Source organism: Curtobacterium sp. VKM Ac-2922, from assembly GCF_022815645.1.
Classification (GTDB): Bacteria; Actinomycetota; Actinomycetes; order Actinomycetales; family Microbacteriaceae; genus Curtobacterium.
In genome coordinates this window covers 127,436-185,106 of the sequence record NZ_JALGRO010000004.1, presented here as the reverse complement: position 1 = coordinate 185,106, position 57,671 = coordinate 127,436, and the positions used below count along the sequence as shown (strand labels likewise).

49 protein-coding genes and 1 tRNA gene (1 of these 50 cut by a window edge) are annotated in these 57,671 nt (G+C 71.5%); 17 read left to right on the top strand and 33 right to left on the bottom strand.

What is annotated here, in order from left to right:
• The 19 genes from MT346_RS06395 to MT346_RS06305 all read right to left on the bottom strand — a co-directional run.
• Positions 1-1,113: the 5' portion of a DUF58 domain-containing protein gene (locus tag MT346_RS06395; RefSeq protein ID WP_243561982.1), read on the bottom strand. The gene continues 300 nt to the left of window position 1, outside the view; 1,113 of the gene's 1,413 nt are visible here — the first part of the coding sequence; it begins with the start codon at positions 1,111-1,113; its stop codon lies beyond the left edge, outside the window.
• Complete coding sequence (locus MT346_RS06390; RefSeq protein WP_243561981.1) at positions 1,110-2,081, bottom strand: MoxR family ATPase; 972 nt, start codon at positions 2,079-2,081, stop codon at positions 1,110-1,112. Before MT346_RS06390 ends, MT346_RS06395 begins: the two co-directional genes overlap by 4 nt.
• Before the next feature lie 22 nt (positions 2,082-2,103).
• Entirely contained in the window at positions 2,104-7,905 is a 5,802-nt protein-coding gene (locus tag MT346_RS06385) for an Ig-like domain-containing protein (RefSeq protein ID WP_243561980.1), read from the bottom strand.
• Positions 7,902-9,314 (bottom strand): serine/threonine-protein kinase, encoded by a 1,413-nt coding sequence (locus tag MT346_RS06380; RefSeq protein WP_243561979.1) that lies wholly within the window; start codon positions 9,312-9,314, stop codon positions 7,902-7,904. Before MT346_RS06380 ends, MT346_RS06385 begins: the two co-directional genes overlap by 4 nt.
• A gap of 131 nt (positions 9,315-9,445) precedes the next feature.
• Entirely contained in the window at positions 9,446-10,267 is an 822-nt protein-coding gene (locus MT346_RS06375) for a PP2C family serine/threonine-protein phosphatase (RefSeq protein ID WP_243561978.1), read from the bottom strand.
• 3 nt (positions 10,268-10,270) lie between these two features.
• Positions 10,271-10,936, bottom strand: coding sequence for an FHA domain-containing protein (locus MT346_RS06370; RefSeq protein WP_243561977.1), 666 nt, complete (start codon positions 10,934-10,936; stop codon positions 10,271-10,273).
• Between the two features lie 56 nt (positions 10,937-10,992).
• Complete coding sequence (locus MT346_RS06365) at positions 10,993-11,547, bottom strand: hypothetical protein (protein ID WP_243561976.1); 555 nt, start codon at positions 11,545-11,547, stop codon at positions 10,993-10,995.
• 95 nt (positions 11,548-11,642) lie between these two features.
• A complete protein-coding gene (locus tag MT346_RS06360; RefSeq protein ID WP_243562127.1) occupies positions 11,643-12,395 on the bottom strand; it encodes a YaaA family protein in 753 nt (250 codons plus the stop codon).
• A 14-nt stretch (positions 12,396-12,409) separates the two neighbouring features.
• Complete coding sequence (locus tag MT346_RS06355; RefSeq protein WP_056124084.1) at positions 12,410-12,673, bottom strand: F0F1 ATP synthase subunit epsilon; 264 nt, start codon at positions 12,671-12,673, stop codon at positions 12,410-12,412.
• 1 nt (position 12,674) lies between these two features.
• On the bottom strand, positions 12,675-14,129 hold the full coding sequence (gene atpD, locus MT346_RS06350) for a F0F1 ATP synthase subunit beta (protein WP_065959250.1): 1,455 nt from the start codon (positions 14,127-14,129) through the stop codon (positions 12,675-12,677).
• Positions 14,130-14,176: 47 nt separating this feature from the next.
• Positions 14,177-15,079, bottom strand: a complete 903-nt coding sequence (locus tag MT346_RS06345; RefSeq protein WP_243561975.1) for a F0F1 ATP synthase subunit gamma — start codon at positions 15,077-15,079, stop codon at positions 14,177-14,179.
• On the bottom strand, positions 15,080-16,708 hold the full coding sequence (gene atpA, locus MT346_RS06340; protein WP_243561974.1) for a F0F1 ATP synthase subunit alpha: 1,629 nt from the start codon (positions 16,706-16,708) through the stop codon (positions 15,080-15,082).
• A 107-nt stretch (positions 16,709-16,815) separates the two neighbouring features.
• On the bottom strand, positions 16,816-17,610 hold the full coding sequence (locus MT346_RS06335; protein ID WP_243561973.1) for a F0F1 ATP synthase subunit delta: 795 nt from the start codon (positions 17,608-17,610) through the stop codon (positions 16,816-16,818).
• Between the two features lie 2 nt (positions 17,611-17,612).
• Positions 17,613-18,209 carry a F0F1 ATP synthase subunit B gene (locus tag MT346_RS06330; protein ID WP_243561972.1) on the bottom strand — a complete coding sequence of 199 codons (597 nt, stop codon included), beginning with the start codon at positions 18,207-18,209 and terminating at the stop codon, positions 17,613-17,615.
• Between the two features lie 8 nt (positions 18,210-18,217).
• On the bottom strand, positions 18,218-18,454 hold the full coding sequence (gene atpE, locus MT346_RS06325; protein ID WP_096899086.1) for an ATP synthase F0 subunit C: 237 nt from the start codon (positions 18,452-18,454) through the stop codon (positions 18,218-18,220).
• 60 nt (positions 18,455-18,514) lie between these two features.
• Complete coding sequence (gene atpB, locus MT346_RS06320) at positions 18,515-19,375, bottom strand: F0F1 ATP synthase subunit A (protein WP_374202510.1); 861 nt, start codon at positions 19,373-19,375, stop codon at positions 18,515-18,517.
• A gap of 104 nt (positions 19,376-19,479) precedes the next feature.
• Positions 19,480-19,956, bottom strand: a complete 477-nt coding sequence (locus MT346_RS06315; RefSeq protein WP_243561971.1) for a hypothetical protein — start codon at positions 19,954-19,956, stop codon at positions 19,480-19,482.
• A complete protein-coding gene (locus tag MT346_RS06310; protein ID WP_243561970.1) occupies positions 19,953-21,221 on the bottom strand; it encodes an MraY family glycosyltransferase in 1,269 nt (422 codons plus the stop codon). Before MT346_RS06310 ends, MT346_RS06315 begins: the two co-directional genes overlap by 4 nt.
• Positions 21,218-21,892: an L-threonylcarbamoyladenylate synthase gene (locus MT346_RS06305; protein WP_243561969.1), complete on the bottom strand. Its 675-nt coding sequence runs from the start codon at positions 21,890-21,892 to the stop codon at positions 21,218-21,220. The genes MT346_RS06310 and MT346_RS06305 overlap by 4 nt, the downstream gene beginning before the upstream one ends.
• Positions 21,893-21,930: 38 nt before the next feature.
• On the opposite strand from MT346_RS06305, the gene MT346_RS06300 reads away from it, so the two are divergent.
• Complete coding sequence (locus MT346_RS06300) at positions 21,931-22,590, top strand: HAD family phosphatase (protein ID WP_243561968.1); 660 nt, start codon at positions 21,931-21,933, stop codon at positions 22,588-22,590.
• On the opposite strand, the gene prmC is transcribed toward MT346_RS06300, so the two are convergent.
• The 9 genes from prmC to argS form a co-directional block, all read right to left on the bottom strand.
• The gene (prmC, locus tag MT346_RS06295; RefSeq protein ID WP_374202514.1) at positions 22,587-23,477 is read right to left on the bottom strand and encodes a peptide chain release factor N(5)-glutamine methyltransferase; all 891 of its coding nucleotides are present in this window, start codon (positions 23,475-23,477) and stop codon (positions 22,587-22,589) included. The genes MT346_RS06300 and prmC overlap by 4 nt on opposite strands.
• Before the next feature lie 19 nt (positions 23,478-23,496).
• Positions 23,497-24,579, bottom strand: coding sequence for a peptide chain release factor 1 (gene prfA, locus MT346_RS06290; RefSeq protein WP_243561966.1), 1,083 nt, complete (start codon positions 24,577-24,579; stop codon positions 23,497-23,499).
• A 3-nt stretch (positions 24,580-24,582) separates the two neighbouring features.
• Positions 24,583-26,910, bottom strand: a complete 2,328-nt coding sequence (gene rho, locus MT346_RS06285) for a transcription termination factor Rho (protein ID WP_243561965.1) — start codon at positions 26,908-26,910, stop codon at positions 24,583-24,585.
• Positions 26,911-27,112: 202 nt separating this feature from the next.
• The gene (thrB, locus tag MT346_RS06280; RefSeq protein ID WP_243561964.1) at positions 27,113-28,021 is read right to left on the bottom strand and encodes a homoserine kinase; all 909 of its coding nucleotides are present in this window, start codon (positions 28,019-28,021) and stop codon (positions 27,113-27,115) included.
• An 80-nt stretch (positions 28,022-28,101) separates the two neighbouring features.
• Entirely contained in the window at positions 28,102-29,181 is a 1,080-nt protein-coding gene (thrC, locus tag MT346_RS06275; protein WP_243561963.1) for a threonine synthase, read from the bottom strand.
• Positions 29,182-29,269: 88 nt separating this feature from the next.
• Complete coding sequence (locus tag MT346_RS06270) at positions 29,270-30,577, bottom strand: homoserine dehydrogenase (protein ID WP_243561962.1); 1,308 nt, start codon at positions 30,575-30,577, stop codon at positions 29,270-29,272.
• Positions 30,578-30,606: 29 nt separating this feature from the next.
• Positions 30,607-32,028: a diaminopimelate decarboxylase gene (lysA, locus tag MT346_RS06265; protein WP_243561961.1), complete on the bottom strand. Its 1,422-nt coding sequence runs from the start codon at positions 32,026-32,028 to the stop codon at positions 30,607-30,609.
• Between the two features lie 94 nt (positions 32,029-32,122).
• On the bottom strand, positions 32,123-32,878 hold the full coding sequence (locus MT346_RS06260) for an LmeA family phospholipid-binding protein (RefSeq protein ID WP_243561960.1): 756 nt from the start codon (positions 32,876-32,878) through the stop codon (positions 32,123-32,125).
• A 231-nt stretch (positions 32,879-33,109) separates the two neighbouring features.
• Positions 33,110-34,774 carry an arginine--tRNA ligase gene (argS, locus tag MT346_RS06255; RefSeq protein ID WP_243561959.1) on the bottom strand — a complete coding sequence of 555 codons (1,665 nt, stop codon included), beginning with the start codon at positions 34,772-34,774 and terminating at the stop codon, positions 33,110-33,112.
• Positions 34,775-34,815: 41 nt separating this feature from the next.
• On the opposite strand from argS, the gene MT346_RS06250 reads away from it, so the two are divergent.
• The 5 genes from MT346_RS06250 to MT346_RS06230 all read left to right on the top strand — a co-directional run bounded on the left by MT346_RS06250 (position 34,816) and on the right by MT346_RS06230 (position 42,074).
• On the top strand, positions 34,816-35,397 hold the full coding sequence (locus MT346_RS06250) for a hypothetical protein (RefSeq protein WP_243561958.1): 582 nt from the start codon (positions 34,816-34,818) through the stop codon (positions 35,395-35,397).
• Positions 35,398-35,496: 99 nt separating this feature from the next.
• Positions 35,497-35,568 (top strand) — tRNA-Arg (locus tag MT346_RS06245).
• Between the two features lie 145 nt (positions 35,569-35,713).
• Positions 35,714-36,757: a Gfo/Idh/MocA family protein gene (locus tag MT346_RS06240; protein WP_243561957.1), complete on the top strand. Its 1,044-nt coding sequence runs from the start codon at positions 35,714-35,716 to the stop codon at positions 36,755-36,757.
• 44 nt (positions 36,758-36,801) lie between these two features.
• On the top strand, positions 36,802-40,731 hold the full coding sequence (locus MT346_RS06235; protein ID WP_243561956.1) for a Pls/PosA family non-ribosomal peptide synthetase: 3,930 nt from the start codon (positions 36,802-36,804) through the stop codon (positions 40,729-40,731).
• A gap of 8 nt (positions 40,732-40,739) precedes the next feature.
• Positions 40,740-42,074, top strand: coding sequence for a M1 family metallopeptidase (locus MT346_RS06230; RefSeq protein ID WP_243561955.1), 1,335 nt, complete (start codon positions 40,740-40,742; stop codon positions 42,072-42,074).
• Between the two features lie 70 nt (positions 42,075-42,144).
• Here MT346_RS06230 and MT346_RS18355 read toward each other — a convergent pair whose 3' ends face one another.
• The 3 genes from MT346_RS18355 to MT346_RS06215 form a co-directional block, all read right to left on the bottom strand.
• Positions 42,145-42,654, bottom strand: coding sequence for a GNAT family N-acetyltransferase (locus tag MT346_RS18355; RefSeq protein WP_243561954.1), 510 nt, complete (start codon positions 42,652-42,654; stop codon positions 42,145-42,147).
• Positions 42,651-43,220, bottom strand: coding sequence for a 4'-phosphopantetheinyl transferase superfamily protein (locus tag MT346_RS06220; RefSeq protein WP_243561953.1), 570 nt, complete (start codon positions 43,218-43,220; stop codon positions 42,651-42,653). Before MT346_RS06220 ends, MT346_RS18355 begins: the two co-directional genes overlap by 4 nt.
• A gap of 105 nt (positions 43,221-43,325) precedes the next feature.
• On the bottom strand, positions 43,326-43,517 hold the full coding sequence (locus MT346_RS06215; RefSeq protein WP_056125872.1) for a hypothetical protein: 192 nt from the start codon (positions 43,515-43,517) through the stop codon (positions 43,326-43,328).
• A gap of 228 nt (positions 43,518-43,745) precedes the next feature.
• Here MT346_RS06215 and MT346_RS17980 point away from each other — a divergent pair, with 228 nt between their 5' ends.
• The 5 genes from MT346_RS17980 (at position 43,746) to MT346_RS06190 (ending at position 49,264) form a co-directional block, all read left to right on the top strand.
• Positions 43,746-45,761, top strand: coding sequence for a TPM domain-containing protein (locus MT346_RS17980; protein WP_279396755.1), 2,016 nt, complete (start codon positions 43,746-43,748; stop codon positions 45,759-45,761).
• A gap of 77 nt (positions 45,762-45,838) precedes the next feature.
• The gene (locus MT346_RS06205) at positions 45,839-46,564 is read left to right on the top strand and encodes a PspA/IM30 family protein (RefSeq protein ID WP_243561952.1); all 726 of its coding nucleotides are present in this window, start codon (positions 45,839-45,841) and stop codon (positions 46,562-46,564) included.
• A gap of 46 nt (positions 46,565-46,610) precedes the next feature.
• Positions 46,611-47,432 carry an arginase family protein gene (locus MT346_RS06200; RefSeq protein ID WP_243561951.1) on the top strand — a complete coding sequence of 274 codons (822 nt, stop codon included), beginning with the start codon at positions 46,611-46,613 and terminating at the stop codon, positions 47,430-47,432.
• Positions 47,433-47,486: 54 nt separating this feature from the next.
• On the top strand, positions 47,487-48,905 hold the full coding sequence (locus MT346_RS06195; protein ID WP_243561950.1) for an NAD(P)/FAD-dependent oxidoreductase: 1,419 nt from the start codon (positions 47,487-47,489) through the stop codon (positions 48,903-48,905).
• A gap of 2 nt (positions 48,906-48,907) precedes the next feature.
• On the top strand, positions 48,908-49,264 hold the full coding sequence (locus MT346_RS06190; RefSeq protein WP_071300607.1) for a Fe-S oxidoreductase: 357 nt from the start codon (positions 48,908-48,910) through the stop codon (positions 49,262-49,264).
• 308 nt (positions 49,265-49,572) lie between these two features.
• On the opposite strand, the gene MT346_RS06185 is transcribed toward MT346_RS06190, so the two are convergent.
• Positions 49,573-50,358, bottom strand: a complete 786-nt coding sequence (locus MT346_RS06185) for an ABC transporter ATP-binding protein (protein WP_243561949.1) — start codon at positions 50,356-50,358, stop codon at positions 49,573-49,575.
• A 56-nt stretch (positions 50,359-50,414) separates the two neighbouring features.
• Positions 50,415-51,341, bottom strand: coding sequence for a siderophore-interacting protein (locus tag MT346_RS06180; RefSeq protein ID WP_243561948.1), 927 nt, complete (start codon positions 51,339-51,341; stop codon positions 50,415-50,417).
• A gap of 65 nt (positions 51,342-51,406) precedes the next feature.
• On the opposite strand from MT346_RS06180, the gene MT346_RS06175 reads away from it, so the two are divergent.
• The 6 genes from MT346_RS06175 to MT346_RS06150 are packed head-to-tail and all read left to right on the top strand — an operon-like array spanning position 51,407 to position 57,491.
• On the top strand, positions 51,407-52,348 hold the full coding sequence (locus tag MT346_RS06175; RefSeq protein ID WP_243561947.1) for an alpha/beta fold hydrolase: 942 nt from the start codon (positions 51,407-51,409) through the stop codon (positions 52,346-52,348).
• Between the two features lie 57 nt (positions 52,349-52,405).
• Entirely contained in the window at positions 52,406-53,983 is a 1,578-nt protein-coding gene (locus MT346_RS06170; protein ID WP_243561946.1) for an ABC transporter substrate-binding protein, read from the top strand.
• Between the two features lie 37 nt (positions 53,984-54,020).
• Positions 54,021-54,971, top strand: a complete 951-nt coding sequence (locus MT346_RS06165; RefSeq protein ID WP_243561945.1) for an ABC transporter permease — start codon at positions 54,021-54,023, stop codon at positions 54,969-54,971.
• On the top strand, positions 54,971-55,939 hold the full coding sequence (locus tag MT346_RS06160) for an ABC transporter permease (protein WP_243561944.1): 969 nt from the start codon (positions 54,971-54,973) through the stop codon (positions 55,937-55,939). Before MT346_RS06165 ends, MT346_RS06160 begins: the two co-directional genes overlap by 1 nt.
• The gene (locus MT346_RS06155; RefSeq protein WP_243561943.1) at positions 55,936-56,715 is read left to right on the top strand and encodes an ABC transporter ATP-binding protein; all 780 of its coding nucleotides are present in this window, start codon (positions 55,936-55,938) and stop codon (positions 56,713-56,715) included. The genes MT346_RS06160 and MT346_RS06155 overlap by 4 nt, the downstream gene beginning before the upstream one ends.
• Positions 56,712-57,491 carry an ABC transporter ATP-binding protein gene (locus MT346_RS06150; protein ID WP_308221878.1) on the top strand — a complete coding sequence of 260 codons (780 nt, stop codon included), beginning with the start codon at positions 56,712-56,714 and terminating at the stop codon, positions 57,489-57,491. The genes MT346_RS06155 and MT346_RS06150 overlap by 4 nt, the downstream gene beginning before the upstream one ends.
• Positions 57,492-57,671 lie beyond the last annotated feature (180 nt).

The window sequence follows — 57,671 nt, the reverse complement described above, 5'->3', positions numbered from 1 at the left end:
CAGGCGGGTCGGGGTGACGGTCGGCAGCCGGTGCACCGCGTAGACCGGGCGCTTGGCGAACTCCGGGGTCCGCTCGGACACGACGACCGTGACCTCGCGGCCGTCGCGGATCGCCCGCGCGCCGAGCGACGCCGCCGCACTGACGGCGAGCTCGAACTCGTCGTCGTCGGCGAACTCCGTGCGGGCCAACCCCAGCGCCACCACCAGGTGCGAGCGACGGGTGTCCTCGAACTGGCGCACCATGAGTGCCCCGGTCTTCGCCGTCGACTTCCAGTGCACGTTCCGCGGGTCGTCTCCGGGCATGTACTCACGGATCGCGTGGAACGAGATGTCTGCTGGCGACAGGTCCGTCGTCGCCTGGCCTTCGAGGTCGCGCACCAAGCCGGTGCTCGTCGAGGGGATCGCGACCGTCCGCGGGTGCACGATCACCTGTTCGCGGGCGGTCCAGACGAGTTCCCGGCGGACCAGGCCGACCGGGTCGGCGCGGATGCCCGTCACCGGGCCCACGTCCAGCACTCCGCGCCGGAGCGTGGGGACGGGCACCGCACGTTCGAACGTGCCCCGCGGCGCGATCGTCGGGATCGCCACGTCGACCAGGCCGGAGCCGATCGGGACCTCGACCGTGATCGGCACCGACGGCAGGCGCGTGGGGTTCTCGGCGGTCACCGTGACGCCGGCCTCGTCACCGACCGCGACACGTCGGGCAGGAGGGCTCATCCGGATCAGCAGACGCGAGTGCCCGACCAGGGCGATCGCGGCGACGACGACGAGCAGGACGCCCGCGAACCCGACGACCACGACCTCGCGCAGGCCGAAGCGGTACCCGAGCACCAACGCGACCAGCGTGAGCGCGGTCACCGTCCAGCCCAGGCCGGTGACCACGGACGAGACCTCGTCCCAGGCACGTGCCACGGTCCTCCAGGCCGTCCGCCACAGGCGCACGATGCCGACGACCGCGTCGGCCGCGACCCCGTCCCGGTCCCCCACCAGGCGGCTCCGCACGTTCGTCAGGCCGGCGACCGTCCCGGTGCGCTCGTACGCGGTGCTCGACCGACGCGACCGCGTCGACGAGGGACGGCGCGAACGCGTGGAGACCGGTCGCCGGTCGGTCACGGCGCGACCCGGTCGGCTGGCGGCGGGGTCTCGACCAGGAGCTGCGACACCACGCTCGAGGTGGAGACCCCGTCGAACTCGGCTTCGGCGTCGAGCACCATGCGGTGCGCCAGGACCGGCTCGGCCAGGGCCTTGACGTCGTCCGGTGTCACGTAGTGGCGGCCGCTCAGCGCTGCGAAGACCCGGCTGGCGCGCATGAGCCCCATCGCGCCGCGCACGCTGACGCCCAGGCGGACCTCGTTGGCCGACCGCGTCGCGTCGACGAGCCGGGCCACGTAGTCGGCGATCGTCGGGTCGACGTGCACCGTCCGGGCCAGGGCGGCCATCTCGGTGATCGTGGCCGCGGGGACGACGCTCGCCAGGGGCACGGACGACGACGGAGCTGACGAGGTCTCGAGGATCTTCACCGTCGCGGCGTGGTCCGGGTAGCCGATCGAGGTCTTCATGAGGAAGCGGTCCAGCTGCGCCTCGGGCAGGCGGTAGGTGCCGGCCTGCTCGATCGGGTTCTGCGTCGCGATGACCATGAACGGCGCCGCCAGACGGTGGTTGACGCCGTCGACGGTGATCGCGGACTCCTCCATGGCCTCGAGCAGGGCCGACTGCGTCTTCGGGCTCGCGCGGTTGATCTCGTCCGCCAGCACGATGTTCGCGAACACCGGACCGCGGTGGAACTCGAACTCCTGGTTGCGCTGGTCGTAGACACTGATGCCGGTGATGTCGCCGGGCAGCAGGTCGGGCGTGAACTGGATGCGGTTGGTCGAGCCCTGCACGCTCTGGGCGAGCGCCCGCGCCATGCTCGTCTTGCCCGTACCGGGGACGTCCTCGAGCAGCAGGTGCCCCTCGCTCAGCATCGACGTGACCGCCAGACGGATCACGAAGGTCTTCCCGAGGAGCACCTGCTCGACGTTGGTCACGATGCGGCCGGCGACGTCGGCGAACCAGGTGGCCTGCTCGGGGGACATGCTCATGCGGGGAGTTCTCCTCGTTCGGTTAGTTGCCGTTTGCCGGGGTGACATCGCGACTGGCGTACCCAGGGTCGGTGTGTCCGTCGACGGTAGCGCTCACGCGCACCTCAACCGCTCCGACCGGCACGGCATCGGATGGACCGTACGCGCCGCCGTTGTCCGGCTTCTGGTCCGTGCAGCTGACGATGCCGAGGAGCCCAGGCGTGCAGTAGACGATGCGGTAGGCGCTGGGAGCGAATTCGGCATTGCCGTTGTTCGGCGCGTTGATGACCGGCGCCTGGCCCTCGACAGCACTTGCGATCGAAGCCCGCGTCGTGAACGCAGTGGATCCAGGCAGCGTCGTCGAGGCGCAGTAGTCGTCCGCGGTCGCGCAGGTCGTGAGGACGACGTTCGTCGGTACGCCGAAGCCAGCGCCGGAGCCGAGGTCTGCGGAGCCGTCGAAGCCGACCCGCGGGCCTCCGTTGACGGAGTAGTACAGGTAGTCGCCGTCGCCAGAACCGGTGAGGGTGATGCCGTAGTCCTGCTTGGGCAGACCATCGGTCGGAACCGTCGCGGTGCCCGTCGGAGCATCGGGCGTCTGGTACCCCTGGACGCTCGCGACGTCGGAGGACGTGCAGAACAGCCCGTTGTCCGCAAGTGCGACGTAGCGGTACTGGCTCGAGATCAGATCCGTCGCCGTGGTGGCGTTCCAGACGTACTCGGAACCCGACGTCGAGCACCCGGGTGGGATCGGGGCGTCCGCTCGGTACTTCACGATGCGCATCGAGGTCCCGCCCCCGCCCCAGTCGGACTCCGACGCGGTGAGGTTCACAGCGGTGCGGCCGCCTTGCGGGTTGCCCGTGGCGGACAACACAGGCTTCGCAGGCGATCCGACGGCGGTACCGCTGGCGGACGCGGCGTTCCACTGCACGACCGTGTTGTCGCGGTCGGCACCGTTCCGCGCCGAGACCGTGACGGTGTATTGCGCCGCGCTCTGCGCCCCCTGGAACGTGGTGCTCGTGGCGGTGCCGGTGTTCCTGGTGGTGGACAGCCCCGGGCCCTGGATGCTCACGACGTAGTTCGACACCGGGGTGCCGTTGTTCGGGGTGGCGACGGGGTCCCACGAGACGTCGAGCTGGTTCGGCGTCGACTTGTCCGCCGACACCGTGATGCCCTTCGGCGGCGCGGGCACGAAGTCGGCACTCATGGGCGCAGACTGCTGCGACGCGGCCGACTGGCCGATCCCGTTGACCGCCACGACGGTGAACCGGTAGGTCGCCTTCGGGTCCAGGCCGGTGATCGTGCACACCGTCGCGAGTCCGCAGTCCTTCGCGATGCCGTTGGTCCCCGTGACCCGGTACCCCGTGATCGCCGAGTTGTTCGCCTGGGGCGAGGACCACGTGAGCGTCACCTGGCCGCCGTCGTAGGAACCGGTGCGCGTCGGCGCTCCGGGCGCGTCGGGGACGTCCTGCACCGAGATCGTGACGTCGCCCCAGACGTACCGGTCCGGGTCGTTGGTGGCATCGGCGACCTGGTACTGCAGGTTGGTGTTGACGGGTTTCGCCGAGTCGGACACGGCGACCTGCAGTCGGGACTTGTCCGCGCTGGGCGTGATGGTCACACCGGACGGCAGACCGCCGGCGAGCCCGCGGATGGCGACGACCCGCAGGCGTTCGTCCGGGAACGGGTTCGTCGGCTGGTCGTTCGCCAGGACGTCGATCGTCGTGGACTGTCCACGCTTCGCGACCGCGCTGTCGGCACCCGGCTGCACGAGCGGACGGTTCGAGGCGACGATCCCCACCGAGACCACCCCGGAGCGTCCGGCGTTCGTGGCGTCGGCGACACCGATGCCGATCGAGGCGGTGGTGTTCTTCTGCGCGGTGTCGGCGACCGAGATCGTCAGACGCTGCCCGGAGACCGTCGCGGTGGTGCCCGAGGCCGGCTGGCTGACCACGGAGTACTTGAGTTCCGGCAGGTCCTTCGGGTACGGGTAGTCCGTCAGGCGCGTCAGGTCGACGGTGCGCGAGTCACCCGGCTGCAGCTCGATGGACGAACCGGTGAACGCCGGCGGCTGGTTCGATCGTGGTTCGACCTTGATCGGCAGCACGAGCGTCGCGACTCGGCCCTTGCCGCCGTTCGCGCTGGACCCGTCGGTGACCTCGAACGAGATCGACGCGTTGCCGTAGTAGAGCTTCGCGGAGGTGAACACCAACGTCGAACGGTCCGCGGTCAGCGCGTCTCCGTTGGCGTGGGTCGCCTTGACCGAACCGGTGTCGGTGACGCGAGCGGTCTGGCCGTTCGCCGTGACGACGTACTCGGACAGCGGGATCCGGACCGTCGCTTCGCTCTTGACGGTGATGGCGCCCGCGGATCGGTTGACCTGCGGAAGGGCGTCGTCGAAGCCGGGAACGTGGATGAACCCGTACGACACGATGTCGGGGTGGTCCTTGCGGGCGACGGAGAACGGGATGACCTGCGAGTCGTCCGTCAGCGTGACGACGATCCTGCCGTCGCTGGTGGCCCGCGCGTCCTCGCCGTAGCCGTCGACCACGCCGACGGTCAGCTGCGAGGTCGAGCCCTCGGCGAAGAAGACGTTCTTCAGCACGTCCACCGTGACGTTCTGGCGGTGCAGGATGTCCTGCAGGTCGAGGGTGGTGTCGTCGACCTCCGGCCGGAGGGGTTGGGCATCCTCGTCCACGGTGACGGTCAGGAACGCCGTGCTCGCACCACCGTTCTGGTTGGACGCGGTGTACAGCACCGCGAAGTCCCCGCTGGTGGCGCTCTTCGGCGGGGTGACACGGATCTCCTGCCCGCGGAGCACCTTCGCCCGGACACCCTGCGCGGTGGGCTCGGCCTTCGACACGGTGAGCTGTCCGCCCTCGGGATCGGAGTCGTTCTGCAGGACCCGCACCGTGACGGATCCCCCGGGGCGGATCGTGACGTGGTCGGCTTCGGCGACCGGGTTGGACGCCTGTTCGGCCCGCGGCGCGATCCCGACCCGGACGGTGCCGGTGGCCCGGGCGCCGAGTGCGTCGACGACGGTGTAGGTGAACTCGTCGGTACCGGCCGAGTAGTCGCCTGCGTCGTAGGTGAGGGCGTCGGACCCGACGTCGCTGACCGAGCCCTTGTCCGGGTTCGACGCGACCCCGACCAGCTGCACGGAGTCACCATCGGGGTCGATCCCGTTCAACGGGATCGAGACACGGACGGACTGCCCGGCGACGACCCGTGCGGTGACCGTCTGCGGGACGGGCGGGTTGTTCGTGGCGTTGTCCTTCTCTCTGACGGAGATGGACACCGCTGCGTCGGCGGACTGCCCGTCGGGGCCGGCCACGCGGTAGACGGCGGTGTAGTTGCCCGGCGTCGTCGGTGCCAGGTACCGCAGGTGGTCGCCGGAGACGAAGAGCAGGCCACCGTCGCCCGGGACGTTCTGCACCAGGTTCGGCTCGAGCGTCAGGGGCTCACCCTCGGGCTGGGTGTCGTTCGCCAGGACGTCGATGTCGGCCACGTCGCCCACGCGCACCGTGGCGGAGTCCGGCTGCGCGACCGGGGGCTGGATGCGGTCCGGCTTCGGGATCTCGACGACCGTGACCGTGCCGGTCGACGACGCCAGTCCGTTCGTCTCGGTGTACGTGAAGGTGACCGGGCCGTCGAGCGGCGCGGTCAGGGTGGTGCGGACCGTGTGCTGGTCGAGGATGCTCGTCTGCACCCCCGACGCGCGGTCCGGTCCGTCGAGCGCGGTGACCAGCAGCACGCCGCCGGCCGGGTCGATGTCGGTCGCGGTGACGTCGGTGTCCTTGGTCGACAGCGTCGTGACGAACACGGTCTTCGGCGTGGTGATGGGCGCCGTCGACGCGTCCGGTGGACGCAGGATCGTGATGCGGACGACGCCACTGGCGGTCTTCGTGCCGTCGGTCACGGTGTACTCGACCTGGTGGTCGCCGAGGGCGGAACTGTCGACCCGGAAGGTCCCGGCGTCGTAGCTCGGCGCGATCGTGACCCCGTTGGTCGAGGACACGCTCGTGAGCGTGACGGTGCCGTTCCCGCCCCGCACGTGGTCGAGCGGGCCGACCGAGAAGCCCTTGCCGGCGTACCCCTGCACGGCGAAGGCGTCCGCACGCAGGGGCACGTTGCCCTGCGCGGCGACGTGCACGGTCAGCGAACCCCGACCGTCGGCACGCCCGTCGCTCACCACGAGCTGCACGCTGCGGTCGCCGGTGCGGCCGCTGGTGTTCCGGAAGTCCAGCAACCCGTCGGGTGTGGTCGACACCTGGTCGCCGTCCGCCGCGGAGGCCGACTTCAGGTAGACGGGGTCGCCGTCGGGGTCGACCCAGTCCCCCAGGACGTTGCTCGAGACGTGCCCGTTGCGCACGACGTCGGCGCTGGTGTCGCGGACCTGTCGCGGCGCGGAGTTCTCGGACTCCGGTCGGACCGACACCCGGACGGCGGCGCTGGCCGAACCGCCGTTGCCGTCCGTGATGGTGTACCGGAACGAGACGGTGCCGGTCGCGCTGTCGGCCAGCGCGATCTGCAGGCGCTGGCCGTCGTCGACGATCGCGACCGAGCCGTCGGCACGGTCGACGCCGTCGACCTCGCTGATCACGATCGGGTCACCGTTGGGGTCGTAGTCGTTGAGCAGGACCGGGAGGCTCGTGGTGCGTCCGGGACGCGCGCCCAGGTCGTCGTCGACCGCCACCGGCGGCTTCTGGTCCTTCTCGACCTGCGGGTCGTCGTCGGAGACCTGCTCGCGCTGCTGGTCGTCGTCCCGCTTGATCAGGTCGGACCAGTTGTCGATGAGCTGACCGCTGCGGTCGATCGCCCACGACCGACCCGTCGCGGGGTCGTTGGCGACGACGGTGTCGCCGTTGTGCACGATCGTCAACGCGGCGGCGCCCGGCACCCGGTCGAGCTGCTGCAGGGCCCTGCCGTCGCAGGTGTCGACGGCTTGCCCACCGCTCCACGCGCCGTAGGTGCAGGTCCCGTCGACGTACGGCCGCGCCGCACGGCCGGAGACGGCCAGCTGGGTGGCAGCCACCGAACCCGACGGCGTCACCCGCACCATGCCAGCGGCACCGGCGACGACGACGTCATCGCCGGAGCCGGACGAGTGCTGCAGTGCCGGGGAGCTGCCCACACGGTCACCGAGGTCGACCGTGTCGCCGTCGATCGCGAGTCGGCCGTCGGTGCGGTCGAGCACCGCCACGTGCCCGCCGACGGTCGCCACCTGGAAGTCGTCCGCACGGTCCATCCGCACGGGCCACTTGCGCACCACGGACGGTGTCGTGCCGAGCTGGACCAGCGACGCGGTCGCCGTCTTCGGTGAGTAGACCGCCACGTGGTCGTCCGACGCATCGAACACCGCGTCGGCGCCGAGCGTGAGGTCGGCCTTCGTCGAGGCGTCGAACTCCTCGAATCGGTCGGTCGGGGTGGTCCACAGTTCACCGGTCTCCTGGTTGCCGATGACCGCAGTGTTGCCGGCGAAGAAGACAGTGGGTGACCCGGACGGCAGCGTGACCGCGTCGCCGACGGTCGCATCGGCCACGTCCACCTTGGCGATCGTGCCCTTGGTCTCGTCGACGCTGTAGACGGTGGAGCCGCGCTGCAGGACCGACAACGTGTCGGTGGAGGCCTCGATGGCGGTGTTCAGCTGCAGGACCGCGGTGTTCGCCCGGCCGACGGCACCGTACTGCGCCGAAGGCACCCACACCGTGCCGTCACCGAGGTCGACGCGCTGCGTGTGGTAGCCGCTCGAGACGACCGCCGCGCCGGTGACCAGCGCGGCGACGAGCACCGACGCGCCCACCGTGACCGCGGCCGACCGGTGCTGGGCGAGGAGTCGGCGGATCACGATCCGCTGCCGATCGTGGCGCACCGTTGGGCGCTCGCCACCCCGGTCTTGCCGTCGCGGTTGACGGCGACGGAGATGCACTCCTCGTCACCTCGGGCACCCGAGACCACGAACGAGGTGCCGGACTGCTGGCTCGACGAGCCGTTCGAGGTGATCACGTAGGTGTCGCCGGACTCGATCCCCGGGTCGGACCACCGGAAGGTGACGGACTGCGTCGTGGAGGACGCGCGGATGTCGGAGACGGTCGGGATGGCGCCCGTGCCCACCCGGGTCACCGCGATGACCGTCGTCACTGCGAGGGCGGCGACGACCACGGCCGCGGCCGTCGACACCCACACGATGGTGCGACGTGACCGTCGGCGGCTCATCGTCATCGAACCCGTGCGGTGCACGGTCCCGACGCTGCGGGACCCGGTCGCCGCGACGCCACCCTGCACCGCGCGACGGGTCCGGCGCCGCCGGCCCACCCGCGACGGGGGCTGCAGCTCGCGCACGACCGTGCGGTCACCGTCGGGGGTCGGCATCGCGACGGCCCACGACTCGACGGCGACGTCAGCGGGCGTCTGCGGGACGCCGAGTTCGGCCTGCACCTGCTGGAACCCACGGACGAGTTCCATCACGGTGGCCGGACGCTGCTGGACCTTCCGCGACATCGCCGTCGCGAGCAGGCGCTCGAGCGACGGCGGTACGTCGGTCCGACCGGTGGGCTTGACGCCGCCCTTGTCGATCCGGCTCATCAGGTCGGACGCGCCGTTCTTGCCGCCGGGCACCTCGAAGGGAGACCGACCGGCGACGAGCGAGAACACCGTCGCCGCCAGCGAGTAGACCTCGGACTGGATCGTGCCGCGGGACTCGTCGATCAGGACCTCGGGTGCGGACCACGGGATGGACATGCCGATGGGCTCGTCGGGGTCGGCCTCGCCGATGGTGGCGGCGATGCCGAAGTCGGAGAGCACCGGGTTGCCGTAGGCCGTGAGCAGGATGTTCGACGGCTTGATGTCGCGGTGCAGGACGCCCTCTCGGTGCGCCGTCTCGAGCGCGGAACCGATGCGGATGCCGATCGACAGGACCTCGGACACCGGGACGGGTGTGCGGCGGTACCGTTCGCTGAGCGAGGACGAGCAGAGCTCCATGACCAGGTACGGTCGACCGTCCGACGCGACACTGGCCTGGAACACGGTCAGGATCGAGGGGTGCGTGCTGAGCCGGGCCATCAGGTTGGCCTCGGACTGGAACATCTGCCGGACCCGGTCGTCGACGACCTCGTCCAGCAGCACCTTCACCGCGACCTGGCGGCGGGGCATGTCCTGTTCGTAGAGGAACACGTCGGCGAAACCGCCGGACCCGAGGACGTGGACGGGGCTGAAGCCGGCGATGACCGGAGGCGTGGACGGCAGGCGTCGCGCCATGGTGCCCTTCCTCCCCGGCCGGCACGGCCAGTCGTTCGTCGCGGCATCCCAGTCTACGAGCCACGCTCGGCGGGACCGTCGTGCCCACCGGCACGAGGGGCCCCCTGGGTCCCCCAGTTCGGGGGCCCTGGTCAGGGTCGAGGAAGCGTGTCCTCGAGGTCGGTGTCGGCGGGTGCTCCCTCGACCTGCAGGACCACGACGGTCACGTTGTCGCGTCCCCCGGCGACGAGGGCGTCACCGACCAGGCGTTCGGCGAGCTCCTGCGGGTCGTCGACCTTGGCGGCGATGCGGCTGATGCCGGCGTCGCCGATCTCCTTGGTGAGTCCGTCGGAGCAGATGATGTACCGGTCTCCGGTCCGGAGCGGCAGCGTCCACCAGTCGGGCTCCGGCGGCTCCCCGAACCCGACGGCCCGCGTGATCACGTTGCTGTCCGGGTGGGCCTCGGCGTCCTCGGCACGCAGCACGCCGGCGTCCACCATCTCCTGGACGACGGAGTGGTCGACGGTGATCCGGCGGAGCGTGCCGTTCTCGACCCGGTAGGTGCGCGAGTCGCCCACGTTGAAGACGAGCGCGGCCGGCTGCCCCTCGGCCGCCACGAGCGCGAGCCCGGTGACGGTCGTACCGGCGCCGATCGCGTTGCCGCCCGCGGCGCGTTCGATGTCGGCGGTGGCGAGCAGGAGGGCGTGCTGGATCGACTGCCGCGACCCGAAGGGCCCGTCCGCTGCGTCACCGAGCCGGCGCACGACCGCGTCACTGGCGCGGTCACCGGCGAGGTGCCCGCCCATGCCGTCCGCGACGACGAAGAACGGCGCTTCGACGATGTAGCTGTCCTCGTTGTGGTCACGACGACGACCGATGTCGGTCGCGGCACCCCACGAGAGGGTGAGCGTGGCGCCGCCCGCTCCGGGGACGTCGATGGTGTGGGCGGCGGCGGCTCGGCCGAGTTCGGTCACGTGTCAGGATCGCTCTCTGGTGGTTCGGGGCGTGCCGGTCAACTGCGTCGGGGGCGCCACACGGGGCGGTGGGAAGCCGTCCACAGGTGGAGTCGCTCGGAGGTGCGGCGAGAGGATCTCGATGGCGATGCCGTCCCCGATCTCGACTACCGTACCCGTCAGTGCGACGATCGACGCGCCTGCCGCCATCCGGTACGGCGGCGCGCCGGCGGGACGGACCACGGTGCCGTTGGTCGACCGCAGGTCCTGGACGACGACCGCTTCGCCCTCGGCGTGGACGAGCACGTGCGACGACGACACCTGCCCGAGCGCTGACGGCACCGTCACCAGGACGGGTTCCGGTCCGCGGACGATCCGTGGCAGCGCGGGTCGCCGACCGATCACGACCGGTCGGTCGAGTCGGAAGCGTCGGTCGGCCACGCGGATGGACGGCACGCGTTCCCGCACCGGTTCGCCCTGGGCGGGGAGGACCGGGGGGCCGTCCGGCACACCGGCGGCCCGACGTCCGGTCGGGGGTCGCACCGCCCCGGCGTGGCGGATGACGGTGTCCCCCAACGGGTCCGGGGCTGCCGCGGGAGCCACTCGCAGCACGGTGTCGTCGGTCTGGTCCGTCGAGGCCACGGTGGGTTGCGACGCGCGACGGATGACCGTGTCGTCGTCGTCGCGCACGCGCTGCCCCTTCTCGCGGTGTTCCGACGAGCGTAGACGATGTGGTGCGCACGGCGTCACTCGTCCCAGGTCGGCGCGCTGCCGGCGAGGACCGATCGCAGCACCAGTGCCGCCATCGGGTCCGACGGAACGGCGTCGAGCGCGTACTCGGCGCGCACCTGGGCGCGTGGGGCGGAACCGAGAGCCCAGGCGCACCACGCCCCGAGCGCGAGTGCGCCGGCGACCCCGACGCGTTCGTCGCGAGGCGACCCCTCGGCCTTCCAGGTGTGCCACACCGCCGCACACCGGTCGCCCGCGACACGGACGCGGTCCGCGTCCGGCTTCGGTCCGAGGCCACGCAGTGCCTGCGGTGGGGCATCGCGCAGCGCGTCGTACGGCTGGACGGTCCGTGCGGTGACGACGTCGTGCCCGGCGAGCACGCGAACCAACGCCATCCTGGTGGCGAGCGCCCCGCACGCCGTGGCGACAGCCGCGGCGGTCGCGGTCGTGACGGTCGGCGGGCCGGGCGCGACGAGCGCGACGGCTGCAGCGGGGAGGGTGACCGCGGCCGCGATCTCGCGCGGGTAGCGCACGTACTGGTCGGTGTCCGATCGGAGTGTGACTGGGTTCATGCCGACATCGAACCGTGATCGGAGCCTCCCGATCGGTCATCGTCCCGCCCTGTGGAGAACCGCACCGATCGACGCAGGATGTGGAGGGGCGGCCGTCAGGCCGTGACGGGTTGCAGGCTCTCGGCGACCAGTTCCCACGTGCCGTCGACCCGGTCGACGACGACACCGTTCAGGCGAGCCCAGTCCACCAGGTCGTCCATCGACCGGACGTCGGCGCCCGTCCTGGCCAGCAGTGCCACCAGGCGGCCCTTCGCGGTCTTGTTCCAGTGGTTCAGGGCCTTCCGGCGGCCGCTGCCGTCCACACTCACCACGCGGAGCACGACCGCATCGTCGACCGGACCGAGCGCGCGGTAGCCCTCGGACCGCAGGTCCAGCACCAGCCCGCTCGACCGCGACGACAGCGCGCGCGATGCGCGCACCGGCCAGTGCGACGCGAGCCGCAGCGACCCCAGGCGCGAGTCGTGCGACAGGCGGTACGCCGGGATCAGATCACCACCGCCGATCGGACCGAACATCGCTGACTGCACGACGACGTGGCGGTACCACCAGGACCGGGTGACGGACGACGCCGACCGCGAGTCCAGCGGGTCGTAGAGCACACCCGTGTACCGGTCGATCGCCGGCATCGTCGGGGCCGTGTCGAGCACCAGGTTGCGGTACCGCTCGGCGATCGACTTCGGCCCGAGCTTGAGCGCCGTCCGCGCGGTGGACTCCTCGGAACTGACGGAGCGGGCCGCGGTGATCACCGCGGCCCGCTCTGCAGCCAGTTCCGGGAACGAGAGGGCACCCAGGTCGAGGGTGCTGCTCGGGTCCCCGCCCTCCCGCTTCGTCTCCGAAGGCGGGAGCAGGACGGTCAGTCCGGTCAGGACGCCAGCGCGGCCTGCCGCGCCACGATCGTGACCGTGTCGTGCTCGACCGACAGGAAGCCGTCCTCGGCGTCGACCGCGACGGTCGACCCGTCGGCCCGCGTGATGCGGACCTGACCCTGCGCGAGGATCGCGAGCATCGGCTCGTGCCCCGCGAGGATGCCGATCTGGCCCTCGGTCGTGCGTGCGACGACCATGGTCGTGTCGCCCGTCCAGACCTCGCGGTCCGCCGAGACGACACTCACGGTGAGACCCGCCATGTCAGCGGTTCTCCTTCTGGATCTGTGCCCACTTCTCTTCCACGTCGTTGATGCCACCGACGTTGAAGAACGCCTGGGTCGCAACGTGGTCGAACTCGCCGTCGGCGATGGCGCGGAAGGACTCGATGGTGTCCTTGAGGGGCACCGTGGAGCCCTCGACACCCGTGAACTTCTTCGCCATGTAGGTGTTCTGCGAGAGGAACTGCTGGATACGACGGGCGCGCTCGACCGTGATCTTGTCCTCTTCGGAGAGCTCGTCGACACCGAGGATGGCGATGATCTCCTGCAGCTCCTTGTTCTTCTGGAGGATCTGCTTGACGCGCGTCGCCGTCTCGTAGTGGTCGGCGCCCAGGTACCGGGGGTCCATGATCCGCGACGTCGAGGTCAGCGGGTCGATGGCCGGGTACAGACCCTGCGAAGCGATCTCACGCGACAGCTCGGTCGTGGCGTCGAGGTGCGCGAACGTGGTGGCCGGAGCCGGGTCGGTGTAGTCGTCAGCCGGCACGTAGATCGCCTGCAGCGAGGTGATCGAGTGACCACGCGTCGAGGTGATGCGCTCCTGGAGCACACCCATCTCGTCGGCCAGGTTCGGCTGGTAACCCACGGCGGACGGCATGCGGCCGAGCAGCGTCGAGACCTCGGAGCCGGCCTGCGTGAAGCGGAAGATGTTGTCGATGAACAACAGCACGTCCTGCTTCTGGACGTCACGGAAGTACTCCGCCATCGTCAGCGCCGACAGCGCCACGCGGAGACGGGTCCCCGGCGGCTCGTCCATCTGGCCGAACACCAGGGCCGTCTTGTCGAAGACCCCGGCCTCTTCCATCTCACCGATCAGGTCGTTGCCCTCACGCGTGCGCTCACCGACACCGGCGAACACCGACACACCACCGTGGTCCTGCGCGACGCGCTGGATCATCTCCTGGATGAGGACGGTCTTGCCGACACCAGCGCCACCGAACAGACCGATCTTGCCACCCTGCACGTAGGGGGTCAGGAGGTCGATCGACTTGATGCCGGTCTCGAACATCGAGGTCTTGGACTCGAGCTGGTCGAAGGCCGGGGCCTTGCGGTGGATCGGCCAGCGCTCGGTGATCTCGAGCTTCTCGTCGGTGTTGAGCACGTTGCCCAGCACGTCGAAGACCTTGCCCTTGGTCACGTCACCGACGGGGACCGAGATCGGGGCGCCCGAGTCACGGACTTCCTGACCGCGGACCAGGCCGTCGGTCGGCTTCAGGGAGATGGCACGGACGAGGTCGTCGCCCAGGTGCTGCGCGACCTCCAACCCGATCTCCTGCGACGAGTCACCGATGGTGATCGTCGTGAACAGGAGGTTGTACATCTCCGGGATTGCGTCGTGGGGGAACTCGATGTCGACGACGGGGCCCGTGACACGGGCGATCCGGCCGACACCGGGCGCCGACGACGTCTCGACCGCGGTGGTTGCGGTGTCGGTCATGGCTGGTGCCTTCCTGAGGGTGGGTAGGTGTCCGCGAGCGACGCGGACTACTTCTTCTTCGACGAGAGTGCGTCGGCGCCGCCGACGATCTCGGAGATCTGCTGGGTGATCTCCGCCTGACGCGCGTTGTTCGCGAGTCGGGTGAAGTCACGGATCAGCGAGTCCGCGTTGTCGCTGGCTGCCTTCATCGCCTTCTGGCGGGCGGCGTGCTCGGAAGCAGCCGACTGCAGCATGGCGTTGAAGATGCGGCTCTCGATGTAGACGGGGAGCAGCGAGTCGAGCACCGCGTCGGCGTCCGGCTCGAACTCGTACAGCGGCAGCGGCTCGTCGTTCGTCGGTTCGTCGACGCCGTCGACGACCTCGAGCGGCAGCAGACGCACGACCTGGGGTTCCTGCGTCGCCAGGCTGAGGAACCGGTTGAACACGATGTGGATCTCGTCCACACCGCCCTCGGCCGTGTCCTGCAGGAACTTCGCCACGACGGCGTCGCCGATCTCCTTGGCCGTCGAGAACTCCGGCTGGTCGGTGTTGCCGACCCACTGCTGCTCGGACGGACGCTCACGGAAGGCGAAGTACCCGACGGACTTGCGGCCCACCAGGTAGTAGACGACGTCCCTGCCCTCGCTGCGGAGCAGGGAGGCGAGCTCCTCGCCCTGCTTGAGGACGTTCGTGCTGAACGCGCCGTTCAGGCCGCGGTCCGACGTGAACAGCACCACGGCTGCGCGCGTCGAGGACTCGGGCTCGGTGGTCAGCACGTGGTCGACGTTCGAGAACGTCGCCACGGCGGACACCGCCCGCGTCACGGCCCGTGAGTACGGGCCGGACGCGGCCATGCGGGCCTGCGCCTTCTGGATCCGCGACGCCGAGATCAGCTCCATGGCGCGCGTGACCTTCTTCGTGGTCTTCGCCGACTTGATCCGCTGTCGGTAGACCCGGACCTGCGCTGCCATCTAGCGACGACCCTTGACGATCTGCTCCTGGTCGACGTCCTCGGCGTCAGCCGCCTGGACGTTCTCGGCCCCGAGCGTCTTGCCGTCGCTCGTCTGGAAGCTCTTGGTGAACTCGTCGATCTGCTTGGCCATCTCGGCGACGGTGTCGTCGCTGAGCTGGTTGGTCTCACGCAGGGTGGTCAGGACGTCCGAGTTGCGACGCAGGTGGTCGAGGAGTTCGGACTCGAAGCGCAGCACGTCGTTCACCGGGACGGTGTCGAGCTTGCCGTTGGTGCCGGCCCAGATCGAGACGACCTGCTCTTCGACCGGGTACGGCGAGTACTGCGGCTGCTTGAGCAGCTCGGTCAGGCGGGCGCCGCGGTCCAGCTGACGACGGGACGCCTGGTCGAGGTCGGACGCGAACATCGCGAACGCCTCGAGCGAGCGGTACTGCGCCAGCTCGAGCTTGAGCGTGCCGGAGACCTTCTTGATCGACTTCACCTGGGCGTCACCACCGACGCGGGACACCGAGATGCCCACGTCGACGGCCGGACGCTGGTTCGCGTTGAACAGGTCCGACTGCAGGAAGATCTGGCCGTCGGTGATCGAGATCACGTTGGTCGGGATGTACGCCGAGACGTCGTTCGCCTTGGTCTCGATGATCGGCAGACCCGTCATCGAACCGGCGCCGAGCTCGTCGGACAGCTTCGCGCAACGCTCCAGCAGACGGGAGTGCAGGTAGAAGACGTCACCCGGGTAGGCCTCGCGCCCCGGCGGACGACGCAGCAGCAGCGACACGGCGCGGTAGGCCTCGGCCTGCTTGGACAGGTCGTCGAAGATGATCAGGACGTGCTTGCCCTGGTACATCCAGTGCTGGCCGATGGCCGAACCGGTGTACGGGGCGAGGTACTTGAAGCCGGCCGGGTCGGAGGCCGGGGCGGCGACGATGGTGGTGTACTCCATCGCGCCGGCGTCCTCGAGCGCACCCTTGACCGAGGCGATCGTGGAGCCCTTCTGGCCGATGGCGACGTAGATGCAGCGGACCTGCTTGTCCTCGTCACCCGACTCCCAGTTGGCCTTCTGGTTGATGATCGTGTCGATCGCGATCGCCGTCTTGCCGGTCTGGCGGTCACCGATGATCAACTGACGCTGGCCACGGCCGATCGGGATCATCGCGTCGATCGCCTTGATGCCGGTCTGCAGCGGCTCGTGCACCGACTTGCGCGACATGACGCCGGGCGCCTGCAGCTCGAGGGCACGACGGCCCTCGGCCGGGATCTCGCCGAGACCGTCGATCGGGGCGCCGAGCGGGTCGACGACACGACCGAGGAAGCCGTCGCCGACCGGGGCCGAGAGGACCTCGCCGGTACGGGTGACTTCCTGGCCTTCTTCGACGCCGGCGAACTCGCCGAGCACGATCGCACCGATCGAGTCTTCGTCGAGGTTCTGCGCGAGGCCGAGCGTGCCGTCCGCGAAGCGGATGAGCTCGTTGGCCATGACGCCGGGGAGGCCTTCGACGTGGGCGATGCCGTCACCGGCGTCGGTGACGTGCCCGACCTCGGCCGTGGAGGCCTTCGTCGGCTCGTAGTTCGAGACGAAGTCCTTCAGGGCATCACGGATCTCATCGGGGCTGATGGTGATGTCTGCCATGGGATTTTCCTTGTTGGTTTCCGGGGCCCTGCGGCTCCGAGAGGGTGATGCTGCCCGGTGGGACAGATCCCGTTGTGGACTTGGGGTGACGGGTACTTACCGTACGCTCAGCCGGCGAGCTGGACGCGGAGGTCAGCGAGGCGCGTGGACACGGTGCCGTCGATGACGTCGCCGCCGACCTGCACCCGGACCCCGCCGACGACCGCGGGGTCGACGACGTGGTTGACGATGATGTCCCGGTCGTAGCGCTCCGACAGCCCGCGGGCGACGCGAGCCGCCTGGGCGTCGGACAGCGGCACGGCGGTGATGACCGTCGCGACGACCTTCGCTGCCTGGTCGGCCACGATGCGCGAGGCATCGCGGACGAGCTCACCGATCCGGCGACCACGCGGCTGCTGGACCAGCGCCGACAGGATCGCCACGGTCTGCTGCGACGACTTGCTGCCGATGAGGCGCTCGACGAGCGCGCTCTTCTGCTGCGGACTGCCGAGCTTGGTGCCGAGTGCCAGTTCGAGGCCGGCGTCCGAACGGACGGCGGTCTCGAAGGCGAACAGTTCCGCCTCGATCGAGGTGGTGGCTTCGGCCGTGGCAGCGACGGCGCGGATGCCCGCGTCCTCGATGCCGGCGAGCAGGTCCTGCTGCGAGGACCAGCGCGATCCGGCGACCGCGGTCAGCACGGCGCGCGTCGCCTGGGACTGCCCGGCGAACACGCGGTCGATGACCGACTTCTTGCCGACGACGTCGGCAGTCGGGTCGGCCAGCAGCGTGAGCAGCTGCGGCGCACCGGCGATCACGCGCCCTGCGGCGAGGATCTCAGTACCGCTCGCCAGGTCGGCGCTGCCGCCGAGGTCGGCGAGCACCGCCTGCGTGGACGAGAGTGCTGATCGGGTGGCGCTCCGCATGCTCAGCGCTCCGTCTCGGCCTGCGACGACGGAGCCTGCGACGACTCGGCCTGCGCGATGTCGGCGTTCTTCGACGACTCGAGGTCGGCGAGGAAGCGGTCGACGACCGCGGTGGCCTTGGCGTCGTCCTTGAGGGACTCACCGATGACACCCGACGCCAGGTCGAGTGCGAGCGAGCCGACCTCGGTGCGGAGCGACTGCAGTGCGCTCTGGCGCTCTGCTTCGATCTGCGCCTGGGCGTTCGACGTGATGCGGGCCGCGTCGGCCGAAGCCTGCTCGCGGACCTCGTTGCCGATGGCCGTGGCGTCCGCGCGGGCCTGCTCGCGGATGCGAGAGGCTTCGGCACGGGCGTCGGCGAGCTGCTTGTTGTACTCCTCGAGCGCGGCCGCGGCCTGCTCCTGGGCAGCTTCGGCCTTCTTGATGCCGCCCTCGATGGCCTCGGTGCGCTCATCGAGCATCTTCGTGATGCGCGGCGTGACGACACGCCAGAACACCAGGAAGATGATGACGAAGGCCACCGCGGACCACACGATGTCGTACACCGGTGGGACGAGCGGATTGTGCGTTTCCTCCGCCGCGATGATGAGTGCAGTGTTCATCGAGAGCCTTAGTTGGTGAAGATGAAGTACGTGGCGATGCCGATGAAGGCCAGGGCCTCGGTGAAGGCGATACCGATGTACATGAGGGTCGTCAGGCGGCCCTGGAGCTCGGGCTGGCGGGCCACGGACTCGATCGTCTTGCCGACGACGATGCCGACGCCGATGGCCGGGCCGATCGCTGCGAGGCCGTAGCCAACCGTCGCGATGTTGCCGTTGATTGCCGCGAGAACGGTCGTTGCGTCCACGTGTTTTCCTTTCGAGGTGCGGGTCCGACGGTTGCCGGTCCCGGAGGGGTCAGTGAGGAATCAGTGCTCGTCGGCCAGCGCCAGCTGGATGTAGACGGCGGTGAGGAGCATGAAGACGTAGGCCTGCAGCAGCGCGACGAGGATCTCGAAGAAGCTGAACGCGATGCCGAAGGCGATCGTTCCGATGCCGAAGGCCTTGAAACCGAGCGAGGCGTCGAAGAAGAAGAACTGCGTGGCCGAGAAGAACAGGACGAGCAGCAGGTGCCCGACGACCATGTTCATCAGGAGTCGGAGCGTCAGCGTGACGGGCCGGAGCACGAAGGTCGAGACGAGCTCGATCGGCGTCACGATGATGTACAGGAACCAGGGCACCCCGGGCGGGAAGAGCGAGTTCCGGAGGAACGTGCCCGGGTGCTTGCGGAGACCGGCGTAGATGAAGGCGACGTACGCCACGACGGCCAGGATGAGCGGCATCGCGATGCGGCTGGTGCCGGCGAGGTTCAACCCGGGGATCAGACCCGTCAGGTTCATGAACAGCACGCCGAAGAAGATGGTCGCCAGGAGCGGCAGGAAGCGCTTGCCGTCCTTCTCGCCCAGGTTGTCGAAGGTGTTCCGGCGCACGACGTCGAAGCCGTACTCGATGAACGCCTGACCCCGGTTCGGGACGAGCTTCAGTGCGCGGGTCCCGACGAACGCGAAGACGAGCAGTACTGCGACCGCGATGAAGCGGATGATGACGACACGATCGATCTCGAAGGGGGTCCCGGCGAAGAAGATCGCCTCCGGGAAGAACTCGTTGATCGACGGGCCATGGAACTCGGCGGCCTTACTGCTCCCCGCCGCAACGGTGTTGGCCGCAGCGGTGAGGGACAGGGGAAGAGCGTGGGATAGCAGCGCTGTCTCCTGTGTCGGCGCGCGCACGTCATGGCACGCGATGGTGGACTGTGTGGAGGCTGTCCGCTCCGAGCGAGGCTCCGGACGCGGACGCAACAAACCCTATCAGGTGACAGAGCCTTCTCGGGCTCTCAGGGCTGCGGGTCGGACTTCTCAGCTTCGCCGGCGCCGGGCAGCGGGACGTCGATCGGCACACGGCCCCGGGCGATGACGGTGACGTCGATGACGAGCGAGCCGATGACGCCGACGATGATCGCGATCGCGAGGACCGGCGTGCTCACCCAGTCGCGGTCCTTCAGCAGCACCAGCACGACGATGAACAGCACGAACTTGACCAGGAACATCCCCATGATCGTGCCGAAGAACGCGCCCGAGATCATCTGCCCGCCCGAGAACCGGATCGCCAGCAGGACGCTCACCGCGGTCAGCCCGCAGAACACGACGCTCATCACGGCGCCGATGAGCCCCCCGGTCAGCCCCGGTCCCCCGGCGACCAGGAAGCCGACGACACCGCCGACCACGGCCAGGGCGAGCGCGAGGACGGCCCCCTGCACCAGGATCCGTCGGAAGATCGGGCGGACGTGGTCGAGGCCGTGCGGCGTGGTCACGAGGGTTCTCCAGGAGTGGGACGGTTCGGGCCCGGGCGGGCCACACCGGTGGCGGGACGCTCACGCCCGGCTGCGGCACGGTCGAGTGGGTCGAGACTGGCGTCGACGCGGCCGCCGGCACGGGCGGCGACCTGCGCCGCGATCTCGGTGCGTTTCCGGCCGAGCGGCGCGAACGTGGCGATCGCGCAGACCGTGAAGCCGACCGCGACGAACGCGACGACCCACCACCACTGCACGAACAGGAACAGCAGGCAGCCCACGGCGACGGTGGCGGTCCACGCGTAGAAGATCAGCACGGCGTGGAAGTGCGAGTGGCCCATGTCGAGCAGCCGGTGGTGCAGGTGCTTGCGGTCGGCCGAGAACGGCGACTTGCCCGCGCTGAGCCGGCGTACCACCGCCAGACCGAAGTCGAGCATCGGCACGATCAGGATCGCGAACGGCAGCAGGATCGGGATGAACGCCGGCAGCAGGTCGGTGCGGGTCCGGACGGCCGCCGGGTCGATGTTGCCCGTGATCGAGACGGCACTCGTGGCCATCAGGAAGCCCACCAGCAGCGCGCCGGCGTCGCCCATGAAGAGCTTGGCCGGGTGCCAGTTCAGGATGAGGAACCCGAAGCACGCCCCGACCAGCACGGCGGTGAGCAGCGACGGCAGGTTGAAGAAGAACTCGGTCTGCACCACCACGCGGTTGATGAAGAACGTGTACAGGAAGAACACGCCGCCGGCGATGATCGCGACACCCGCGACCAGGCCGTCCAGCCCGTCGATGAAGTTGACCGCGTTCATCACCAGGACCACGGCCAGCACGGTGAAGATCAGGCTCATGTAGGACGAGCCGACGCCGAGCGTGTTGCCGATCGGCAGGGAGACGATCGCCACGCCCTGCCACGCGAGGATCCCCGCCGCGATGATCTGCCCCGCCAGCTTCGTCATCCAGTCGAGGTCCCAGATGTCGTCGGCGACACCGAGCACCACGATGATGGTCGCCCCGGCCAGGACGGCGAGCACGCGCTGCGGCTCTGCGAACACGAGCCGGAAGAAGTCGATCCCCTGGATCTCGGGGAAGACGAACCACGCGCAGAGCAACGAGACGACCACGCCGAGGAACATCGCGATGCCCCCGAGCCGCGGCACCGGCGTGCGGTGCACGTCACGCTCGCGGACCTGCGGGTACCACTTGTACTTGACGCCCGCCTTCCAGAGCACCCAGCTGACCAGGAAGCTCACGACCGCGGAGATCGCCCCCGCGAGCAGGTAGTACTTCACGTGACGAGGTCGGCCCCCACGACCCGTTCGATCTCGGAGTCGGGGATCACCCCGTGCCGGACGATCCGCAGACCGTCGCCCGTGGCCAGCCCGGTGGCGTCGACGATGGTGGACCCGGTCGACGCCGCGAACCCGTCGTGCGGGGCGAGCGCGCCACCGTCGAGGTAGATCGCGACGCTGTCACCGAGCATCGACTCGGCGGCGTCGACGTCCATCGCGGCCGGGTCGCCGGTGCTGTTGGCGGACGAGACCGCGAGCGGCCCCACTTCCTGCAGCAGCTCGAGCGCGATGCGGGAGTCGGGCATGCGGAGCGCGACGGTGCCCCGGGTCTCCCCCAGGTCCCAGTCGAGCGACGGCTGTGCGTGCAGGATGACGGTGAGTCCCCCGGGCCAGAACTCGGCCACCAGGTCGCGGACCTGCTGCGGCACGTCGCTGGCGAGCGCCTCGAGCGTCGGCGGACCGGGGACGAGCACGGGCGGCGGCGACTGGCGCGTGCGGCCCTTCGCGTCGAGCAGGCGCTGGACCGCGGGCGCGTTGAACGCGTCGGCCGCCAGACCGTAGACGGTGTCGGTGGGGACCACGACGAGCTCACCCCGTCCGAGTGCGGCACGTGCGAGCCGCATCCCGGTCAGGAGCCCGTCGGGGTCGGTGCAGTCGTATCGGGATGCCATGACTCGCACGATGATAGTGCGACACAATGGTGGACATCGTGAACTCGACGCCTGCGCCCCGACTCCTGTTCCTCTTCGACATGGACGACGTCCTCGTCCGCTACGACTGGGAGACCCGCATGGCGGGCCTCACCGCGATCACCGGGCACGACCTGGGCGAGCTCCGGCGGCGCTGGTGGCTCTCCGGCAACGAGCAGCGGGCCGAGGCCGGTGGCTTCCCCGACGCGGACACCTACCTGGCCGAGTTCGAGCGGGCGATGGGCTGCTCCGTGCCCGAAGCCGAATGGGCCCGCGTCCGCGGCGAGGCGATGACCGAGCTGCCCGAGCGCATCGAGGCCGTCCGGATCGCCGCCCAGCACGGGCGTGTCGCACTGCTGACCAACAACGGTCCGCTGGCCGGCCGCTGGATCCACCGGTGGGCGCCGTCGCTGCCGCCGCTGTTCGGCGAGCACCTCGACACGACCAGCAACTTCGGTGCGCGCAAGCCCGAGCCCGAGGTCTTCGAGCGGGCACTGGCCCACCACGGGGCCGTGGCCGAGGACACCTTCTTCGCCGACGACATGCCCGAGAACGTCGCGGGCGCCCGGAGCGTCGGCATCCACGCGGTCCTGGTGGAGCACGACACCGACCTGCGCGACGCGGTCCGCGCCTTCGTCGCGAGCAAGCACGGCCAGGAGGCCCGGCTCACCACGAGCTAGCGGGTCGCGGTGGTCGTGCGGTCGCGGCCCGTCAGGTCGACGTGCGTCTCCGGGGAGCGGAACCCCCGGCGCGCCAGCACCTGGCGCACGGCTGCGCCCTGCGGTTCGGCGTGCTCGACCACCAGCAACCCGCCGGGCACGAGCAGGCGCCAGGCCGTCTCGGTGAGGGCGCGCACGGCGTCCAGGCCGTCCGCTCCCCCGTACAGCGCGAGCGCCGGGTCGTGGTCACGGACCTCGGGGTCGACCGGTACGGCGTCGTCCGGCACGTACGGCGGGTTCGACACGACGACCGAGACGGTGCCGTCGAGTTCGGCGAACGCATCGGCCAGGTCACCCTCGATCAGGCGCACCGTGCCGCCGTACGCGTCGACGTTGCGGCGGGTCCACGGCAGGGCGTCCGGTGAGCGTTCCACCGCGTAGACCAGTGCGTTCGGCACCTCGGTGTCCATGGCGATCGCGATGGCACCACTCCCCGACCCCAGGTCGACGGCGATCGGCTCGGGCACCGCGGTCGCCCGCAGCGCGTCGATGCCGAACTGCACGACGCCCTCGGTCTCCGGCCGTGGCACGAAGACCCCGGGGCCGACCGCCAGGGTCAGGGCGCGGAAGTACGCCTGACCGGTGATGTGCTGCAGCGGCACACGGGTCGACCGCCGCGCGACGGCCTGTCGGAAGCGGTCGACGTGCTCCGGGGCGATCGCGCCGCCGGTCATCGCCCGCACCTGCACCGCACCGCGCGAGGTGTCCGTCGCCCAGGCGAGCAGCAGCTCGGCGTCCACGCGGGGCGTCGGGACGCCGTGTGCGCCGAGCGCAGCGGTCGCCTCGTCGAGGAGGCGATCCGCTGCGAACGTGGACGCGTCGGACGTGGGCCGACTGTCGGAGGTGATCCGGGCCTCCAGGACGGGTCTAGACGGCCTGGTCGCCGACGGCGGCCAGACGTGCCTCTTCGTCCGCGCGGATGGCGGACTCGATGACGGGCTCGAGCGCACCGTTCATCACGCGGTCCAGGTCGTACGCCTTGTACCCGGTGCGGTGGTCCGCGATGCGGTTCTCCGGGAAGTTGTACGTGCGGATGCGCTCCGAGCGGTCCATGCCCCGGATCTGCGAACGACGGGCGTCCGACGCCAGGGCGTCGAGCTCCTCCTGCTGCTTCGCCAGGATGCGGGCACGCAGCACGCGCATGCCGGCTTCTCGGTTCTGCAGTTGGGACTTCTCGTTCTGCATCGCCACCGTGATGCCCGTGGGCAGGTGGGTGATGCGGACCGCGGAGTCCGTCGTGTTGACGGACTGGCCGCCGGGCCCCGACGAGCGGTACACGTCGATCTTCAGGTCGTTCTGGTTGATCTCGACCTCTTCGGGCTCGTCCACCTCGGGGAAGACGAGCACGCCCGTCGTCGAGGTGTGGATGCGCCCCTGCGACTCGGTCGCCGGCACGCGCTGCACGCGGTGCACGCCGCCCTCGTACTTCAGGTGCGCCCAGACCCCCTGCGCGGGGTCGGTCGAGTTCGACTTGATCGCGACCTGGACGTCCTTGTAGCCGCCCAGGTCGCTCTCGGTGCGCTCGAGCAGCTCGATCTTCCAGCCCTTGGACTCGGCGTAGTGCGAGTACATGCGCAGCAGGTCCGCGGCGAACAGCGCCGATTCCTCGCCGCCCTCGCCGCCCTTGATCTCCATGATCACGTCACGACCGTCGTCCGGGTCCCGCGGGACGAGCAGACGACGCAGGCGCTCCTGACGCTCGGCGAGGTGCTCCTCGAGCCCCGGGACCTCGTCCGCGAACGCCGCGTCCTCCTTCGCGAGCTCCCGGGCGGCGGCGAGGTCCTCCCCCGCCGCCGTCCAGGACTCGTAGGCGGACTTGATCCGGTTCAGCTCGGCGTACCGCCGGTTGACCTTCTTCGCGCGGGCCGCGTCAGCGTGGAGCGCGGGGTCCGACAGCTGCTGCGTCAGGTCCTCGTGTTCCGCCAGCAGCCCAGCCACCGACTCGAACACGCGTTACTCCTGGTGTCCGGTGTGGTGCCCGGTCGCGGGGACCGACTTCTGCACCTGCACCAGGAACTCGACGTTCGACTGCGTCTCCTTGAGGTTCCGCAGCACGATCTCGAGGGCCTGCTGCGGGTCGAGCCCGGCGAGGGCGCGGCGCAGACGCCAGGTGATCTTGACCTCGTCGGCAGAGAGCAGCTGCTCCTCGCGACGCGTGCCGGAGGCGTTCACGTCGACCGCCGGGAAGATCCGCTTGTCCGCCAGGTGACGGTTCAGGCGGAGCTCCATGTTGCCGGTGCCCTTGAACTCCTCGAAGATCACCTCGTCCATCTTCGACCCGGTCTCGACGAGCGCCGTGGCGAGGATGGTCAGCGAGCCACCGTTCTCGATGTTGCGCGCAGCGCCGAAGAAGCGCTTGGCGGGGTAGAGCGCGGCCGAGTCGACGCCACCGGAGAGCACGCGGCCCGACGGCGGGGTCGACAGGTTGTACGCGCGGCCCAGACGGGTGATCGAGTCGAGCAGCAGGACCACGTCGTGGCCCAGCTCGACCAGGCGCTTGGCACGCTCGATGGCGAGCTCGGCGACCGTCGTGTGGTCCTCGGCGGGGCGGTCGAAGGTCGAGGCGATGACCTCGCCCTTCACCGTGCGCTGCATGTCGGTGACCTCTTCGGGCCGCTCGTCGACCAGCACGACCATCAGGTGCGCCTCGGGATTGTTCTTCGAGACCGCGTTCGCGATCGCCTGCAGGACGACGGTCTTGCCGGCCTTGGGCGGCGAGACGATCAGCCCACGCTGGCCCTTGCCGATCGGCGACACCAGGTCGATGATCCGCGTGGACAGCTTCGTGGACTCGGTCTCGAGTCGCAGGCGCTCGTTCGGGTACAGCGGCGTGAGGTCCTGGAAGTCGACGCGCGCGCCGGCCTCGTCCGCGGTCTGGCCGTTGATCGTGTCGATCTTGACCAGCGCGTTGTACTTCTGACGGCTCTGCTGCTCGTTGTCGCGCGGCTGCTTGATCGCACCGACGACGGCGTCGCCCTTGCGCAGGTGGTACTTCTTCACCTGGCCGAGGGACACGTACACGTCGCTCGGTCCCGGCAGGTACCCGGTCGTCCGCACGAAGGCGTAGTTGTCGAGCACGTCGAGGATGCCCGCGACGGGGATCAGGACGTCGTCCTCGGTGATCTCCGGCTCGAACTCGTCGTTCTGCCCGCCACGGCCGCGCTTGCGGTCACGCTGGCGGCGGCTGCGGCCGTTCTCGGCCTCGTCCTCTTGCCGGCGCTGACCGTCCTCGCGCTGGGCCTGGGCCTGCGCCTGGCCGTTCTGCTGCTGGTTCTGGTTCTGCGACTGCTTCGGCTGCTGCTTCTGGCGGCCGTTCTGCTGGTTCTGCTTCGGCGCGTCGGCCTGGTCGTCGGCACCGTCCTGCTCGGTGTCGGCCTGGGCCTGCTGGTTGCCCCGGCCGTTCTGACGGCCGTTCTGCTGCTGGTCCTGCTGGTCGCCCGACTGCTCGGCGCCCTGGCCGCGGCCACGACCGCGTCCACGGCTGCGACGACCGCGACGCGGGCCGTTGTCGTCACCCTGCTGGTCGGCGCCGTCGGTCTGGTCGGTGCCGTGCTGCTGGTCGTCGGACTGCTCGTCGCGACCGGCCGTCACGGCGGAGGCGGGCTGGTCGGTCGACGTCGGCTGGGCGGCCTGGCCCTGCTGCTGCGCGTCGTCCTGCTGCTGCGCGGCGTTCGGCTGCGCGGCGTCGTTCCGTGCGTCGTCCTGCTGCGCGGCGCCGTTCTGCTGCGCGCCGTTCTGCTGCGCGCTGTTCTTCTGGCCACGACGGCGACGGTTCCCGCCGGACTGCGCCTCTTGCGCGTCCTTCTCGGCGCGGACCTGGTCGAGGCCTGCCAGCAGGTCCTCGGTGCCGGTCTGGCCGTGGTTGGTGTGCTCGGCCGCGGTGGTCGGGGCCGTGGTGACGGTGCCGCCGGACGTGGCGCGACGCGAGCGACGGGCACGCGACGGGGCTTCGGTGGCAGCCGGTGCTGCGTCGGTCGCCTGCGCGGCCGGAGCAGCGGCGGCGGGAGCAGCAGCGGGAACCGCGGCAGCCTCGGGAGCCGCAGCCGCGACGGGAGCCGCGGCGGCCGGGGCCTCGGGCTCCGGCAGCGTCAGGGTGTCGGACGGCGCGGCGGCGGTGTCGGCGGGGCGCTTGTCCTCGATCGACGCGATGAGGTCACCCTTGCGGAGCTTCGAGAGCCCGGTGATGCCGAGGGCGGAGGCGATCCGCTGCAGCTCCGGCAGACGGAGTGCGCGCAGGTCGCTGGGGATCTCCACCGAGGTGGAGGTGTTGACGTTGGTCACAGTGCTGTGTTCCTTCCGAACCGCAGAGCGCGGAGAGTTTCCACCGACTTCCCGCGCGGATGCGTTCGGCATCACGATGCGACGGCCGCCGTTCAGACGACGGACCGGGAAACGGTGATCTGAGGGAGATCACACCTGCGGACCGGGAGCTCGTGCTGGCTGGTTCGTGCTGGCACGGTGTTCATGCCGGCGCGGAGCCGCGCTACGGGCGTCCTGCGTGGTCTGCCGGGTGCGGGTTCACTGTAGCACCACCGAGATCGACGGCCAGCATGAGCGGCTTCCACGTGGTCTGGGCGTGTCGTTCCACCAGCGACGCGGCCGTCAGGCGTTGCGCGGGATCCGACCCCAGCACGAGCAGACTCGGGCCGGCGCCGGACACCACCGCGGCCAGGCCGTGCTGCCGGAGCAGGCGGATCAGCACGTCGGTCTCGGGCATCGCGCTGGCGCGGTACGTCTGGTGCAGACGGTCCTCGGTCGCGGCGAGCAGCAGCTCCGGGCTCTGGATGAGCGCGGCCACCAAGAGCGCCGACCGCGACACGTTGAAGGCCGCGTCGGCGTGCGGGACGCTGGCGGGCTGCAGGGACCGCGCGAGCTTGGTCGACAGCGTCGAGGTGGGCACGAACACCACCGGCGAGACACCGCGGTGCACCAGGAGCCGCTTGTACGCGGGGCCCTCGGCCGTCATCCACGCGATGGTCAGACCACCGAACAGGGCCGGTGCGACGTTGTCCGGGTGGCCTTCCATCTCGGTGGCCAGGGTCAGCAGGGTCGATGCGTCGAGGTCGACGATGCCCTCGAGCAGCCCCCGCGCGGCCATCAGCCCGGCGACGATCGCCGCGGCCGACGACCCCAGGCCGCGACCGTGCGGGATCGCGTTGACCGCGGTGAGCGCGAGACCCGGCTGGTCGACACCGGCGTGCTCGAGCCCGCGACGGACTGCACGCACGACCAGGTTGGTGTCGTCGGTCGGGACCTCGCCCGCGCCGACACCCTGCACGGTGACCGTCGAACCCGGCTCCGGTCGGACCCGCACCTCGACCTCGTCGTAGAGCGACAGCGCGAGCCCCAGGGAGTCGAACCCCGGGCCCAGGTTGGCGGACGTCGCCGGCACGCGGACACGGACCGCCCGTCCGGCCGGTACAGCGCTGCGGGCGGTCGTGCCCCGCTCCGGTCCGGACGCGCGGTCGAGGCTCACTCGGCGCCGACCAGTCCGAGCACGTCGGCGACCGCAGCGGTGTCGACGGGGACGCTCGTCGGGGTGACGTCGGTGCCGTCCTCGGTCTTCAGGGCCCACTGCGGGTCCTTGAGGCCGTGGCCGGTCACCGTGATGACGACCGTCGCACCCTTCGGCACCTGTCCGGCGTCGGCACGTTCGAGCAGACCGGCGACACCGATCGCCGATGCGGGCTCGACGAACACGCCGACCTCGGCCGACAGGATGCGGTGCGCGGCCAGGATGCCGGCGTCGCTGATCGCACCGAAGTAGCCGTCGGTCTCCTCGCGCGCTTCCAACGCGTACTTCCACGAGGCGGGGTTGCCGATGCGGATCGCCGACGCGATGGTCTCGGGGTGCGGGACGACCTCGCCGGAGACGATCGGTGCTGCGCCGGCGGCCTGGAAGCCGAACATGCGCGGCATCCGGGTCGAGCGCCCGGCCGCGACGTCCTCGCGGTAGCCGCGGGAGTACGCCGTGTAGTTGCCGGCGTTGCCGACGGGCAGGAAGTGGAAGTCCGGGGCGTCGCCCAGGACGTCGACGACCTCGAACGCGGCGGTCTTCTGCCCCTCGATGCGGTCGTTGTTGACCGAGTTGACCAGGTGCACCGGGTAGTTGGCGGCCAGGTCGCGTGCGATGTCCAGGCAGTCGTCGAAGTTGCCCTGCACCTGCAGCAGCTGGGCGTCGTGCGCGACGGCCTGGCTGAGCTTGCCCATCGCGATCTTGCCCTCGGGCACCAACACGGCCGCGGTGATGCCGGCGTGCGTGGCGTAGGCGGCGGCCGAGGCGCTCGTGTTGCCCGTCGAGGCACAGATGACCGCCTTGGCGCCGTGCTCGACCGCCTTGGAGATCGCCATCGTCATGCCGCGGTCCTTGAACGAGCCCGTCGGGTTCATGCCCTCGAACTTGATCCAGACGTCGGCACCGGTGCGCTCGGACAGCCGGCGCGCGGGGATCAGGGGCGTGCCGCCCTCGCCCAGGGTGACGATGGGCGTCGCCTCGGTCACGTCGAGTCGGTCGGCGTACTCGCGCAGGACTCCCTGCCACTGGTGGGCCATCAGGGTTCTCTCTCTGTCGGTGCTCGGGTGGGTGCTCAGGTGGTCGATGGGCGCTCAGACGCGGGCGGCCGGGCGCATGCCGGCGGGGTCAGGCCCCGACGACGCGCAGGACGCTCGTGACCTGGGTGACGGTCGACTCGCCGCGCAGGGCGACGACCGTGTCGGCGAGGTCGGATTCGCGGGCCTGGTGCGTGCCGATGACGAGCGTCGCAGTGCCGCCGTCGCCGTGCGCGCTGGACTGCTCGACGGTCTCGACGCTGACGCCGTGCGCGGCCAGGATGCCGGCGACCGTGGACAGCACCCCGGGGGCGTCGGTCACGAGCAGCGTGATCTGGTAGCTCGTGCGCACGGTGCCGATCGGGAAGACGGGAAGGTCGGACTGCGTCGACTCCGCGATGCCCGGGCCGCCGATGACGTGCCGACGGGCAGCGGAGACCAGGTCGCCGAGGACCGCCGAGGCCGTCTCGACGCCACCGGCACCGGCACCGTAGAACATCAGGTCGCCAGCGGCCTCGGCTTCGACGAAGACGGCGTTCTTGGCGCCGTGGACGGTGGCGAGCGGGTGCGACTCGGGCACGAGCGCCGGGTAGACGCGTGCACTCACGCCCTCGCGCCCGTCGGCGTCGGTCAGACGCTCGCACGTCGCCAGGATCTTCACGACGTAGCCGGCCTTGCGTGCGGCGCGGACCTGCTCGATGGTCACCGAGGTGATGCCCTCACGGTGCACGGCGGCCAGGGGCACCGAGGTGTGGAACGCGATGGACGCCAGGATGGCGGCCTTCTGCGCGGCGTCGTAGCCCTCGATGTCGGCGGTCGGGTCGGCCTCGGCGTACCCGAGCTCGGTGGCGGTGGCCAGGGCGTCCTCGAAGGTCGCTCCTTCGCGGTCCATCAGGTCGAGGATGAAGTTCGTGGTGCCGTTCACGATGCCCATGATCCGGACGATCCGGTCACCGGCGAGCGAGTCGTGCAGCGGACGGATGATCGGGATGGCACCGGCGACGGCGGCTTCGTAGTACAGCTGGGCGCCGACCTGCTCCGCGGCGGCGAAGAGCTCGGGACCGTGCGTGGCCAGCAGGGCCTTGTTGCCCGTGACGACGTCGGCACCGGACTGCAGTGCCTGCAGCACCAGGGTGCGCGCGGGCTCGATGCCCCCGATGAGCTCGACGACGATGTCCGCGCCCAGGATGAGCGACTCGGCGTCGGTCGTGTACAGCTCGCGCGGCAGCTCGACGTCGCGCTGCGCGTCGAGGTCGCGGACGGCGATGCCGACGAGCTCGAGCCCGGCGCCGGCACGCGAGGCCAGCTCGTCGCCGTGCTCGAGCAGCAGGCGTGCGACCTGCGAGCCGACCGAGCCGGCTCCGAGCAGGGCGACGCGGACGTTGCGGTATTCGATCATGTGGTGCGCGTCTTTCGGGAGGTCGGGGTTCACCGCGTGGCACCGGTGACGGCCACGGGCGACACCCCGGTGTCGCGGGCGAGGAGGTCGTCGACGCTCTCGCCCCGGACGAGGATACGGGCTCGGCCGTCGGCGACCGCGACGACCGGCGGGCGTCCGACGTGGTTGTAGTTGCTCGCCAGGCTCCAGCAGTAGGCGCCCGTGGCGGCGACGGCGAGCAGGTCGCCACGGTGCACGTCACCGGGCAGGTACTCGTCGTGCACGACGACGTCGCCGCTCTCGCAGTGCTTGCCGACGACGCGGATCAGGACCGGGGCGGCGTCCGACGTGCGTGCGAGCCGGGCGGTGTACTCGGCGCCGTACAGCGCCGGGCGGGCGTTGTCGCTCATGCCGCCGTCGACCGAGACGTACGTGCGGGTGGCACTGCCACCGCCGTCCACCTCGAGCTGGACCGGCTTGATCGTGCCGACCCGGTAGAGCGTCAGGCCGGCTGGTCCGACGATGTAGCGCCCGGGTTCGACGGCGATCTCGGGCACGGGGATGTCGCGCTCGGCGCAGGCCTCGGCCACGATGCCCGCCAGTGCGTCGGCGATGTCCTCGGGAGCGAAGGCGGAATCGGCTTCGGTGTAGTCGATCCCCCACCCGCCGCCGAGGTTGAGCTCGGGGACCGGGCCCGACCGCACCAGCGTCGCGTGGACGTCCATCAGGCGACGTGCGGCCTCGCGGAAGCCGGACTCGTCGAAGATCTGCGAGCCGATGTGCGAGTGCAGCCCGACGAACGCCAGCGACGGCCGGGCGCGGATCGCCTGGGCTGCCTGCACGGCTTCGGTCAGGGGGATGCCGAACTTCTGGTCTTCGCGCGCCGTGGCCAGGTACTCGTGGGTCGAGGCGTGCACCCCGCTGTTGATCCGGATGCGGACGCGCTGCACGACGCCGGCGGCAGCGGCGGCATCGGCGACGCGCTGCACTTCTTCGTGGGAGTCGAGCACGATCGTGCCGACACCCACCTGCACCGCGCGGGCGATCTCGGCGTCGGACTTGTCGTTGCCGTGGAACCCGAGCCGCCCCGGGTCGACCCCGCCGGCCAGTGCCACCGCCAGCTCGCCCCCGGTGCACACATCGACGCGCAGGTCGGCCTCGGCCATCCACGCGGCGACCTGGGTGGTCAGGAACGCCTTGGCCGCGTAGTACACGTGCGCATGGGTGCCGATACGCCCGAACGCCTCGGTGAAGGCGTTGCGCACCCGGACCGCCCGCGACAGCACGTCGTGCTCGTCGACCACGTAGAGCGGTGTGCCGAACTGCGCCACCAGGTCGTCGGCGCTGATGCCGCCCACGGCCAGTGCGCCGTCGGCGGTCCGCGTGGCAGAGGCCGGCCAGATCCGCGCGGTCAGCGCGGACGGGTCGGCCGGGGACCGCAGCCGCGGCGGGGCAAGGGGGTTCTCGCTCACGGGACCCGATCCTAGCGAGCCGAGCCGGGCCTCCTGTCCGGTGTTACGCCGCCCTGTGGACAGCTCGACCGGCCACGTGCCGCCTGTGGACAGCTCAGCAGGTGCCGACGGTGCGCAACCCCTGCTCGCTGAGCGGGAGTTCGTCCGCGGTGATGCGGACCTCGGCGTGGGCGGCCGTGACGTCGAGCGAGCGCACGCGCAACGCTTCGGGCAGGAACTGCGCCGTGCAGACCGGCACCGGGGTGTTGGTCACCCCAGGGATGCTGTCCACCTTCAGGTCGAGCGCCGAGTTCGTGATCCGGACGGTCTTCGGGGTGATCGTGATGCCCTTGCCGTCGCTCTGTGCGACGACCGAGCCCTTCGCCAGGTACGAGATGTCGTACCCGAGCACCGCGGTCGACCCGGACAGCTGCACGCCGCCGTCGACCAGGGTCAACCGGTCGAACAGCGGGCTGTACTTCGCCAGGTCCTTGATGCTCGACGAGGCCAGCGTGACCGTGCCGTCGACGTCGTGCACGTTCCCCTTGCCGTCGACCGGGACGTCGTGCACCGTGACGTCGGCGGCGAGCGGCACCCCGTCGACGGTGATGCGCTTCGACGCGATCTCGACCTGGTCGAGCGTGCCGCTGATGAGCTGCGGGATGACGATGCCGTCGGCGTGGGCCTGCACCGTGCCGTCCGTGCCCTCGGGCAGCGACTGCTCGACCTGCTGCGCGATGATCCGGTCGACCACGCCGCGAAGGACGAACTCGGCCACGACGACCAGCACGGCGAGGACCACGACGATGACGAGCACGACGATCGTGGCGGTGCGGCCGGGACGGCGCGGTCTGGCGGGTGCGGAGGACATGGGACCCACTGTGCCAGCGCCCACCGTCAGGCTGCCTGGAGGCCCGGCGTACGTCCGCAGGGCGGGTGCGGCGCGCACGTGGTGCGGGGTGCGGCGCGGCGCGGTTCGCACGGGTTCGCACCCCCGTACGAACATCGCGCCCCGTGGGAACGGGGCGCGATGTGCGCAGACGGGTGCGACGCGGCCGGGCCGGCCCGGCCCGGCGGCCGGCCGGCCGGCCGGCCGCGGCAGCTACATGCGGTCGGGTGCGCTCACGCCCAGCAGGCCGAGACCGTTCCGCACGACCTGCCCGGTGGCGTCGTTCAGCCACAGGCGGGTGCGGTGCAGGTCCGTCACGGGCTCGTCGCCGAGCGGGGTGACCCGGCAGGCGTCGTACCAGCGGTGGTACAGGCCCGCGAGCTGCTCGATGTACCGCGCGATCCGGTGCGGCTCGCGGAGTTCGGCGGCCTGGCGCACCACGCGCGGGTACTCCGCCAGGGCGCCGAGCAGCGCACCCTCGGTGTCGTGCGTCAGCAGCGAGGCGTCGAACACCGACCGGTCGACACCCGACGCGGCGGCGTTCCGCGCGACGGAGTGCGTGCGGGCGTGCGCGTACTGCACGGTGAAGACGGGGTTGTCGTTCGTGCGCTTGGTGAGCACGTCGAGGTCGATGTCGATCGCGGTGTCGCTGGCGAACCGCACGAGCGCGTAGCGCCCCGCGTCGACACCCACGGCGTCGACCAGGTCCTCCATCGTGACGACCGTGCCGTTGCGCTTGGACATGCGCATCGGCTCGCCGTCCTTCAGCAGGTTCACCATCTGGCCGATCAGGATCTCGAGGTTCGTGCCCGGCTCGTCGCCGAACGCCGCGCACATCGCCATCATCCGGCCGACGTACCCGTGGTGGTCCGCGCCGAGCATGATCAGGTTGCGCTCGAACCCGCGCTCGCGCTTGTCGAGGTAGTACGCCAGGTCGCCGGCGATGTACGCGGGCTCACCGTCGGACTTGATGACCACGCGGTCCCGGTCGTCGCCGAAGTCGGTCGTGCGGAGCCACAGTGCCCCGTCGGCCTCGTACATCATGCCGAGCGAGCGCAGCCGGTCGATGGCGCGCTCGACGGCCTTGGACTCGTGCAGCGCGTTCTCGTGGAAGTAGACGTCGAAGTCGACGCCGAACTCGTGCAGCGACTGCTTGATGTCCGTGAACATGAAGTCGACGCCCTCGCGGCGGAACAGCTCTTGCGCCTCGGCACGGGGCAGGTCGCGCACGTCGCCGTCGTACGTTGCCATCACCCGCGCGGCGATCTCGGCGATGTAGGCGCCGCCGTAGCCGTCGTCCGGCGTGGGCTCGCCGAGCGCCGAGGCCACCAGGGACCGGGCGAAGCGGTCGATCTGGTTGCCGTGGTCGTTGAAGTAGTACTCGCGGGTGACCAGACCGCCCTGGGCCTGGAACACCCGGGCCAGGCTGTCACCGACGGCCGCCCAGCGGACGCCGCCCATGTGGATCGGGCCCGTCGGGTTCGCCGAGACGAACTCCAGGTCGATGCGGACGTCCTGGTACAGGTCGCCGTGACCGAACGCGCTGCCGGTGTCGACGATCGTGCGCGCGATCTCGCCCGCAGCAGCGACCTCGAGCGTGATGTTGATGAAGCCCGGGCCGGCGACGTCGACGGAGTCCACCCCGTCCAGCTCGGTCAGCTCGCCGGCGATCTCGGTCGCGAGCTCGCGCGGGTTCGTCCCGAGGCGCTTCGCGAGCTGCATCGCCGCGTTCGAGGCCCAGTCGCCGTGCGCCCGGTTCTTCGGCCGCTCGAGCGCGACGTGCGAGTCGTCGACCGTCACAGCGTCCGAGGCCCCTCGTCGTTCGACGATCCCGGTCAGGATCGACAGGTACGCGGCGGAGAGTTCGGCAGGAGTCACGGCAGACGAGTCTACCGGGGACATGCACCATCATGGGCCGCATGAGAACCCGACGACCCGCCCGGGCGATCAGCGTCGCCGCGCTCGCCGTCCCCGCACTCCTCGTGCTCGCCGCCTGCTCCGGCAGCGGCGGCGGCTCGCCCACCCCGACCCCGAGCACGACGGCCGGCGTCGTCGGCCAACGGGTCGACCAGACGTGCGCCCAGCTGCTGCCGGCCGCGACGTTCGACGTCTACGGCAAGCCGTTCACACTCGACCGGTCCGCGAAGCCCGCGAAGGGCTCCCCCGCAGCCCGGATCGCCCAGCAGCGCGGCCGGGTGTGCGTGTTCCACGAGGACGCGGACCCCTCGGTCACCGTCACGCTCGCCGTCGCCCACCTGCCTGAGAAGTCGCTCACGAACCTGAAGGACGCGCTGTTCGAGCGCGGTGGCTCGGTCCCGACCTACACGGTCGAGGGCTACTTCGCCCTGACCGACGGCACGGGCCGCGCCGACGCCTTCGCCGACCCGTACTGGATCACCACCTCGTCGACGCTGTTCACCGAACCGGGCACCGCACAGCCGGTCGTCGACGCGGTCCGCCAGGCCCTCACCCCGAGCGCATCCGCCACCCCCGCCGGTTGACCCGGACAGGAGGCCCGGCACACCCCCGCACCGCCGGCACCGGCCCGCCCCGTGGTCCAGAAGGCGTGTGCGGACCTGCTACGGTTGTCAGCACCCAGGGCCCCCATAGCTCAGGGGATAGAGCACTGCCCTCCGGAGGCAGGGGCGGAGGTTCGAATCCTCCTGGGGGCACAGAGACATTCCCGATCAGGCAGTCGTTCTCGCTGCGCTCGATCGGCGGCGATCGACATCGCGGCAGGCCGCGACCTTCCCCCGTGGTTGGCTCCGGCGGACCAGGTGCCACTCGGGCCGGCGCCGCGCGAGTAGCGTGCGGAGCATGACGTTCGCGTTCCCTGCGGCCCAGGTCGAACCACTGCGCGGCGGTCCCGTCCTGCGCTGGGGCGTCCTCGGCCCGGGCGTGATCGCGAACGACTTCACGAGCACCCTGCACGCCGACTCCGACCAGCGCGTCGTCGCGGTCGGCTCGCGTTCGGCCGACCGCGCCGCCGCCTTCGCCGCACGCCACGGCATCCCGACCGCGCACGGCTCGTACGAGGCCCTGGTCGGCGACCCCGACGTCGACGTGGTCTACGTCGCCTCGCCCCACCCGCAGCACCTCGACCACGCCCTGCTCGCGATCGCGGCCGGCAAGCACGTCCTGGTCGAGAAGCCGATGACCACGTCTGCGGCCGACACCCGACGCCTGGCGACCGCCGCCCGCGACGCCGGCGTCCTGGCGATGGAGGCCATGTGGACCCGCTACCTGCCGGGCACCACCGTGATCGCCCGGCTGCTGGCCGACGGCGTGCTGGGTGACGTGCAACTGGCGACCGTCGACGTCGGCTGGCCGCACGACCCCGCCGACACGACCGACCGCATGTTCGACCCCGCCGCAGGCGGGGGCGCCCTGCTGGACGCCGGCGTCTACGGCCACTGGTTCGCACGGTTCGCCACCGGCGCCCCGGTGACCAGCCGCACGACGGGAGCGGTGTCGCACCGTGGGGTGGACCTCCAGTCCGTCACGGTGTCCACCGGGACCGGTGGCGCCCAGGCGGTGGTGACCACGTCGATCACCGCGTGGACCCCGGGCCTGGCGATGATCGCCGGCACCGCGGCGACCGTGAAGTACACCGACCACTTCGTGTTCCCGGCCTCGTTCACGGTGCACCGTGGCGGCGACGCGGACCGGTGGTCGGAGCCGAACGGCCTGCGCGGCCGGCAGGGCCTCGTGTGGCAGGCAGCGGCGCTCGCGCGGTACGTCGCCGACGGCCGGACGGACTCGCCGGTGCACTCGCTCGACGACGCGATCGGGGTCGCCGAGGCGCTCGACGCGGCCCGCGCGGCACTCGACGTTCCCCAGCAGGACACCTCGGCCCCCTAGGATCACGGGCCGGTCGACCTGCACACGACCGGGAAGAGGACTCGATGACGCTCGCCACCGGGAACCCGCAGACCGAGCTCGCCCGCGGTGGGGCCGCGCCCGACGCGCGCACCCTGCTCGACGTGCTCCGTTCGACGGCGGAGGCGCACCCCGAGGCGTTCGCGCTCGAGGACGCCGACGGCGCGGTCGACTACCGGTCACTCGTGCGGCTCGTCGAGGAACGGGCCGACGACCTGGCCCGGCGGGGCGTGCACCCTGGCGACCGGGTGGGCATCCGGATCCCCTCGGGCAGCCGCGAGCTCTACGTCTCGATCCTGGCGGTGCTGGCCGCCGGAGCCGCCTACGTGCCCGTCGACGCGGACGACCCCGAGGAACGGGCGACCCTGGTGTTCGGCGAAGCCCACGTGGCCGGCGTCATCGGCGCGGGCGGCGTGCTGCGGACCTCGGGCGACGCCGACGCGGCCGCTGTGCCGGTCGTCGACCCCACGGCGAGCGCCACCGCCCCCACGACCGACGACGGCGCGTGGATCATCTTCACGTCGGGGTCGACCGGTGTGCCGAAGGGCGTCGCCGTGACGCACCGGTCGGCTGCCGCGTTCGTGGACGCCGAGGCGCGGATGTTCCTGCAGTCCGCACCGATCGGGCCGGGCGACCGGGTGCTGGCCGGGCTCAGCGTGGCGTTCGACGCGTCGTGCGAGGAGATGTGGCTGGCGTGGGGGCACGGGGCGTGCCTGGTGCCGGCGCCGCGGTCGCTGGTGCGGACGGGAGTGGACCTGGGGCCGTGGCTGATCGTGCACGGGATCACCGTGGTGTCGACGGTGCCGACGCTGGCGGCGCTGTGGCCGGACGACGCGCTCGAGCAAGTGCGGCTGGTGATCTTCGGTGGTGAGGCCTGCCCGCCGGAGCTCGCCGCGCGGATCGCGAGCCGTGACCGTGAGCTGTGGAACACGTACGGTCCGACCGAGGCGACTGTGGTCGCGTGTGGCGCGCTGATGGACGGGTCGGCGCCGGTGCGCATCGGCCTGCCGTTGGACGGGTGGGACCTGGCGGTCGTGGATGCTGCCGGGGTGCGGGTCGCGCCGGGCGACGTGGGTGAGCTGGTGATCGGCGGTGTGGGGCTCGGTCGGTACCTGGACCCGGCGAAGGACGCGGAGAAGTACGCGCCGTTCCCGGAGCTCGGGTGGGCGCGGGCGTACCGGAGCGGTGACCTGGTGCGGTACGACCCCGAGGGGCTGGTGTTCCAGGGGCGGGCGGACGACCAGATCAAGCTCGGCGGGCGGCGGATCGAGCTGGGTGAGATCGACGCGGCGCTGCAGGCGCTCGACGACGTGGCGGGTGGGGCGGCCGTGGTGCAGCGCACCCCTGCGGGCAACCAGGTGCTGGTCGGGTACGTGGCGCCGGTCGCGGGGGCGACGATCGACACGGCGGTGGCGAACGCCCGTCTGCGCGAGGAGCTGCCAGCGGCGCTCGTGCCCCTGCTGGCGGTGGTGGACGCCCTGCCGACGCGGACGTCGGGCAAGGTCGACCGGGCGGCGCTCCCCTGGCCGCTGACGGGCGACGGCGCTTCGGTCGCGCTCCCCCCGACTGTGGCGTGGATCGCGGAGCGCTGGGCGGCGATCCTCGGGGTGCCGGTGGCGAGCGAGGACGACGACTTCTTCGCGCACGGCGGCGGTTCGCTGACGGCGGCGCAGCTGGTGTCCGCCATCCGAGAGCGCTACCCCGCGACGACCGTGGCGGACGTGTACGACCACCCGCGGATCGGTGCGCTCGCCGATGCGCTCGACGCCTCGGGCCCGGTGGCCGCTCGGCACCGGGACGTCCGGCCCACACCGCCGGCGACCGGGCTCTCGATGACGTTGCTGGGCCTGCCGGTGCAGGTGCTGCGCGGTCTGCGGGTCCTGACGTGGACGGCGCTGGTCGCCGAGGTGCTGCACGCGACGACGCTGCCGTTCCTGCCGACGCTGCCCTGGCCGGCGCTGGTGCTCGCGCTGCTGGTGTTCGTGACGCCGATCGGCAAGATGGCCGTGACGGTCGTCCTGGTGCGGCTCGTGCTGGCTGGGGTCCGTCCGGGCGACCACCCCCGCGGCGGGTCGGTGCACGTGCGGGTGTGGCTGGCGGAGCGCATCGCCGAGGCCATCGACGGCCCCTCGACCGCGGGCGCGCCGTGGATCAGCTACTACGCCCGTGCCCTCGGCGCCCGGATCGGGCAGGGCGTCGACCTGCACACGCTGCCCCCGGTGACCGGCATGCTCACCATCGGCAAGCGTGCGTCGATCGAACCCGAGGTCGACCTGGCCGGGCACTGGGTGGACGGCGACGTCTTCCGGCTGGGCCGGGTGAAGGTCGGCCCGGACGCCGTCGTGCGCAGCCGCACCACGCTGCTGCCCGGAGCGGTCGTCGGCGCGGACGCGGAGATCGAGCCCGGGTCCGCCGTCACCGGAACAGTGCCGGACGGCGAACGCTGGGCGGGATCCCCCGCGGAACGCGTCGGGTCGGCCCGACACGGACGGGAGGAACGCCCCGCGCCCGGCCGTCGGTGGCTGGTCGCGTACGGGGCCGGCTCCGTTGCCGTGGCCGGGCTGCCGGTGGTCGGGGTCGCGGTGGGTCTGCTGGTCACCGCTGCCCTGGTCGGTCGTGCACCGTCCTTGGGCACGGCCGTCGGGCACGCGCTGGCGCTCGTCCCGCTCGCGACGGTGGTCGCCGGTGTGGTCTACGCCGGCCTGGTGGTCGGGGTCGTCCGGCTGCTCGGGATCGGCCTGCACGAGGGCCGGCACCCGGTCCGGTCGCGGATCGGGTGGCAGGCGTGGTGCACCGAGCGGGTGCTCGACGCCGCCCGGACGCTGCTGTTCCCGCTCTACGCCAGCCTGGTCACGCCGCTGTGGCTCCGGTTGCTCGGGGCGCGGGTCGGGCGGAACACCGAGATCTCCACCGTGCTGCTGCTGCCGTCGCTGACCCAGATCGCATCGGGGGCGTTCCTGGCCGACGACACGATGGTCGCCACGTACGAGCTCGGCGGCGGTCGGGTGACCATCGGCAGGTCGAAGGTCGGTCGCCGGGCGTTCCTCGGCAACAGCGGCATGACCGGCGCCGGACGGTCCGTCCCGCGTGAGGCCCTGGTCGCGGTGCTCTCCGCCGTCCCCAAGAAGGCCAAGCGCGGGTCCTCGTGGCTCGGCTCCCCGCCCGTGCGCCTGCGCCGTGCCGCGACGACGTTCGACGAGGAGCGCACCTTCCGCCCGCCGCGCCGACTCCGTGTCGCCCGCGGCAGCTGGGAGGTCCTGCGCCTGATCGCCCCCATGGTGTCCGGCGCGATCGCGCTCGGAGTCGGCGGGACCCTGCTGGCGTCCTGGTCCGCCGTCGGGCTCGGGTGGACCGTGCTGCTCGCCGCACCGATCCTCGTCGTCGCCGGAGCCGTCGCAGCCGTCGTGTCGACCGTCGCCAAGTGGTCGTTCGTCGGCCGGATCACCGCGCGCGAGCACCCGCTGTGGTCGTCGTTCGTCTGGCGCAACGAGGTGCAGGACACCTTCGTCGAGACCGTCGCCCGACCGTGGTTCGCCGAGCAGGCCACCGGCACGCCGGCGCTCGCCGTGTGGCTGCGCAGCCTGGGGGCCACGATCGGTCGCGGGGTCTGGTGCGAGACGTACTGGCTGCCCGAGGCCGACCTGGTGACCATCGGCGACGGTGCGACGATCGCCCGCGGCACCGTCGTGCAGACACACCTGTTCCACGACCGGGTGATGCAGCTCGATGCCGTCACGGTCGACGCCGGCGGCACGCTCGGGCCGCACAGCGTGATCCTGCCCGCTGCGGGCATCGGCGCCGGGGCTACCATCGCACCCGCGTCGCTCGTGATGCGCGGCGAGCAGGTGCCCGCCGGCACCTCGTGGGCGGGCAACCCGATCTCGCCGTGGGACAGCGCCCCGTGGACAGCTGGTGCCGCCGAGCCGGACCGGGCGTCCGCCGCCGTGGCAGACTGACCGGCACCGTGAAGCCGACGACCGACGCCGAACCGACCACCGCCGACCCCGACCCGTACACGCCGCACAGCGGGGACCGTCGCTGGCGCGCGAGCCACTACGAGCTGCGGATCGACTACCGCGTCGCCACGAACCGGTTCAGCGGCACGGCGACGATCACCGCGACCGCGTTGACGCGCCTCGACCGGATCGTGCTCGACCTGCACGGCATGTCGGTCGAGCGGGTCGACGTCGACGGGGTCCGCGCCAAGAAGGTCTCGTCCGGCATCCACAAGCTCACCGTCACGCCACCCGCCCCGATCCAGGCCGGCACCGAGTTCACGGTGCACGTCCGCTACCGCGGCACACCCCGCCCCCTGCGCAGCCCGTGGGGACAGATCGGCTGGGAGGAACTGACCGACGGCGTCATCGTCGCCGCACAGCCCACCGGTGCACCGTCCTGGTTCCCCTGCAACGACCGACCCGACGACAAGGCGACGTACCGCTTCGAGATCACCTGCGAGGCCGGGTACGACGTCGTCGCGAACGGCGACCTGCTCGCCAAGGAACGCGACGGCCGCGGTGTGCGCTGGACCTACGCCACGACCGACCCGATGGCGACCTACCTGGCGACCGTGCAGATCGGCCGGTACCGCACCACGACCCTCCGCGGTGCACCGGTCCCCGTCACGCTGCACCACCCGGTCGACCTGACCACCGCGGCGAAGACGGACTTCGGGCAGGTGCCCGAGATGATCGCCCTGTACGCCGACCGGTTCGGCCCGTACCCGTTCCCCGCGTACGGGGTCGTGGTGACGGACGACGAGCTCGAGATCCCGCTCGAGGCGCACGGTCTGGCGGTGTTCGGCCGGAACCACGTCGACGGCGAACACGGCACCGACCGGCTCATCGCGCACGAGCTCGCGCACCAGTGGTTCGGCAACTCCGTCACCCTGGCCCACTGGCGGGACATCTGGCTGCACGAGGGCTTCGCCTGCTACGCCGAGTGGCTGTGGTCCGAACACCGCGGCGGCGACAGCGCCGACACCCTGGCAGCGCAGTACCGGGACGGACTGCTCGAGCAGCCCGAAGACCTGGTCGTCGGGGACCCCGGCGCGAAGGACATGTTCGACGACCGGGTCTACAAGCGCGGCGCCCTCGCCCTGCACGCGTTGCGACGGACGATCGGCGACGAGGCGTTCTTCTCCGGGCTCTGGACCGTCACCGAACGGCACCGCCACGGCACCGTGACACCTTCGGACGTCGTCGCCGCGTTCGCCGAGGCCTCGGCGCGCGACGCCTCGGCTGTCCGGCAGGTCATCGCGCCCTGGATCGACGAACCGTCCGTGCCGGCGCTGCCCTGACCGGACCGGAGCTGGCCGGACCGGACCTGGCCGGCCCGGACCTGGCCGGACCCATCGCTCTCGGCGGTGCTCAGCGTCGGTCGACGGCCCGTTCCCAGATCGCCACCTCACTGGTCAGTCGGTCGTACCGGTACGGACGGACCTCGCCGGTCGGCGCGTACCCGATCGCCGACCAGAACGCCCCGGCGGTGTCGGCGACCGTCGCGACGACCCCGACACGCATGCGCGCGGCCCCGGACTCGGTGCGCACACGCTCCAGGACACCCGCGTGGAGCTCCCTGCCGACACCGCGACCGCGGTGCGACCGGTGCACCATGAGCAGCCCGATCGTCACCGCATCGAGGTCGGGGTACCCGAGCAGCACGTCCGCGAACGCCACCAGCACGGGCCCGTCCCACAGCCCGACGCCACGCTTGCCACTCGGGTCGAAGCCCTCGGGGACGCCCACCAGCGCCGACAGGGCATCGGTCGGACCGGGCGGGTACCCGGTGAGGTGTTCCGCGTACGCGGGGTCGGACTCGATCAGTTCCTGCAGCGCCGCGACGTCGTCACCGTCGAGGTCGCGCAGCGTGCGGGTCACGACCGGGCCCGGGCGTCGTCCACCACCACGGGGCCGTCGACGCTGACCGCCAGCACCAGGTCGTCGTCGAGCCAGCGGACCATCATGGGGTGCCCGGTGCCGTCCAGGTGCGCGACCCCGGCCTGAAGGTCGACGTCGACCAGGGCCGGCTCGACCCGCAGACCGCGACCGTCGCGCTTGAGGACGGCTTCCGTGGCGGCCCAGCACGCGGCGAGGGCATCGGGGTCGTCACCGTACCGGGCGCGTTCCCCCGGGCTCTGCACGTCGAGCGGTGCGGTGACGACCCGACTGCGGCGCTCGATGTCGATGCCGACCGGTCCCGGTGCGACCGCCAGTGCGAGGACGTCGGGGGTCCGGGCGAGGCTCACGCCGACGGGTCGTCCGCTCGCGACGGCCCAGGGTCGGCCGTGGTCGGTGCCGCGGCAGTGCGGACACCGGCGGCCGAGGATCGTGGACGACGGGTCAGACCCGGTGACGTGCGCGGCGAAGGCGAGGAGGGCCTCCCGGTCGGACTGGGCGGTGGGACCACGTCGCGTGACGCGGACCCGTGCTCTTGGTGCGCCCATGCCGTCAGCGTACGGGTGGCGCGATCGGGTGTGTCCGGTGGACGACGAGACGCCGCCGGGGTCCGGCGGCGTCTCGGTCGGGTCGTTCGTGGTGCGGTGCTCGTCTCACGCGTGCGTCAGGGCGATCAGTGCCACGTTCATCGTGGAGTAGAGCCCTTCGGACCGGGTGGCCTGGCGGACACGGCCACGCAGGACCTCGTACCGACCATCGTGCTCACGCACGAAGCCGATCACACCGCTGGCGGGCGTTGACACCCGGTGGAAGCCGTCCTCGAGCGGGACCACCTCTGTGTTCATGGTTCGTTCCATCTGTCGACCCCTTTCGTCGTCGAAACGGTCACGTCGAACCATACTCCCGACGGGGGACAGAATCCGTCCCCCGGGCCGCTCTCTCCACAGGTGCTGGGGGAATCCGCCGGAACCGTGCGCCCCCTGGATAGACTCCGGAACGACGGCGCTCCCGACGCGGCGAACCCGGGAATCACGGGTCCAGACGGGGTGCGCTGCCGGACGGACGGAGAACGGATGCGAACGGTCCAGCGTGGATCGCACACCAGGGGGTCGGGCACGGACTGCCACGCCGAGCGGGGTACGTCGGGGCGGCCGACGTCCGGTCGCTGGGCGGCACGGCTGGCTGCGGCGGTCATCGCCGCCCTGCTGGTGATCGCCCCCGCGACCGCCGCCAGCGCCACCGCGCCCGTGCAGCTCGACGGCGCCTACGTGCTCGACGACGCCGGCGCCCTCACCACGTCCCAGCAGCGCAGCGTCGAACGCGCGGTCAGCGACCTCGCCGACAAGACGAACACGCAGCTCTACGTCGTGTACGTCGACTCGTTCACGGACCCGAGCGACCACACCGCGTGGGGCGCTGCCACGCTGTCGCAGAACCAGATCGACTCGAACGGCATCCTGCTGTCGATCGCGACCCAGGCACGCACGTACGACGTGCAGCAGACCAACACCACCTCGATCAGCAAGTCCGACGTCGAGAACGCCGTCAACGACGACCTGCTGCCGCAGCTGCGGAACGGTGACTGGTCCGGTGCCGCCACCGCGTTCGCCGGCGGCCTGTCCTCGTCGCAGGACCCGCCGAACCTGACCTGGCTGTGGATCCTGCTGCTCGTCGTGGTGATCGCCGTCGTCGTGGTGGTGCTCGTCATCCGCACCCGCAACAAACGTCGCACCGCCGCGGCCACCCGGGCCCAGGAAGCCTCGCTCGCCGACCTCGAGCGCACCGCCGGGGCCGCCCTGGTGACGATCGACGACGAACTCCGCACCGCCGAACAAGAGGTCGGGTTCGCCGCGGCACAGTTCGGCGCCGACGCGGCCAAGCCGTTCGCCGACACCGTCGACGCTGCCAAGGCGAACGTCCGCAAGGCCTTCACGTTCCAGCAGCAGCTCGACGACGAGGTCCCCGACTCCCCCCAGCAGCGCGCCGACTGGTCGAACCAGATCATCGCGATCTGCGAACAGGCCCACGCGGCGATCGAGCAGCAGACCGAGGCCTTCGACCAGCTCCGGTCGCTCGAGGACGGGGTCGAGGACGCTGCCACCGCGCTGCGGTCCAGTGTGCAGGCCGCACCGCCGTCGGTCGACCAGGCGGCGGCCGCGCTCGAGCAGGTCCGCGCGTCGTACAGCGGCCGGACCCTCGCCACCGTGTCGGACAACGTCGACCAGGCGCGCCAGGTGCTCGCCTTCGCGACGGAACGCTCGCAGGCTGCCGACGCCGCGATCGCCGCCGGCGACAAGGGCGAAGCCGTCGTCGCCGTCCGCGACGGTCAGCACGCACTGGCACAGGTCCAGCAACTGACCGGTTCGGCGACGGGCGCCGACGCGACCTTCCGCGAGGCCTCGGCCCGCGTGGACGCGATGCGTCTGGACATCGAGGGCGACGTCGCCGCCGCGCGGGCGATGCGCGCGCAGACGCCCGACCTGGCCTCGGCCGTCACGACCGCCGAGACCGTCCTGCGCGAACGCCTCGACCCGACGGACCCGATCGCCGCGGTCGACGCCCTGACCAAGGCGAACACCGCGATCGACACCGCCCTGGCCTCTGCACGGGGTGCACAGGAACAGCAGGAACGAGCCCAACGGGCGCTGGACTCCGCACTGCGCGACGCCCGCTCGCGCATCAGCCAGGCACGGGAGTTCATCTCCCTGCGCCGTGGTGCCGTCGGGACGACCGCCCGCACGCGGCTGTCCGAAGCCGAACGGGCGCTGGACGACGCCGTCGACCTCGCCACGACCGACCCACAGCGCGCCCTGCAGGCAGCCCGGGCCGCCGAGCAGTACGCCGCGGCGGCGATGGACGAAGCCGGCAACGACATGGGCGGCTGGCCCGGCGGCGGCGGGGGCAACAGCGGCGGTGCCCAGCTCGGCGGACTCGTCACCGGCATCGTGCTCGGCGGGCTGCTGGGCGGACGCGGCGGGTCGTTCGGTGGCGGCTCCTTCGGTGGAGGCGGCGGCGGCTTCGGCGGAGGGGGCGGCTTCGGCGGAGGGGGCGGCGGGGGCGGCGGCTTCTCGGGCGGTGGTCGCTTCTGACCCGACGCCCCTGACCCCGAACGACTCCACTGACGACAGCACTCACCACCATGACCATCCCCAGGAAGGGAACCGCAATGGCAAAGCAGACGATCTTCGGTCGCATCTCCTCGCTCGTCCGGGCGAACGTCAACCAGCTCATCGACAACGCCGAGGACCCGCAGCTGATGCTGGACCAGCTCGTGCGCGACTACACGAACAACATCGCGGACGCCAAGAGCGCCATCGCGCAGACCATCGGCAACCTCCGCCTGCTCGAGCAGGACAACGAGGAAGACGTCCGTGCTGCGCAGGAGTGGGGCCAGAAGGCCGCGAACGCGTCGACCGCGGCCGACAAGTACCGCGCCGAGGGCAAGGCGGCCGATGCCGACAAGTTCGACAACCTCGCCAAGATCGCCCTGGGCAAGCAGATCGCCGCCGAGCAAGAGGTCAAGGACAACGCCACGCCGCTCGCCACCCAGAACGAGCAGGTCGAGAAGCTCAAGCAGGGCCTGGCCGGCATGGAGGAGAAGCTCGGGCAGCTCAAGTCCAAGCGCGACAGCCTGGTCGCGCGCGCGAAGACCGCCGAGGCCCAGTCCAAGGTGAACGACGCCATCGGCAACATCGACATCACCGACCCGACGAGCGACCTGAACCGCTTCGAGGAGAAGGTGCGTCGCGAAGAGGCGAAGGTCATCGGGCAGCAGGAACTGCAGTCGTCGAGCCTCGACGCCCAGTTCGAGTCGCTCGAGGACGTCGGCAAGGACGCCGAGGTCGAAGCGCGACTCGCTGCCCTGAAGTCCGGCGGGTCGTCCTCGATCTGACCCCCGACACACGACGACGCCGGGCCCACCCTGACAAGATGAGGACATGCAGTTCCTCGTCGTCGGTCAGTGGCAGGGTTCGGCGTCGTCGCGTGCGATGCGCCTCGGCGACGGCGCCGCCGCGATAGCAGCCGATCTCCCCCGCACCGCGACCACCGTGGTGGACGTCCCGGCCGGCGCAGGCGACCGGCTCGAGACCGCGGTCGCCCGCTACACCTCGGTGCTGCAGGTCGCCGAGCGCGTGGCAGAAGAGGTCTCGATCGCGTCCGAGCCGGTCCTGGTCATCGGCGGCGACGGCGCCAGTGCCCTGGGCGGCAGCGTCGCCCTCGGACCCTCGACCGCCTTCGTCCGCATCGCCGGGTCGAGTGGCTACCGGTCCCTCAACCGCGCGCAGCCCGTCGCAGCCGAGACCGCGGCACTGCGGATCCTGGTGGACCGGGCGAGCGACCTGTTCCCGGGCCTCCCCGTGGTGCCCGCCTCGTCGGTCGTCCTCGCTGGGACCCGCGGCGTCGAGCCGGCGGAGACGAACGCCGTCGAGCGCGCGGGCATCCACCACCTCGACGTCGACGCCGCCACCCCGGACGCGATCGCCGCCGCGGTCGAGGCCACCGGCGCGGACTCCGTGTACGTCCACGTCGACCTGGACGTGCTCGACCCGTCCGAGGTCGACGGTCTGCTCGAGCCCGTGCCGTTCGGGCTCGACGGCGCAGCGCTCGTCGAGCGCATCCAGGCCGCGACCCGTGGACGCCGGCTGGTCGGTGCCGCCCTGACCGGGTTCGCCCCCGTCGACCCGGCCCGCGCCGTCGACGACATGGGCGTCATCCTCCGTGCCGTGGGAGCCCTGTCCGCCGCGTCCCGCGTGGCCTGAACCGCCGGACTGCTGCTCGGCGCGGTCCATGCCGGTCCGCGTACGCTCGGGCGCATGACGGACTACGACCTCATCGTGATCGGCGCCGGCGCAGTCGGCGAGAACGTGGCGGACTACGCCCACAAGCGCGGCCTGTCGGTCGCGGTCGTCGAAGCGGAACTCGTCGGCGGTGAGTGCTCGTACTGGGCGTGCATGCCCTCGAAGGCGCTGCTCCGGAGCGGCCACGCACTCGCTGCCGCGAAGCGGCTCGACGGAGCGAAGCAGGCGGTCACCGGTGAGCTCGACGCCGCCGCGGTGCTGGCCCGCCGGACGTCGTTCACGAGCGACTGGGACGACGCGGGCCAGGTCGCGTGGCTCGAGTCCGCCGACATCGCCCTGCTGCGCGGACACGCCCGCATCACCGCACCGAAGACCATCCAGGTCACCGGTCCCGACGGACAGACCACGACTCACACCGCCCGTGCCGCGATCGCTGTCGTGACCGGCTCGCTGCACACGCTGCCAGACGTCCCGGGTCTCGTGGAGGCCGAGCCGTGGGGCACCCGTGAGGGCACCAGCGCGAAGTCGGTCCCCGAGAGCCTGCTGGTCATCGGTGGCGGGGTGGCCGGCACCGAGCTCGCCACCGCCTGGGCCTCCCTCGGCGCGAAGGTCACGATCGTCGCTCGCCACGGTCTGCTGGGCGGGATGGAACCGTTCGCCGGTGAACTCGTCGCCGACGCCATGCGCGCGTCCGGCATCGACGTGCGACTGGGCGTCAACCCCACGCGCGTCGACCGCGACGAGCACGGCCTGGTCACGACGACCCTGGACGACGGCACGACCGTGATCACCAGCGAGGTGCTCGCCGCGACCGGGCGTGCCGCCCACACCAAGGACCTCGGGCTCGAGAGCGTCGGGCTGACCGCGGGCGACTGGCTCGACGTCGACGACACCATGCTGGTCACGGGCACCGACTGGCTGTACGCCGTGGGCGACGTGAACCACCGTGTGCTGCTGACCCACCAGGGCAAGTACCAGGCCCGCGCCGCCGGCGAGGCGATCGCTGCACGGTTCCAGGACACGCCGCTGCACACCGAGCCGTGGGGTGCGCACGTCGCCACGGCCGACCACGCCGCCGCACCGCAGGTCACCTTCACCGACCCCGAGGTCGCCAGCGTCGGCCTGACCGCGGCGAAGGCCCGGCAGCAGGGGCTGCACGTGCGCGTGGTCGAGTACGAGCTCGGCAACATCGCCGGCGCCTCACTGCAGGCGGACGGGTACGTCGGCCGCGCGAACATGGTCGTGGACGAGGACCGCAAGGTCGTCGTCGGCATGACCTTCGTCGGGCAGGACGTCGCCGAGATGCTGCAGGCCGCGACGATCGCCGTCGTCGCCGAGGTCCCGATCTACCGCCTGTGGCACGCCGTCCCCGCGTACCCCACGATGAACGAGATCTGGCTGCGCCTGCTCGAGACCTACGGCCGCCCCGAGTAGCCGTGCGGAACCCGCTCCTCGACTCCCCCGTGTCCCGGCTCGGGTGGCTCTTCGCCACCGGGGTCGGGCTCGCGGTCGGCGTCCCGCTGTCGACCGGTCCCGTGCGGGTCGTCGACGGTCTGATCGTGTGCTCCGGCCTGCCACGGTGGGTGTTCCGGCGTGGCGGCACCTGTGTCGGGTCGGTGTACCTGACGCGCGACAACGACGGCGACCGCGTGCTGCGACACGAGCGGGTGCACGTCACGCAGTGGCGCCGGTACGGCATGCTCATGCCCCTGCTCTACGCGGTCGCCGGTCGGGATCCGCTGCGCAACCGCTTCGAGGTCGAGGCCGGGCTGGAGGACGGCGGCTACCGCTGACCCCGACGCGCAGCGCTCTGCGCTCTGCCGGCTCGCTCGACCGGTCACAGTCCGTCGTTCGCGAGTGGTCACGACACCCCGTGCCGATCATACCGAGTGGTCACAATCCGTCGATCGGGCGCCGAACTCGCGACAGTTCGTGACCACTCGGCGAACCTGAGCGGGGAGTCGTGACCACTCGGACAGGGACGGCGGGGCGGGGCGGCCCGGGCGGGGCAGCGCCAGCGGGGCAGCGCGAGCGGGACGGCTGGAGCGGGACGGCGGGCGGGGCGGCGCGGGCGGGGCACCGCGGGGGCAGCGCGGGCGGGTCAGCGCGCGCGACGCGGCACGACGAGCGGGGTGCCCGTCTCGGGGTCGGCGACGACGACGCAGGGCAGCCCGAAGACGTCCTCGATCAACGACGCGGTCAGCACCTGCGACGGCGGCCCCTGCGCCACGACCTCGCCCGCACGCATCGCGATGACATGGGTCGCGTAGCGCGCCGCCTGGTTCAGGTCGTGCAGCACGGCGACCACGGTGCGTCCGGCCGCGTGCAACGACGCCGCCAGTTCGAGCACGTCGTACTGGTGGGCGATGTCCAGGAACGTGGTGGGCTCGTCGAGCAGCACGATGTCGGTCTCCTGCGCCAGCACCATCGCGATCCACACCCGCTGCCGCTGCCCACCCGACAGCTCGTCGACGCCACGGTCGGCCAGCGCCAGCGTGTCGGTCTGCACGAGCGCACGCTGCACCGCCGAACGGTCGTTCCCGCTGGTCGGGTGCAACAGGTCCTGGTGTGGGAACCGTCCGCGCGAGACCAGGTCGCGCACGGTGATGCCGTCGGGGGCGATCGGGGTCTGCGGCAGCATCGCGACCCGGCGGGCGACGGCCTTCGGGCGGTACGTGGACAGCGGTGCGCCGTCCAGGTACACGGTGCCGGCGCTGGGCTTCAGGGTGCGGGCGAACGCCTTGAGGAGCGTCGACTTGCCGCAGGCGTTCGGGCCGACGATGACGGTCAGCTCGCCGTCCGGGACGTCGACGTCCAGGTGGTCCACGACGACACGGTCGTCGTAGCCCAGGGTGAGTCCGCGCGCCCCGAGCGCCGTGATCGGCACGGCGGAGAACCCGACGGGTGTGTCGGCAGCCGGCCCGGCTGCAGCCCCTGCCGTGTTCAGTTCTCGGCCTTGCCGTGCCGCCAGTAGCCCATGAAGGCCACCTGCTTGCGGTCGAGCCCGACCCGGCGCACCAGGTGCCGGCGGAGTTCCTTGACACAGGCGGCCTCGCCCGCGATCCAGGCGTACAGCTGCGCGTCGGTGACGGGCGGGACGTCCCACAGGGTCTCGCGGTCGACGTCCACGTCAACGAGCTCGACGTCCGATGCTGGACCGGAGACCCCAGCAGCACCAGCACCAGCAGCACCGGCAGCACTGACCGCCGTCGACGCCCACGCGTGCACGTGGTCCGTCATCCGCGCCCCGTGCGACGCGCCGTTCCGGGCGATCCAGCGCACCTCGACCCCGGCGGGCGCAGCGACCGGCAGCCGGTCGGCGTCGGTCGGGACCTCGATGAAGACGTGGCCGACGGTGGTGACGTCGAGCGCTTCGAGGATCGCGCAGATCGCCGGCGCGGCGGTCTCGTCCCCTGCGAGCAGGATCCGGTTGGCCGCGCCCGGCGCGAACTCCGCCGCACCCGAGGGCAGCTCGGCGGGCGAAGACGGCACGGCCGGTCCGACGATGCGGAGCTCGTCGCCGACGACGCACGACGACACCCAGCGCGACGCGGGCCCGGCGTCGCCGTGGGCGACGAAGTCGATGTCGAGCTCGTGTGCGTCCGGGCGGAACGAACGGACCGTGTAGGTGCGCAGCGGGTTGCGAGTGGCGTCCGGCAGGGCACGCCACGCGGCGTACCAGTCGGAGCCGTCGGGCAGGTCGGTGAACCCGTGCCCGGGGATCGGCAGCACGACCTTGATCCGCTGGTCGAGCCCGACCGACGCGAACGCCGCCAGGTCCGGACCGGACAGGGTCACCCGCACGAAGGCCGGCGTGAGCGCGGTCACGGCCGCCACGCGGACGGAGAACACACGGTACCGGGCTGCCACGACCCCGAGTATGGCATGCCTCACCTAACCCTTGCCGGGAATCCCACGGTGCGAGACTGGGCACCGTGCTCGAAGCCGACGACGAATTCCGCGACCTGGCCGACCTCGCCCACGCGAGCGGCGTGACGGAGCCGCTGCGGGCCTCCAGGACGGACCTGCCCGACGCCGGTCACGGCGCGATCTCCGCCATCCGCTGGCAGGATCCGACGGACCCCGGCCAGGAGGCCCGGGTCACCTACCTGCACGGGCTCGGCATCGACGCCCACAGCTTCGACGTCACGGCCCTGGCCGTCGGCGAGCCGGCGGTCGCCCTCGACCTGCCCGGCCACGGCCGGTCCGCGTGGCGGGACGATGCGGACTACGCCGCGTCGGCCACGGCACCCGCGGTGCTGGCGGCGCTCGACGCCCTCGCGGTGCCGCCCGGGCTGCTGGTCGGGCACTCCCTCGGCGCGATCCTGGCCGCCCGGATCGCCGCGACGGCGCCCGAGCGCGTGACCGGCCTGGTGCTCGTCGACATGTCCCCGGACTTCGCCCAGCGTGCCGTCGACCGCATCGCCCGGGCGCTGGAGACCGAGGAACCGTTCGCCGACCTGGACGAGGTCGTCGAGCGCGCGATCGAGGCCCGCGTCGGGGACGACCGCCAGGTGCTGCTGCGCGAAGCCCGGCACACCACCCGTCTGGGTGCGGACGGTCGTCTGGTCCGGCGCCACCACTTCCCGCACCTGCCGGCCGGTCGGACGTCCTCGGTCGGCCGGTTCGCCGATGCGTGGCCGGACCTGGAGTCGCTCGACGTGCCGCTGCTGCTGGTCCGGGGCGACCGCGGGTACGTCTCCCCGAAGCTCGTGACGACGTTCGGCGAGCGGATGCCGGACGCCGAGATCGTCACGGTCACCGCGCGGCACGCCGTGCAGACACAGGCACCGCTCGCGCTGGCCGCCGCGATCCGGGAATGGGCGTCGCGTCACGATTTGTTGCACGGGGGCGGAGAAACCGCAGTGCGCCGGTAGATTCTCCCGAGCGCGCGCGACGTGCCGTCGCTCCCCGCCGGAAGGAACCCAGCACCCATGAGCCCCCTCCTCGCCCGTCGACCCGCCACCGGCGGGGCCCGTCGATCCGCCACCAGCGGGGCCCGTCCGCGCCTCGGCCGCACGGCGCTGGCCGCCACCGCGGTCGTCGTCGCCGCGGCGATCGCCCTGACCGGGTGCAGCGGATCGTCCGCGCCCAAGGGCGGTGACGACGCGACCGTGCGCGTCGGCCTGGTGCTCGAACCGACCAGCCTGGACATCCGCACGCAATCCGGTGCCGCACTCGACCAGGTGCTCATCGACAACGTGTACCAGGGGCTCGTCGGGCGCACCGCCGAGGGGGACATCCGCGACGTGCTGGCGTCCTCGCACGAGGTCTCGAGCGACGGCCTGACGTACACGTTCACGTTGCGCAAGGGCATCACGTTCCAGGACGGCAAGCCGGTGACGGCGTCGGACGTCGTCTGGTCGCTGCAGCAGGTCAAGGACAACGCCAGCTACGTCGACTCCGCCAAGCTCGCCGGCGTGACCGCGATCACGTCGCCCTCGGACGGCGTCGTCCGGCTGACGCTCGCCAAGCCCGACTCCGACCTGCTGTTCACCCTGACCGGACGCTCCGGCCTGGTGCTCGAGCAGGCCGCGAAGAACGACCTGTCCGACACCGCGAACGGCACCGGCCCGTTCGAGGTCGCGTCGTGGAAGCAGGGCGACTCGCTGACGTTCTCGCGCAACGCGGACTACTGGGGCACGAAGCCGAAGGTCGCGAAGATCGTGTTCCGGTACATCACGGACCCGTCGACCGCCGTCAACGCGATGGCCAACGGCGACCTCGACGTGCTCAACCCCGTCGACGGCACGCTGAAGAGCCAGCTGCAGGGCAACAGCGACATCGCGCTGCACTCCGGCAAGACGACCGACAAGTACACGCTGGCGTTCAACGACCAGAAGGCCCCCTTCACCGACAAGCGGGTGCGCCAGGCCATCCGCCAGGCCATCGACCCGAAGGCGCTCATCAAGGCCGTCGGCGGCACGGGCGTCGAGCAGGGCGGCCCGATCCCCGAACTCGACCCCGGGTACCAGGACCTGACGGACATCGACGCGTACGACCCGTCGAACGCGAAGAAGCTGCTCGCCGCGGCCGGTCAGAAGGACCTGAAGCTCACCCTGACGTACGCCAACGTGTACCCGACGACGATCGGCGACGTCCTGACCTCGCAGCTCGCCGACGTCGGCATCACGCTGACGGTCAAGCGCGTCGACTTCGCCACCTGGCTGTCGCAGGTCTTCCAGAAGCCGGCCAGCGGCACCCGCGACTTCGACATGTCGATGGTCGACCACGTCGAGGCCCGCGACTTCGGCAACTGGGCGAACCCGGACTACTACTTCGGGTACGACAACCAGCAGGTGCAGGACCTGTACGCGGCGTCGATCGCGACCACGTCGACCGCTGAGAAGGAGGCCGACCTGCGGAAGGCCGCGCGCATCGTCAGCGAGGACGCCGCCGGTGAGTGGCTGTACACCGCCACCGCGATCACCGCGGTCCGCAAGGGGGTCACCGGCTTCCCGGTCGACGGCGGCAACTCCCGCCTCGACCTGGCGAAGCTGGCGATGCGGTAGCGCCGGACCACCACCGGCCGCCGACTAGCATCGTCTCGTGACCCGCTTCTTCGTCGGGCGACTGCTACTGCTCGTCGTCGGCCTGCTCGTCGCGAGCATCATCGTCTTCGCGACGCTGCGCGTGCTGCCGGGCGACGTTGCCCAGGTCGTCGCCGGCACCCAGGCGACGCCCGCCACGGTCGCCGAACTCCGACAGCAGCTCGGACTCGACCGCCCCGTCGTCGTGCAGTACCTCGACTGGATCGGCGGGGTGTTCCGCGGTGACCTCGGCCGGTCGCTGGTGACCCGCGGCCCGGTGGCGCCCGAGATCGTCCAGAAGCTCGGCGTCACGCTCCCCCTGGCTGGCATGTCACTCGTCGCGGCCCTGGTGCTCGGCGTCCCGCTCGGGATCGTCGCCGCCGTGCTGCGACGACGCGCGGGCGGAGCGGTCATCGCGTTCGTCGCACAGGCGGTCGCCGCCGTGCCGGTCGTCTGGGCCGGCATGCTGCTCGTCGCGCTGTTCGCCGTCACACTGCACTGGTTGCCGACCCAGGGCTTCCCGCTCGACGGCTGGTCCGAGCCGGGCCGGGCGTTCTCGTCGCTCGTGCTGCCGGCCCTGACGATCGGCGCCGTCGAGGGGGCCGTCATCCTGCGCTTCACCCGGTCCGCCACGCTGTCCGTGCTCGACGCCGACCACCTGCGCACCGCCGCCGCCGTCGGACTGACCCGCACCCAGGCGCTGCTGCGGCACGGGCTGGGCTCGGTCGCGCTCACGGTGCTGGCGGTGCTCGGCGTGCAGATCGCGGGTCTGCTGGTCGGCGCCGTCGTCGTCGAGCAGGTGTTCTCGTTGCCGGGTGTCGGGCGGATGCTCGTCACCGACGTCGGGCGCCGCGACATCACCAAGGTGCAGTCCGAGCTGCTCGTGCTGACCGGCCTGGTGCTGCTGGTCGGGTTCGCCGTCGACGTCGCACACCGCGCACTCGACCCCCGGCAACGGGAGGCCGTCTGATGGCCGGAGCCGGCATCCGCCGCGTCGTCGCCCGGCCGACCGGGGCCTTCGCCGTGGTCGTCCTCGGCCTGCTCGTGGTGCTCGCCGCCGTGTCGCTCGTCTGGACCCCCCAGGACCCCTTCCGCACCGACCCCGCCGGGCAGTGGGCGCCGCCGAGTGCCGCGCACTGGTTCGGGACCGACGCCGTCGGCCGCGACATCGCCAGCTACCTGCTCGCCGGCACCCGGACCACCGTGCTGGTCGCCGTCGGCTCCGGGGTGATCGCCAGCGTGGTCGGCATGGTGCTGACCGCGGTCGGCTCGCTCACGGCGCGCTGGGTGCGCGAGGGCACCGCCGTGCTGCTCGACATCCTGGTCGCCTTCCCCACCCTGCTGACCGCGATGCTGCTCACCGCGGTGTTCGGCGGGTCGCTCGGCGTCGTCATCGTGTCCGTCGGGCTGACGTTCGGCGTGACGATCGCCCGCGTCGCCCGCGGCGAGATCCGCCGCATCGCCCGGAGCGACTACGTCACCGCGGCCCGTGCGTCGGGCGTCGGCCCCGGCGGCGTGCTGCTGCGCCACCTGGTGCCGAACGCGGCGCCGGTGTTCACCGTGCAGCTGTCACTCGCGATGGCCACGGCGGTGCTTGCCGAGGCCGGGCTGTCCTACCTGGGCTACGGCGCCGGGTCGGGCACGGCGTCGTGGGGCAGCCTGCTGTCCGACCTGCAGACGTACATCGGCGTGCACCCGTGGAGCGCGACCTGGCCGGGCGCCGCGATCGCGCTCGTCGTCATGGCGCTGTCGCTGCTCGGAGACGCGATCCGCGATGCCTCGGACCCACGCCTGACGACGGGCGACCGTGCCCGCGACGCCGACCGCGGCCCACGCGACCCCGCCGACCGCGGCCCGGGCGACGGCACCCCGCGCGGTCCCGTCGACGGCGCCCCGCGTGACGCCCGCACCGCGGGCGAGACCGAGGTGACCGCATGACCGAAGCCAGCACGCTCGAGGTCCACGGCCTGTCGGTCCGCATCACGGGGCGGACGGTGCTCGACGACGTCAGCTTCACCGTGCCTCCCGGCGGTCGTGTCGGCGTCATCGGCGCCTCCGGTTCCGGCAAGTCGATGACCTCGCTCGCCCTGATGGGGCTCGAGCCCACCGGAGCCGACGTGTCGGGCAGCATCCGGCTCGACGGCCACGAGCTGGTCGGACTCGCCGACCGGCAGCGCGCGCCGTTCCGTGGCGCACGGCTGGGCATGGTGTTCCAGGAGCCCGGCACCGCACTCGACCCCCTGCGCCGCGTCGGCCGGCAGATCGCCGAGCCGCTGCGCCTGCACCGGGGCATGGACCGTCGTGCTGCCGACGCCGCGGCGGTCGACCTGGCGCACGCGGTCGGCCTGCCGGACCCGGCCTCGCTGCTGCGGCAGTACCCGCACCAGCTCTCCGGCGGGCAGCGGCAGCGCATCTGCATCGCGATGGCACTGGCCGGGCAACCCGGGCTGCTGATCGCCGACGAACCCACCACCGCGCTGGACGTCACGACCGAGGCGCGCATCCTCGACCTGCTCGACGGGCTCGACGTGTCGCTCGTGTTCGTCACGCACGACCTGGCCGTCCTGGCCCGGATCGCCGACACCGTCGTGGTGCTCGACGCCGGCCGCGTGGTCGAGACCGGCACCGTCACCGACCTGCTGGCCGCCCCGCAGCACCCGACGACCCGCGCGCTCGTCGACGCCGCCCGCGCCACCGCCCGGAGGACCCCGTGACCGCGCTCGAGGCCGTCGGCCTGCACCGCACCTACCGGCTCCCCCGCCGCGGACCGTTCGAACCCGGGCCGGTGCGCACCGCCGTCGACTGCGTCGACCTGACGGTCGCCACCGGCGCCCGGCTCGGGATCGTCGGCGAGTCCGGCTCCGGCAAGTCGACGCTCGTCCGCCTGCTGGCCGGACTGGAGGCCCCCACCGCCGGCACCGTCACCGCTGACGGCCGCCCCGTGGTCGCGTCCGGGTCCGCGGCACGGATGCGTTGGTTCCGTCACGAGATCGGGGTGGTCTTCCAGGACCCGTACGGGTCGCTCGACCCACGGATGCGCGTCGGCGCGATCGTCGCCGAGCCGCTGCGGGCACTCCGCATCCCCGGGTCACATCCGTCGATGGTCGCGTCGGCGCTCGCGCGGGTGGACCTGCCGGCCGACGCGGTGGACCGGTACCCGCACGAGTTCTCCGGCGGGCAACGGCAGCGCATCGCGATCGCGCGGGCGGTCGTGCACGGTCCGCGGATCCTGTTCGGGGACGAGCCGATGAGCGCCCTCGACGTCGTGGTGCGGGCGCGGGTGATCGAGCTGCTCGAGTCGCTGGCGTCGACGCTCGGGTTGACGATGGTGCTCGTGTCGCACGACATCGGCGTGGTGCAGCGGCTGTGCGACACGGTCGCGGTGATGTCGGCGGGCCGGATCGTCGAGCACGGGCCGGTGTCCCTGCTCGATGCGCCGCAGCATCCGGTCACGCGGGCGTTGGTCGAGGCGGCGCCGACGCTGCCGTAGGCGCCGACGCTGCCGGAGGCCCCGACGCTGCCGGAGGCCCCGACCCTGCCGGAGGCGCCGACCCTGCCGGAGGCGCCGACCGGTCGCAACACCCCGCTCAGGTCCGCCGACCGGTCGCAGATCGTCGTCCCGCAGCGCCGCGAGCGACGATCTGCGACCACTCGACGACGCGCCGGCGGG

Bases quoted from the DNA above. Each gene is read 5' to 3' on its own strand.
- MT346_RS06390 (WP_243561981.1), bottom strand. From the start codon at position 2,081: ATGAGCATGTCCCCCGAGCAGGCCACCTGGTTCGCCGACGTCGCCGGC.
- MT346_RS06380 (WP_243561979.1), bottom strand. From the start codon at position 9,314: ATGGCGCGACGCCTGCCGTCCACGCCTCCGGTCATCGCCGGCTTCAGC.
- MT346_RS06365 (WP_243561976.1), bottom strand. From the start codon at position 11,547: ATGAACCCAGTCACACTCCGATCGGACACCGACCAGTACGTGCGCTAC.
- MT346_RS06355 (WP_056124084.1), bottom strand. From the start codon at position 12,673: ATGGCGGGTCTCACCGTGAGTGTCGTCTCGGCGGACCGCGAGGTCTGG.
- atpD (WP_065959250.1), bottom strand. From the start codon at position 14,129: ATGACCGACACCGCAACCACCGCGGTCGAGACGTCGTCGGCGCCCGGT.
- MT346_RS06345 (WP_243561975.1), bottom strand. From the start codon at position 15,079: ATGGCAGCGCAGGTCCGGGTCTACCGACAGCGGATCAAGTCGGCGAAG.
- atpA (WP_243561974.1), bottom strand. From the start codon at position 16,708: ATGGCAGACATCACCATCAGCCCCGATGAGATCCGTGATGCCCTGAAG.
- MT346_RS06335 (WP_243561973.1), bottom strand. From the start codon at position 17,610: ATGCGGAGCGCCACCCGATCAGCACTCTCGTCCACGCAGGCGGTGCTC.
- MT346_RS06330 (WP_243561972.1), bottom strand. From the start codon at position 18,209: ATGAACACTGCACTCATCATCGCGGCGGAGGAAACGCACAATCCGCTC.
- MT346_RS06305 (WP_243561969.1), bottom strand. From the start codon at position 21,892: ATGGCATCCCGATACGACTGCACCGACCCCGACGGGCTCCTGACCGGG.
- thrC (WP_243561963.1), bottom strand. From the start codon at position 29,181: ATGGCCCACCAGTGGCAGGGAGTCCTGCGCGAGTACGCCGACCGACTC.
- MT346_RS06270 (WP_243561962.1), bottom strand. From the start codon at position 30,577: ATGATCGAATACCGCAACGTCCGCGTCGCCCTGCTCGGAGCCGGCTCG.
- MT346_RS06260 (WP_243561960.1), bottom strand. From the start codon at position 32,878: ATGTCCTCCGCACCCGCCAGACCGCGCCGTCCCGGCCGCACCGCCACG.
- MT346_RS06250 (WP_243561958.1), top strand. From the start codon at position 34,816: ATGAGAACCCGACGACCCGCCCGGGCGATCAGCGTCGCCGCGCTCGCC.
- MT346_RS06240 (WP_243561957.1), top strand. From the start codon at position 35,714: ATGACGTTCGCGTTCCCTGCGGCCCAGGTCGAACCACTGCGCGGCGGT.
- MT346_RS06235 (WP_243561956.1), top strand. From the start codon at position 36,802: ATGACGCTCGCCACCGGGAACCCGCAGACCGAGCTCGCCCGCGGTGGG.
- MT346_RS06220 (WP_243561953.1), bottom strand. From the start codon at position 43,220: ATGGGCGCACCAAGAGCACGGGTCCGCGTCACGCGACGTGGTCCCACC.
- MT346_RS06215 (WP_056125872.1), bottom strand. From the start codon at position 43,517: ATGAACACAGAGGTGGTCCCGCTCGAGGACGGCTTCCACCGGGTGTCA.
- MT346_RS17980 (WP_279396755.1), top strand. From the start codon at position 43,746: ATGCGAACGGTCCAGCGTGGATCGCACACCAGGGGGTCGGGCACGGAC.
- MT346_RS06205 (WP_243561952.1), top strand. From the start codon at position 45,839: ATGGCAAAGCAGACGATCTTCGGTCGCATCTCCTCGCTCGTCCGGGCG.
- MT346_RS06200 (WP_243561951.1), top strand. From the start codon at position 46,611: ATGCAGTTCCTCGTCGTCGGTCAGTGGCAGGGTTCGGCGTCGTCGCGT.
- MT346_RS06195 (WP_243561950.1), top strand. From the start codon at position 47,487: ATGACGGACTACGACCTCATCGTGATCGGCGCCGGCGCAGTCGGCGAG.
- MT346_RS06170 (WP_243561946.1), top strand. From the start codon at position 52,406: ATGAGCCCCCTCCTCGCCCGTCGACCCGCCACCGGCGGGGCCCGTCGA.
- MT346_RS06160 (WP_243561944.1), top strand. From the start codon at position 54,971: ATGGCCGGAGCCGGCATCCGCCGCGTCGTCGCCCGGCCGACCGGGGCC.
- MT346_RS06155 (WP_243561943.1), top strand. From the start codon at position 55,936: ATGACCGAAGCCAGCACGCTCGAGGTCCACGGCCTGTCGGTCCGCATC.